This window comes from Microvirga sp. HS2, assembly GCF_055792805.1.
Genome location: NZ_JBVVAJ010000011.1, coordinates 112,457 through 160,233, shown reverse-complemented (window position 1 = coordinate 160,233; position 47,777 = coordinate 112,457). Strand labels below are relative to the sequence as shown.

Genomic DNA, 47,777 nt, shown 5'->3' with positions numbered 1-47,777 from the left:
GATCCGCAACCTGCTCGACGGGCAGCCGCCGGTGCGCGATGCGGGCGGTGATCCGGTGACCCCGGCGCGCGGCTCCGCCGTGCCCTCCACCCGACCAGGCCGACCCAGAGAAAACGACGGGGGACTTGTCCCACGTCCGCAGAACTGAACGCTTGAGCCCCAAGGCGCATGTGGTTGAGCCACATGCGCTTTCGTTCAACTGGTCCTGCGGTCAGATGCTGTTGCGCAGGTTATCGATCTTGCTAGCGGGAACAACCCCCTTGCAGATCGTACCGCCGCCCACCATTTCACCCTTGCCTTAGGGTCCGGGCCCCTCTGGCGAGCGGGTCGCCGCTCGCGATGTCGGACACCTTCTCTTGCCCTTGCGCCCACGAGCGCGACTGCAACTGGAGGATCCGACGATGGATTCTGCTCTCCTTTCGGTAACGCATCCCGACATCCTACCTGTCGAGGGCCATGCACGCCTTTGCGACCGGATTTCCCCTCCACCTGAACAGTTCGGCCACAACGTCGTTCCGGCTCCCTGCGGAGCGGGAGAGGAAGCGCTCGACCCGAGCGCGCCGTGATCAAAACCGCGGAATGAAAATTTTTCGAGATCCGCTCCGGATGAAGACGCGGACCAGCATCGTATACCTCACATGAACGACGCCAAGCACACGGATGTCATCGGACTGCTGGAGCCCTTGCGGCGCTACGCCCGTTCCCTTGTGCGGGACGAGACGCAGGCGGAGGACCTGGTGCAGGATACCCTTGTCCGCGCCTATGAGCGGCGGGGCTCCTTCCGCTCCGGTGGCAATCTGCGCGGCTGGCTGCTCTCGATCCTGCACAACACCTTCATCGACACCCGGCGCCGTCGCGTTGCCGAATTTCGCCGTTTGGAGCAGGCGGCCACCCTCGCCGATACGGCGGCTCCACCCGAACAGGAAAGCCGCGTGCGGCTTCAGCAGGTCCAGGCCGCATTCATGAGCCTGCCGGATGAGCAGCGTGCCGCCCTGCATCTCGTGGCCATCGAGGGCCTGTCCTACCAGGACGCTGCGAATGCCCTGAAAATCCCTGTCGGAACCCTCATGTCCCGCCTGGGTCGCGCCCGCGCGACGCTACGGGGATTCGAGGCGGGAACCGGTCTTTCGCAGGCGCCCGGCTCCAAGCGGCCGAGCCTGCGCATCGTAGGAGGATCCAATGTCTGACGCTATCACCGAAGCGGACCTTCTCGCCTATGTGGATGACCAGCTCGACCCTGCCAGGCGGATCGAGGTCGAGGAGCACCTTGCCCGCGATCCGGAAGCCGCCGCGCGGGTCATGGCCGACTTGAAGGCTCGTGACGCTCTCCGGCTGCTCCATGCGGCTCCCCTGCCCCGCCCTGCGGAATCGATGTTTGCATCGGCGATCCGGCTCGAGCGCGCTCTCGCGTGGCATACATTCGGGCTGAAGCTCCGCCGGGTGGCCGCCGTCGCGGCGCTCATCGGCTTCGGCTGGTTCGCCCACGGGCAAGTCGGTCTTGGAATCTCCGACAGTGAGGCCTCGCCTAAGCCACCCGCCTTCGTGGAAGACGCTCTGCACTCCCACGAAACGGGTCTTCTGCGCGCCCGGATGACCTCGCAGACCGGTGTCGGAGCCTACGATCCCGCCGAGATTCTGACCGAGACAGGGATCCAGCTTCCGTCGCTGCCCAAGGATTGGCACGTCCGCGACGCGCAGGTCTTCCCGTCCAGATATGGCCACAGCATCGAGATCGCCATCGATGCGGGCGATCTCGGCCGAGTGTCCCTCTTCGCCGCGCAGACCTCGGCCTTCAACGTGATCGCCCCCACGCTCGCCCGCTTCGACACGGCAAAGGCCGTGTACTGGCAGACCGGCCAGCTCGCCTATGCGCTGACCGGAACCGGCAGCGACAAAGCCCTTGAACGGGCGGCCCTCCGGCTGTCCCGCAAGCTTCACTAAACCTCGGAGATACTCATGAACACACCTTATGCTTGGCAGACCGCCACGGCCCGCACCAGCGGCGCCCTCTTCGACGAGGGCCTGCGCCAGCATATGCTGCGGGTCTACAACTACATGGGCATCGGTCTCGTGGTGACAGGGCTCGTGGCCTTCTTCGTCGCCTCGACCCCGGCCCTCTACGTGCCGATCTTCAAGACTCCGCTCAAATGGGTCGTGATGCTGGCGCCCCTGGCCTTCATCTTCTTCTTCTCGTTCCGCATGGACCGCATGTCGGCGGCCTCCGCACGCACGGCCTTCTTCGCCTTCTCGGCAGTCATGGGCCTGTCGCTGGCGTCGGTGTTTCTCGTCTTTACCGGCGCGAGCATCGCCCGCACCTTCTTCATCACGGCGACCATGTTCGGCGCCACGAGCCTCTACGGCTACACCACCAAGCGTGATCTCTCTAAGTTCGGCTCGTTCCTGGTCATGGGCCTGATCGGCGTCATCATCGCCTCCCTGGTCAACATCTTCCTCGCGTCGAGCGCGCTTCAGTTCGCGATCTCGATCATCGGCGTGCTCGTGTTCACAGGCCTGACCGCCTACGACACACAGACGATCAAGGAGCAATACGCCGAGGGCTTCGGCCATGAGGCGAACGGTAAGATGGCCGTATTCGGCGCCCTCTCCCTCTACCTGAACTTCGTCAACCTGTTCCAGCTGCTGCTGAGTCTCACCGGGCAGCGGGAAGAGTAAGCACCGTCCATTGCCAGAAAGGATCGATTTTCATGGATCATCAGGACCGTCAGGCCATTGAGCAGCTCTTCGGCAAGATTGCCCAGGTCGAGCACCAGTCCACGCCCCCGGACGCGCAGGCGGCGGAGTTCATCCGCTCCCGGATCGGCCAGCAGCCGAACGCGCCGTACTACATGGCCCAGACCATCGTGGTGCAGGAGCAGGCCCTAAGCGCCGCCCAAGGCCGGATCCAGCAACTCGAGCAGGAGCTCGCCAGTCGCCCGGCCGGCGGTGGTGGGTTCCTGTCGGGCCTGTTCGGCGGTGGACAGCCGCGCCCGCAGCCGCATCAGCCTTATCAGCCGCAGCCCGTGCAGGGCATGGCGCCTCACATGGCTCCTGGTCACATGGCCCCTGGCATGATGGGTGGCATGGCGCAACAGCGTGGAGGCGGCGGCTTCCTGGCCGGCGCAGCGCAGACTGCCATGGGCGTTGCCGGCGGCGTGCTGCTCGGCAACATGATCGCCAACGCCTTCTCAGGTGGCGGCGAGGCCAATGCGGCCGATGCGGGCCAGGCCGAGCCGCAGCAGGCGGCAGCCGAAGGCTTCGACGACGGCGGGGATTTCGGCTTCGACGAGGAGATCTGACCCGAAGCGGGCGTCGCGCCGAGAAGATTTTGGGCCTGCGCCCACTCCCCAGAAACTGCCATTCTGCCGGTGCGAGACGCCGGCAGAATTGTCTGAACACCGCTTCATTCCAGACCATAGACAGAACCATGCCCGACCCTTCGAGTCGTCTCCCCGCCGTCGTCGCACCGAACGACGGCGGGGTGTCCCGACAACGGTTCTCCGAGGTCCTGAGGGATCTCGCCGGCCGGCCCAGCCCGACCATCAGCATCGGCGACGTGCTCGATGCGTTCGGCGACCGGGCTTTCGGCGCCCTGATGCTTCTGTTCGCCGCTCCCAACGTGCTGCCGCTTCCGCCCGGCATGTCGGCGGTGCTGGGAGCCCCTCTCCTCTTCGTCACGAGCCAGCTGATGCTCGGGCGCCCGACCTTGTGGATGCCCCGTTTCATCTGTGAGCGTTCGATCTCCCGCGACTTCTTCGTCCTGCTGACGACAAAGCTCAGCCCTGCCCTGAACCGGTCGGAACGCTTCCTGCGACCGCGTCTCACCGTGTTGCTTCACTCGGCTCCGGAGCGCATCGTGGGGGCCGCCTGCCTTCTGCTCGCGATCATCCTCTTCCTGCCCATCCCATTCGGCAACATGCCTCCGGCTTTCGCCATCACGGCCTTCGCGCTCGGCAACCTGGAGCGGGACGGCCTGGCCACGCTCGTGGGCTGGCTCGCAGCGCTCGGCAGCCTCCTGATCCTGGCGGCGATCTCCTCGGCCATCATCGTCGGCATCAACGCGTTTCTCGCGCAGCTTTGGAGCATCCTGGGATGAGGAAACCCGCTGGCCTCATGACTGCATCGGTTCTCAAGCCGTCTGCGTTGTCGGTCCGCTGGACCGCCGCAATGGACAGAGCCGCCTAGAACTGCCCGCGACTCGCCCGCGGAACCAATCTCATCCTGCTCACAGGACCGAAAGGAACATTCAATGGACCTTGCCTGGATCTCCGATCCGGCCGCGCTGGTGGCGCTGGCAACCCTCGTCGTGATGGAGGTGGTGCTCGGCATCGACAACCTGATCTTCATCTCGATCCTCACCAACAAGCTGCCGGAGCACCAGCGCTCGAAGGCGCGCCGCATCGGCATTGGTCTGGCGTTGATCCTGCGCCTGGGCCTCCTCGGCACCATCGCGATCATCGTCACCCTGACCGAACCGATCTTCACGCTGTTCGGGCATGCCTTCTCCTGGCGCGACCTGATCCTGATCGGCGGCGGTCTCTTCCTCGTCTGGAAGGCGACGAAGGAGATCCATCACAACGTGGACCCCACGCCGTCCGATGACGTGTTCGACACGGCCAAGGCGACCATGACGTTCGGCGCAGCGATCACCCAGATCCTGCTGCTCGATTTGGTCTTCTCCCTCGACAGCATCATCACGGCGGTGGGCATGACGGACCACGTGGCCATCATGGTGATCGCGGTGATCGTCGCAGTGGCGGCGATGCTGCTCGCCGCCAATCCGCTCGCCCGATTCATCAACGACAATCCTACGGTGGTGATGCTGGCGCTGGGGTTCCTGCTGATGATCGGCACGACGCTCATCGCAGAAGGCTTCGGTGCCCATGTGCCAAAAGGCTACATCTATGCCGCGATGGCGTTCTCCGCTCTAATCGAGGGCCTGAACATGCTCTCGCGGCGGGCCGCCCGGCGCAAGGCGGCCGGATCTTCCGTTAAGCCGCAGCCTTAAAAGCGCGCGGAGGGATGCCACGCGCCATCCCTCCGTCTCACCGTCATCTCAAAGAAAAGGAGCCCCGAATGGCCGTTCTGAAGTCTCTCGCCGCAGCTTCCGTCCTTGCCGGAACGCTCGTCATGTCCAACGGCGCCGTCATGGCTCAGAGCAGCGCCTATCGCAGTACCGAGGTGACAGCGGGCCGGCAGCATCGCCTCGGGGTCTATGGCAATGTGCAGAAGGACTGCACTTCCGGATCGCTGCCGACGATTCGCGTGGTGACGCCACCGAAACATGGGGAGCTGAACGTGCGCAGCGGAAAGCTCAAAGCCGGACGAATCTCCCGCTGCCCCAAGCTCGAGGCAACGGCGCAGGGCATCTTTTACAAGGCCGGCCCGGGCTACAAGGGAGCCGACGAAGTGGGCTACGAGGTCAGGTCCGCCAGCGGCAAGGTGGAGAGGCACATCGTCCGGATCACGGTAAAGGATGCGACATCCAGCGACACCAAGACGACGCCGGTTTCCGAGACGGAGCTGTGAAGGCGAAGCAGATGCGCCGTATCGGGAGCCGCTGACCAGGCGCCAGCGGCTTTGCCGATTTCCCATTCGATGCGGGCTCTTTCAGAGCACCGCGATCGAGGAGTTCAGAAGGTCGGTGACAAGCATGTGGCCCGGTGCGTGCGTGATGCAGAACTCGGGACGGACATTGGCGATCACCGATTGAGGCGTGACGCCGCAGGCCCAGAAGACCGGGATCTCGCCTTCGCGGATCTCGACAGCATCGCCGTAATCGGGGTTGCCGATATCGGCAATCCCGATCAGCGAAGGATCACCCAGATGAACCGGAGCGCCGTGAACCGAGGGGAAGCGGGACGTCACCTGCACGGCGCGGATCGCATCGGCCGCCTTCAGCGGGCGCATGGAGACCACGAGGGGCCCTGAGAAGGGTCCCGTCGCCACGGTCGGCACGTTCGTCCGGTACATGGGCACGTTGCAGCCCTGTTCGATGTGGCGCACCGGCAGGCCGTCCGCCAGCATGGCCTCCTCGAAGGAGAACGAGCAGCCGATCAGGAAGGCGACGAGCTTGTCGTTCCAGAGGTCCCGAATTTCCGTAGGCTCGCCGACGAGCTCGCCGTTCCGCCACACCCGGTATCGCGGCACATCGGTCCGGATGTCGATATCCCGGCCCAGATCCGGCAGGAAGGGATCGCCCGTTTCGGACACGGCGATCAGCGGGCACGGCTTGGGGTTGCGCTGGCAGAAGCGGAGGAAGTCATGAGCGAGATCCTCGGGCAGAATGGCGAGGTTCGCCTGAACATGCCCCGGAGCCAGATTCGCAGTCGGCCCGGTCAGGATGCCGGCTCGGGCATCCAGGCGGGCTTTGTAGGCGGCATCGTTGGAGATCGTTCCAGACATCATCGATCCTTCTGCCAGAGTATCAGTTAGGCCCGCGACTGCGCGCGCAGGGCTTCGACGGCCATGCCGATGGCGAGGATCCTGCGGTCGGCGCCAGCGGGTCCTGCGATCATCAGACCGACCGGAGCTTCGCCGGGCGCATGACATGGGACCGACAGGGCGGCTCCATCGAGGAAGTTGATCATCGTCGGATTGCGCAGGATCAGCCCGTTCGTCGCATAATAGACATCGTCATTCGCGGCGAGCTCCGCAATGGCGGGAGCGACGACAGGGACCGTCGGGAGCAGCAGCGCGTCGTAGCCCTGGATGCGGGCCTCGACATTTGCTCGCCAGGCCTTGCGGGCTTCGAGCAGGTCGAGGTAGTCGGCGGCGGATATGTCCTTGCCCCTGCGGATCCGCGAAACCACACGCGGATCGTAGCGATCGGCCGCCCGCTCGATCAGGTCCCGGTGCCAGGCCCAGGACTCGGCCGCCGTAAAGCCGCCCTTGGCGTTGATCGCCGCGAGTTCGGTGAATTCAGGGACGGCGATCTCATCGATCCGCGCACCGGACGCCGAAAGGCTTGCGAGTGCCTGTTCGAACGCGCGCGCGACATCCTTGTCCATCCCCTCCAGCACCAGGGTCGTCGGCACGGCGAACCGGAGCTTGCCGAGATCGGCCGGACGCGGCAGCGGCTCTTCGTCTGCGGCCATGATGGCGTCGAGAACGGCGCAGCACGCGACGGAAGGCGCGATAGCTCCGATGGAATCGAGGCTGAACGAGAGCGGCAGAACGCCTGTCATGGGCACACGCTCAGCCGTCGGCTTGAACCCGACGAGGCCACAGAGCGCCGCGGGAATGCGAACTGATCCGCCGGTATCCGACCCGATTCCCGCAACGGCCATTCCATCGGTCACGGAGACCGCGGCGCCGGACGACGAGCCGCCGGGAATGCGCCCGGTCTTGCGATCCCAGGGGTTGCGCGGCACGTCATAGTGCGGGTTGAGGCCGAGGCCCGAATAGGCGAACTCGGTCATGTTCGTGCGGCCCACGATCACGGCGCCCGCAGCGCGCAGGCGCTTGACGACGACCGCATCCTCCGCGGCCGTCGGCTCACCGGCGCGCGCGACGGAGCCTGCCATGGTGACTTCGCCCGCGACGTCGAACAGGTCCTTGATCGAAACGGTGAGGCCGTCGATGGGCGAGCGGACCAGCCCGGCCTTGCGCAGGATGTCAGACGCCTGGGCTGCGGCGCGAGCCGCCTCCGGATAGAGCTTCGTGAAGACGCGCGCGCCCTCCCCGGCCGGATCGGTTGCGCGGGCCAGCGCCTCCTCCGTCAGGGCCAATGACGTGGTGCGGCCCTCTGCGAGCGCCTGCTGCTGTTCGTTCACTGTCGAAGTCATGTTTCATCAACCATCGTGCGGAGCTGCATCGGATCCCGGATCAAGCGACTTCCGGCAGAACCTCGATATCATAGCTATGGCTCAAGGTGCGACCACGGCGCGGGTCGAAAAGCTCCATGGTGAAGGACGGCGCCGGGCGGATGCCCCCCTTCGCTCCCATCGTACCGCAGATCATGGCGACTCCTTCGGGGAGCGCATTTCCGCCTGTAAAGCCCGAGATCAGCTCCAGCGGCGGTCGGAGCGACGCGAGCGTGCCTTCCTGGTAGAGCACGCGCTCGCCATTCTCCTGGATATACGACCGGATAATGAGTTCGTCCCAGTATTCGGCCACATCGGAGTAAAGCCACGCCTCGGCGGCAACCGGCTTCGCGCAGACCTGCTTGGACAGGGCGACGCTGTGCGTCTCGAGCTTACGGTCCGTATGATCGGAGGCGATGCTGACGTAAAGCTCGCCGCCTGCCTCGAAAACCAAGGTTTCCACCTCGCCGGACGTCTCGCCGCCCACGACCTGAATGTGCGACGCCTGGGTCAGCTGGTTCTCCGCGACACGATAGTAAAGCGGCACCGAGCTCGGACGCGGCACGCCGATGGCGAACAGCTCCTCGATGTGATGCTCGATGGCATGCTGGTCACGCCCGGCCCAGCCCGCGACGACGAGGGACGAAATCTCGACGTCGACCGCGCGGGAGCCCGACTGGCTTTCAGCTTTGAAGGAAAGTTTCATGGTCAATCCATAAGAGTTGAAAAACGGAGATTGAGAGCAAGCGCTCAGCTGAAGACGGTCGGGAGCCAGAGCGCCAGGCCCGGGAAGAACGACAGCAGAGCGAGCAGAATGAACATCGCCAGCACGAAGGGCAGCGCTCCCGTGATCACGGCGCCCATGGAGCCGCTCTTGCGCAGACTCTGCACGACGAAGAGATTGAGCCCCACAGGAGGCGTGATCAGAGCGGCCTCGACCAGAACGATGATGATGATGCCGAGCCAGATCGGGTCATAGCCGAGGGCGAACATGATCGGGGCCACGATCGGGATCGTCGTGATCATCATGGAGAGGGTCTCCATGAAGCAGCCGAGGATCAGGTAGAAGATGATGATGATCAGCAGCATCCAGCCTGGCGAAAGTCCCAGTCCCGTGATCGAACCGGTGATCGCGTCCGTGAGGCCCGTGGCCGACATGATGAAGTTCAGGAAGGCGGCGCCGATCACGATCAGCATGATCATCGCCGTCGACCGCATCGTCCCCTCGATGGACTCGCGCAGCATCGTCCAGGTTAACCGGCGAAACCACGCAGCGAGGATGAGAGCGCCGGACACGCCCAGAGCGGCCGCTTCCGTCGGCGTGGCGAGGCCGGCATAGATCGATCCCACGACGAGGAAGAAGATTCCAAGCGGCGGTGCAAGGTGTACTAGACTCTTGATCCGCTCGCCCCAGCTTGCGCGGATCTTGTGCCCACCCCAGGACGGCTTCGCGATGCAGCTGACAACGATCACCAGCATGAACAAGCCCGCCATCAGGAAGCCCGGGATGATACCCGCTAGATAGAGCTTGGGAACCGACGAATTGGTGAGAACCCCGTAGATCACGAGATTGATCGAAGGCGGAATCAGGATGCCGAGGGTGCCGCCCGCTGCGAGACTGCCGAGAAAGAGCGGCTCGTTGTAGCCATACCGTTTGATCTGCGGAATTGCGACCGTACCGACGGTCGCGGCGGTGGCGACGCTCGACCCCGATGTCGCCGAGAACAGGGTCGAGGCCCCGATATTCGCGTGCATCAGGCCGCCGGGCAGCCAAGACAGCCAAAGGCTCATGGCGCCGTACATGCGCTCGGCGAATCCGGCCCGCAGCAGAACCTCTCCCAGCAGGATGAAGAGAGGCACCGCCACCATGAGGAATTCGTTGTTCGTGCTCCACGCCAGCTCGCCGATTGCGCGGGTCAGGGGCAGCATGGAATAGAGCGGATCCAGGATCAGTCCGAGCACACCGAGGGCTGCGCCCACAGGAATGCTCAACCCGATCAGAACGAGCAGGAGGATGAGTGCAGTGGCAACCATAACGCTTTAACCCTTCACCATGCGCTCGCCTGCGGCGGCTTCTTCTTCGGCTTCTTCCTGGCTCGAGCGGACGCCCGCGATGGCCTTGAGATCGTCGATACGGCCCGTGACCAGTGCGACGGAGGCCCTGAGCAGCATCAGAGCCAGGACCATGCACATCCAGATCAAGCCGAGCAGCCAAAGCCCCTGCGGAATGTAAAGCGGCGTTGCCAGAGGCGTGTTGGCGGCGGAGTTCTGCATCCATGAGGTCGCGGCGACGTCATAGGCATAGAAGGTCATCACGGCCATGAAGACGCCGAGCGCCACGAGGGAGAGCCAATCCAGGACGGCCGATACACGAACGGGCAGATACTGATAGATCACGTCGACGCGAACGTTCGCGCGCTGGAGCGTTGCGAAGGCGAGCGCCCATGAGGTGCTGATCGCGAAGGCATAGCTCGACAATTCGTCGGCGCCACCGGTGCTGAAACCGAAAAATTTACGGACGATGACATCGAAGGAGATCAGCAGCACGCTGCCGATCGTCAATGCTCCGCCGAACCATACGGCCCAGCGAGACATATGCTCGGCTGCGCCGATCAGGCTGCCGAGGAAGGAAGGACGTGTGTTTGGTGCCATCAGAATACCCTTTTCGGCACGCTCATGCGCCGCATTGGATCGTAGGATCGCCGGCTAAACGAGAAAGGTGCGCCGGACCTGAAGTGGATCCGGCGCACCTCACTGCTTTACTTGGAGACTGTGACGTTCAGCTTCTTGCCGATCGTGTCGTTGAAGCTCTGCACGCAATCGGCCGAGCAGCGTGCGGCCCACTTCGGCAGAATGGAGTCCTGCAGCGCCTTCTTCAGAAGTGCACGGTCGGCATCGGTCGGCTGGACCAGTTTCATCTTGCCTTTGACGGGCAGAGTGCACGCGTCTGCGCCGGTATTGCAGTCGTAACCCTGCTGGGTCTGCTCCGCCGCGGCCTTCCAGATATCATCAACGAGGGTCTTGATGTTGGTCTGGATGAACTCCTGAACCTTCGGATCGAGCTTGTCCCAGGCCGCCTGGTTGACAGCGTGGATCTGCTGGTTCCAGTTGATCGGCAGTGCATAGAGATGTGTCGAGACTTCGTACCACTTTGCGGAATAGCCCGACAGCGAACCGGTGATGGCGCAATCGACGACCTTGTTCTGCAGCGCCGGCACCACTTCACCGAAAGCCATCGTCACGCTCGAACCGCCGAAGGCCTCCACGAACTCGGCCTGGGTGCGGCTGCTCGTGCGGACCTTCTTGCCCTTCAGGTCAGCGAGGCCGTTCACCTCCGCGTTGCAGAACAGAACCTGCGCCGGATAGGTGGAGATGCCCAGGAGCTTCACGCGCGAGCCTTCACCGTAGAACTTCGCGTAGACCGGCTCGAACGCCTCCGTGACCTCACGCGCGGTCTTCACGTCGGGCGCAAGGCCTGCGAGATCGATCGCCTCGTTGATCGGATTGTCGCTGGCGAAATAGGAAAGCGTCGCCGTGCCGAACTGGATGACGCCCTGCGACATCAGGCGGAGAATTTCGGGGCCCTTGAGACCCATTTCATTGAAGCCTTTGATCTCCGCCGTGACCTGACCGTTGGAGCGTTCGGGAATCGTCTTTGTCCAGAACGGCTTCTCGAAATCGTTGTAGGCTGTGAGATTGCTGAGACCTCCGACGATCCGGAGATGAGTCTTCGGCAGCTCCTGAGCCAGCGCCACGCCAGAGAGGCCAAGCAAGGCGGCGGTACCGACGGCATAAGCGATTCTTTTCATGATGTGTCATCCTCTGGTTCAGTATTGCTGCTGAGCGAAGACACATGCAGGTCGTCACGGAGCGTCTCTGCCGTTGAGGCTTCAAGAGACTTCAGGCGCTTACCGAGACAGTGGTGCTGCCATGGTGCGCTTCACGCTTCTATACCTAGCTGTCGTTCCTCAGCCCCGGCACATTGCATCTCAGGAACCTTCGGCTTGTCTATTCGTATGTTTTAATACGGGGTATAAACGCTACTTATACCCTCTTGGCGCCCGGCCTCCGGTTCGAACGGCGACCTCTTGCGCGAGCGTGGCGATCGACCTCATCGAGCGGCTTTCAAGGCCATCGATCCAGCTCGCGGTAAAACTCAGATCCGGAAGCGGATCACTTTCCACGTCTAGGATCTGAAGTTCGCCGGAAGCCAGCTCCCGGTCAAGGAACACCGGCGTGATCACAGCGGTTCCAATGCCGTCCAACGCCATGCGAACGATCATCGACACAGGGGCACTGCCGTACATCCTGGGCGTCTTCACCCCGGCGCGCATGAGCATATCGCGCACCATTTGATAAGGACTGCTGCTGGACGGATGAGTGATGATCGGCAATTCTGCGACACGTTCCAACGTAACTCGACCATCCCCTAGGCCCAGCGTCGGGCTGGCGACCCATGAGAGCGAATAGGTGCATAGCGGCAGGTTCTCGACGCGCTCCTCAAGGACCGGACCCATCAGGAATGCGATATCGATCTTTCGCGACATCAGGTGAGAGCGAAGCACATGCGTGCTGTCGACTTCGATCTCCAGAACAAGTGCCGGATAGGCGCCGTGCACCTCCTCGATAAACGTCGACAGCCAAGTCTGCACGATGGTTTCCGCGACGCCAATTCGGATCGTTCCGCTCATCACGTTCTGATCCTGAGCCGCTTTCAGCATGTCGCGGCGCGCCTGCATCATCCTTTCCGCGTGCGAAAGCATCTCCTGGCCCTTGGCCGTCAGCGTCACGCCGCGCGCATCGCGATCGAACAGGCGTACGCCGAGGGTAGCCTCCAGAGACGCGATCCGCTGCGAGACCGCAGGCTGTGTCGTCCCGAGCTTCTCGGAGGCCGCCCTGAGGCTGCCGAGGGCTGCCGCCCAAAAGAATGTTTCTATGTTTCGAAAATCGATCATCGGCTGTTCGTTTCGCGATCAATAGCATCTTATATCGCGCAAAGTTTCCTTGGAGTAATGGCGGAACAGAGACGCAGCCACCGTCGGTCGCAGGATCGCAAAGGCCAAATTGCTGACGGATGATCAGACGCTGGCCCGCGCCTGAAAACGCCACCGCCTGACTGCGATCAGAGATGCATTCCACCCGAAGCTCACTCCCAGAGCCAGCATCAGCGATACTGCGGTCCCGAGCCTCACCGCGCAGAGATGCAGCAGGGTGAGTGCGCCGATGAAACCAAGCATGCCCGGCACTCCATTGGCGACGACGGATGCTGCCGCGACGCCTCCCACGCGAGGGTGTAGGATCAGGGCCAGACTCATGAGCACGACGGGAGCCAGGGCTGCCGCCGCAGCGATCGAAGGTCCAAGCGTTCTTCCCGCGATGACCGTCACTCCCACCACGGTCATGACCAGCGCCGCCCGGAAAGGCATATCCCATGGGCGTTTCGCCTGAGAAACCGGCATGGCCGCCGCCGAGAATTTTCGCGCGATGGGTATGGCAAGAGCATAGACCCCCGCATTGAGGGCGAGTGCGCCGCCGAGAGACCACTGGACGCCGAGAACGAGCCAGATCGCAGTAGCCCAGACCGCAAGGGCCGTGCCGACGCTCGCGATCGCTCCCGATTTCTGTGCGGCGACGGCATACACGATCATGTAGATCACCGTCACCGCCGAGACGGACAGACCCGCCAGGGCGCTCGCCGCGATGAAATCCGAACCATGATCGAGCGCGAGGAACGCATAGGCCGGACCTGCCGAAATGGGCAATGTCGCAATCATGGCCCCCAGGAACGGGCCGCTTCGCTCCACGACGAGCGAGGCGACGACGACGATAGCCGCGCTGGTCAGCATCTTCATGACGAGCGGCATCCAGAACGAGGCGTCCAAAATCTGCGACCTTATTGCTCTGGAGCGGAAGCCTGCGCCGCTGAATCTCCGTGCCCCGGTGAGGCGATCAGGCTTTCTCCGTGCGGGATCAAAACTGACACGATCGCGCCAGCCGGAAGCACGTTTTCAGCGAACCGGGGCAGATCATGAACGCAATAGCAATCTCACCGAGCAGAAGTCAAAAGCCCATCTGCCCTGTTCCATGCGAGGAGGCCAGAAAGGTGTTTCCTCAGCTTCGTATCGCGCGGCTTCCGGCGGAAGCCGCGCAAAGAACCTGGGGACATTGCCTGAGGCGGCAACCCTCTATGTTGACCTCTCCACCACCACATGCACCATATGTTGTAGTCATGGGTCTCCGGACAACATTCCGGAGCTAAGAGGGAATCCGGTGAGCCGCGAGGCGAATCCGGGGCTGCCCCCGCAACTGTAAGCGACGAGCCACCTGCCATTTTACGTCACTGGTGAACCATCACCGGGAAGGCCGGCAGAAGGCGACGACCCGCGAGCCAGGAGACCTGCCCAAGGCTGTCGATCATGTCCTCGGGCGGGGTGCCCCGATGGATCGCTTTGTGCGCCGCATGCTCACGCGCGGGCGCCAAAACGCGTTCCTCGGCCCATGCCCCCAACATTTGGGGTTGCCGAATGTCCACCACACTCTCTCTTGCTCCCGCCGCCCCGGCGGGTTTCACCGTCGCTTCCGCGGAACCCGCAAACCGCCGCGAGACGGGACACCGGATCATCCGCCGCAACGGCAGCGTCACTCCCTTCGACGCCTCGAAGATCGGAGTGGCCCTGGCCAAGGCGTTCCTGAGCGTCGAGGGCTCGACGGCCGCCGGCTCGCGCCGAATCCACGAAATTGTCGCGGCCCTGACGTCGGAGGTGGTTTCGGCTCTGACCCGCCGGGCCGGTACCGGACGCACCTTCCATATCGAGGAGGTTCAAGATCAGGTCGAGCTCGCGCTGATGCGCGGTGGGCATCACAAGGTGGCGCGGGCCTATGTCCTCTATCGTGAGCAGCGCGCGGCCGAACGGAGCCAGATGGCGCCCGCCACCACCCCTGACGAGCCCGGCCTCCACATGATGCTGGCGGACGGCACGCGGACCCGCCTCGACATCGATCGGATCCGATCTCTCGTGGCGGAGGCCTGCGAGGGCCTCAAGGATGTATCGCCCGAGGCCGTCCTGGCGGAGACGCGCCGCAACCTCTATGACGGCATCACCGAAGCCGAGCTCGCCCTGGCGCCCGTCCTCGCGGCCCGCACGCTGATCGAGCGGGAACCGGACTATGCTTATGTCAGCGCCCGCCTCCTCTTGGACAGCCTGCGCCGAGAGGCGCTCGGCTCCGTCCATGGCGGACGACAGCAGGCAAGCCAGGCCGAGATGGCGGAACGCTATGCCGAGTACTTTCCCGCCTACGTCAAGAAGGGGATCGCGGCCGAATTGCTCGATCCGGAACTCGCACGCTTCGATCTGGGCCAGCTCGCTGCGGCGCTTAAGCCGGAGCGTGATCTCACCTTTCAATATCTCGGGCTCCAGACGCTCTACGACCGCTATTTCCTGCATGTCGCGGGAACCCGATTCGAGCTGCCGCAGGCGTTCTTCATGCGGGTCGCGATGGGCCTCGCTCTGCGCGAGATCGACCGGGAGGAGAAGGCGATCGCCTTCTACGATCTCCTGTCGTCGTTCGACTTCATGACCTCCACGCCAACTCTGTTCAATGCCGGAACAACACGGCAACAGCTCTCCTCCTGCTTCCTGACAACGGTGCCGGACGATCTCGACGGGATCTTCAAGGCCGTGAGGGACAATGCACTGCTAGCCAAGTATTCGGGCGGGCTCGGCAACGATTGGACGCCTGTCCGCGGGCTCAGCGCGCACATCAAGGGTACGAACGGCGAGAGCCAGGGCGTCGTGCCGTTCCTCAAGGTCGCGAATGACACCGCCATTGCTGTGAATCAGGGCGGCAAGCGCAAGGGAGCGGTCTGCGCCTATCTCGAGACGTGGCACATCGATATCGAGGAGTTCCTCGATCTGCGCAAGAACACGGGCGACGACCGCCGTCGCACACATGACATGAACACGGCCAACTGGATTCCGGACCTGTTCATGCAGCGCGTCGCCGAGGACGGGAACTGGACCCTCTTCTCCCCCGATGAGACGCCTGACCTCCACGATCTCTACGGACCGGCGTTCAAGCAGGCGTATGAGGCCTATGAGGCCAGGGCTGCGCAGGGCGGCATCAAGGTCTTCCGCCAGGTCCGAGCCGTCGATCTGTGGCGGCGCATGCTGACGATGCTGTTCGAGACCGGGCACCCGTGGATCACGTTCAAGGATCCCTGCAACATCCGCTCGCCGCAAGGCCATGTGGGAGTCGTTCACTCCTCCAATCTCTGCACGGAGATTACGCTCAACACCTCCCTCGACGAGGTTGCTGTCTGCAATCTCGGCTCCGTCAATCTCGCACGCCACGTCACCTCGCAGGGCATCGACCAAGAGCGCTTGGCCCGTACGGTCAGCACCGCCATGCGGATGCTCGACAACGTGATCGACATCAACTTCTACACGATCCCGGAAGCACGCCGCTCCAACCTGCGCCACCGCCCCGTCGGCCTCGGCCTCATGGGCTATCAGGATGCGCTCCATACCTTGCGCTTGCCGGTCGCGTCCGAAGGAGCCGTCGCCTTTGCCGACGAGAGCATGGAGGCGATCAGCTTCCACGCGATCGCGGCTTCCTGCAATCTGGCGGCCGAGCGCGGCCGATACCCCAGCTTCGAGGGTTCGCTTTGGTCGAAGGGCATCCTGCCGCTCGATTCCCTCGAACGGCTCGCCGAGGCTCGCGGTGCCCTCGATCTCGACCGCTCGTCCACCCTCGACTGGGCGCCTCTGCGGGAGCGGGTCATGCGGGTGGGCATGCGCAACTCCAATGTGCTGGCGATCGCGCCCACCGCGACCATCGCCAACATCTGCGGCGTGTCGCAATCCATCGAGCCGACGTTCCGCAATCTCTACGTCAAGGCCAACATGTCGGGCGACTTCACGGTGGTGAACCCAGCGCTCGTGCATGACCTCAAGGCCCGCGGGCTCTGGGAAGAGGTGATGATCGCGGACCTCAAATACTTCGACGGCAGCCTTGCCGCCATCGATCGTGTCCCCCACGATCTCAAAGCGCTCTACGCGACGGCCTTCGAGATCGAGCCGAAATGGCTGATCGAGGCGGGCGCGCGAAGGCAGAAGTGGATCGATCAGGCGCAGTCGCTGAACCTCTACATCGCCCAGCCGAACGGCCGGAAGCTCGATGCCATGTACCGGCTTGCCTGGGAGCGCGGCCTGAAGACGACGTACTACCTGCGCGCCACCGCAGCGACCCACGTGGAGAAATCGACGCTCAAAGGCATCGACGGCAAGCTGACCAGCGTTCCGGTAGCTCCGGTCCAGGCTGGCACCGATGTGATGTCCTGCTCGCTCGACGATCCCACCTGCGAAGCCTGCCAGTAATCGCGAGCTCTCCCCACCCTGTTTTACTCACGGCCGCGCTGTTTCGAAGCCCTCTGCACGGCCTCTCTCCCTTTGTTCGAGGTTTTCAATGCTCAACTGGAATGCCCCTGAGGGTGCTTCCTCGTCCGCCGCAATCCCATTGCCCCATGCTGCGGATACAACAGGATTAGGATCGATCGACCGCAGCGGTGCGCGCGTTAGCGTCGATGAGAAGGCGATGATCAACTGCCGCGCCGACGTGAACCAATTGCTGCCGCTCAAATACAAATGGGCCTGGGAGAAATACCTCGCCGCCTGCAACAACCATTGGATGCCCACGGAAGTCTCCATGCAGGCCGATATCGCGCTCTGGAAATCGCGCGACGGACTGACCGACGACGAGCGGCGAATGGTCAAGCGCAATCTCGGGTTCTTCGCCGCCTCCGAGAGTCTGGTGGCCAACAATATCGTGCTGGCGATCTATCGCCATCTCACCAACCCGGAATGCCGTCAGTACCTGTTGCGGCAGGCCTTCGAGGAGGCGGTCCACACCCATACCTTCCAGTACATCGTCGAGAGCCTCGGCCTCGACGAGGGCGAGCTCTTCAACATGTACCGGGAGGTTCCCTCGATCACCGACAAGGCGGCCTGGGCGCTCAGGCACACGCAGGGCATCGAGAACCCCTCCTTCGCCACGGGCACGCCGGAGGCGGATCAGGCCTTCCTGCGCGACCTCATTGCCTTCTATGTCGTCTTCGAGGGCATGTGGTTCTACACGGGCTTCGCCCAGATCCTGGCTCTGGGCCGTCGCAACAAGATGGTGGGCATCGCCGAGCAGTATCAATACATCCTGCGCGACGAGAGCATCCATCTCAATTTCGGCATCGATGTCATCAACCAGATCAAGATCGAGAACCCGCATCTATGGACGACGGAATTCCAGGAGGAAGTCCGGCAGATGCTGCTCGAGGCAGCCGAACTCGAAGCCCGCTATGGGCGGGATACGATGCCGCGCGGCCTGCTCGGCCTGAACGCGGTCTTGTGCGAGCAGTACATGCATTTCATCGCCAACCGGCGCTGCGCGCAGCTCGGGCTGCGGTCGGTCTTCGCCGAGGCCGAAAACCCGTTCCCGTGGATGTCGGAGGCAATGGACCTGAAGAAGGAGAAGAACTTCTTCGAGACCCGCGTCATCGATTATCAAAGCGGAGGCGCGCTCGCCTGGGATTGACAGGCACAGGTCCGCGGTCAAGCGGACGGCGTTCGTCAGCCTCCGTTCCGCCTGGGGGCGTGCGGATCATCCGGACCTGCCTCGGACCGATAGCCACCGCGATGAACGGCATCGAAGCCGCGATCCGTCAGCTCGACCGTCCCGGCATCGGGCGTGGTCACGTATCCGAGCTGGGTCAGCTCGGATAAGGCCACGGCGACAGCGGGGTCCGTGCCGAAACGGGCATCAAGCGTTGCCACTGTCATGCGGGCACCGGGTTTGCGATGTGTTTTACGAAAGAAGTCGAGGATCTCGCAGGCCGTTTCGCTGAGTTGCATTCTCCGCCTCCTCATCCGAGCCTCGCCGGAACCATGGACGCCCGATCGCTCGGAAGACGAGATGCAGGCGCCCTCGGGATGTATCCGCAAACGGCGCTTCTTCAAACGCCAACGCGCGTGATCGGCAGGGGGCCGAACAACTCCAGACGGCACGAGAGCGATGTGGGTAGCCACGTACCACCAAAGAGTTAATAGATCTGTCGGATTTCTAACAGACTTCGGGCGCTGAACGCATATATCGATCAGCACATTAGGCACGAAACCTTAGCCATATCGTCCAAATATTTATCAACCTCCAAATCATGAGGGATATCGACTTTGGTGAGCAGGGACAGCGATGGAACAGGATCGTTCGGAAGCGCCCGCCAAAGCCTCGGCCCCGCTGGGCCCTCGCCCCGCTCTGTGGAGCGTGAACCACAGGTACGCCAACGATAAGATAGAGTGGAACAATGTCGAACTCGCAGCATGGTCCGTCCGCGCTCGACCGCTTGGTTGTCGGCGCAGGCAGACGATTTGATCTCAGCGCTCTTTTGCAGGACACGGCCCGCACTTTGTCCAACCTCGATTTCGAATACCGTCACGAGGTACAGCGGCTGGAAAACAGCAGGACGGACCCGGCCTTGAAGAAACAGATCGCCGAAAGCCTGATGATCAGGCACCGGGAGCGGCGACTGCCCTACGTCATGCTCGTTGCCGAATTGCAGAAGCACCTGTCGGCCGCCGACAAACTCCAGGCGGCGGGCTGACCCGAAATTCGAATCCTTGAGTTCCCCGGCTCCCTTTGCCCCTGCGGACCGGGACCTTGAAGCGCCCTTCGGGCGCTTCTTTTTCTTATTGGGCAACAATCTGCGAAAGCGCCATGCCTTCAGAGCCGGGCGTCGCTGCGTGAGCCTCGCGAATGCAGTTCCGGCCTGCTGCTTTCGCACCGTACAGGGCTTGGTCCGCCGCTTCGAGGAGCCCATCTCTCGCGCTGTCCCGTGTCGGTCGAACCGCTGCCACCCCGATGCTGACCGTCACCACCCGATAAGGGCTCTTCCCATGAACAAGGTTGAGATCCTTGACGGCTCGACGGATGTTCTCACCGATGGTTCGAGCTCCCGCCAGATCGGTCTCTGGGAGAATGACGGCGAACTCCTCCCCGCCGTGGCGGGCGGCCATATCGCGGGGACGCCGGATGGTGGCGTCCACGGTGCTGGCGATCGCGCGGAGAACCTCGTCGCCCTGGCTATGCCCGTACTGATCATTGAAATCCTTGAAGAAGTCGGCATCGACATACAGCAGCGCAAGCGGCGTCTGCGAGCGAACCGCATGTCGCCACTCCCGCTCGAATGCCTCACGAAACGCGCGGCGATTGGGCAGGCCAGTCAGATCATCGGTTCGAGCGAGCCGCCTCAGCTTGGTCTCGGCTCGCTTGCGTCGTTTCAACTCGCCGCGGAACAGGGCCGTCAAGCCCACGACGGCCAAGCACAGCAGCCCCGTCATGAGGCTCAGGATGAGGGCCTTTCGCGTCCAAGCCGCAAAGACTTCATCGACAGAGAGAGCTACGGTCAGAACGAGAGGCAGCCCGCCGAGCTGCCCGAATGAGATGACACGGCGAATTCCGTCGATCGGCGAGAGGGACTCGAAGGTCGCGGGTCGCCCATGAAGGAGCTTCTGGACATGGGGAGAGGAGCCGAAATCCTGACCGATCTGACTCTCGTCGAAAGGCTTTCGCATCAGCAGGATTCCATCATTACGGAAGAGATTGATGGTTCCGTCCCAGCCGAGCCTCAGGTCCTGAAACAACTGGTGGATCTTGCTGAGCGAGATGACTCCCATCACCACGCCCGCGAACCGGCCGTCCGGATGAGAGAAGCGCCGCGAGATGGCAATGCTCATGCTGTCGTTGTGCAGCCTGCTCCTGAAGGGGCGGCTGATATACAATCCCGTGTCCTCGTGCTGCCGATGAACCAGGAAATAGTCACGGTCGCTGAAATTGGCGGAGCGGGGCGTGACGGCCTGCGCATCCGCGACCACGTCGCCGGCCTCGTCCAGAACGAGCAGGGACTCCAAGTAGCTTGCCGTAGAAGCCCGATCGAACAGCATATGATGCCGAAGCTCGGGGCCAAGGCCGTGCAGTTGTTCGTCGTTCAGGCCCTGAATCACGCCCTGTATCGTTAGATCAAGGAGACCGATATTGCCGCCGAGATCCCGTGCCAGTGCGGTCAGCAGATTCTGCGAAGACTGCTCTGCCTGACGCCACGTGTCGAGGCGGTCGCTCCAAAGGATATGGGCCGAAACCGCGAGGATGCCCAGAACAACAACGCCTGTGCCCAAGTGGAGGTAATATTTTGCAAGAAGGCGTTTCATTCAGTAGCACTGCGCGTCCCATCTCCGACCTTATCCCTGTCGGCCGTGCCAGCCGAGCCAGACGATAGGAGCAGGGCCGCTCCCGAGGAATGCAGGAGCCTCCCCGAACGAGCTTGGGCCTGTCGACGTCCTCAGGGTTGCCGACGCTCCCCTGAAACCGGCAGCAGATCGGCCAACACGCGGCGCTGGAGAGCGTCGACCGGATTGCCCGAGTGACGTCACGTGGAGCCAGGCATTCTCGGAGATGGCGGTTCAGACGCTCCGCCGTTGGGCCTTCGCTCCAGCCTTCAGCTTCATGTTCTCGGCCCGCAGCGCCTCAAGCTTCTCGACCTGCTCCCGGTTGGCTCGCGTCAGCTCTCTGATCTCGCCCTTCAGCTCGACAATCTCGGATTTCAGCCCCTCTCGCATGGTGGCAAGACCCTCCTCATGCCTTAGCTGGCCCTGGAGATCGCGAATCTGTCGCTTCTGGTCGGCGACCCTGTCCTGCAGATTTCTGATCATCTGCTCGGCCTTCGCGAGCATTCGCTGCGTGGCCTCTCCCCGGTGTTCGGGCACACGGGCCGCGGTAAGTTTACGGGTTGCTTCAGGATGAATCACGGTTCGGTTCGCCTTTCATGTTTGTTCCGATAGAGAACAAACACAGAACAGACGGGAGGTCAAGAAACGGCGCTTGCCCGGATCTTCCTTACGTATTGTACGGACCCGGCGAGCCGCTCAACATGGGCTAAGCCGCACCGAGGTAAGGGGCCTCGAAGGTGCAGTTGACAGGATGCGGGTTCCAGTCCTGGTCGGGAGCGGCTATCGCGTGGGCTCGCGTCGCAGACCTCTTCCGGGACCATCTCAGCTCGAACCGAGAGGCCGCGTCTCGAGTCTTGAACCCGAAGAGGCCTCCACCGCTGCGGAACAGGTGCAGGTCGTACGAATCGCCGAAGTCCTCAAGCCAATGCAAGACGTCGGGCTTGAGCGCAGTTTTTCCCTTGTTCCAGATATCCCAATCGTTGACCATGAAGACGAAAGGCCACAGCTTGGCGTAGCCGTCGATTTCGCAACAGGCCGACGAGGCCAGTTCCTCGTCGCGAACGGTCGCGACAATGACATTCTTCATCTCATCCATGTCCGTCATTGTCTATACCCCAGGCCGGCACCACGCTTCTTGCGGCGGTCGCGGCATCCGAAACCGCTGTGCTTTTAGCGTACCTCACAGGAGGTAAACAACGCGTCATCTCGCCGTTCCTCGGCATGCCGCGATCTTGCGACAGGGAGCCGTTGCTCACCTCACACCTTGAACCCTGGCTGGCGATCCATATTTTGAGGGGGCCCCCTGATCCGGGCCCCTCTGACGTAAGCCACGCCGGCACTTACGTGATGTCGGATCGTTCTCGATCTGGCTGCCGGCGACGGAGGTGGAGATGATCCACGAGGTCCTGGCTTTCATCGTTAATGTGCTGATTGTCGATCCGCTGCAGGCTGAAATGAATAAGCGCCTCGCAGAAGCCCGTGCTCCCCAGGCCGTCATCGCGGATGTCAGGGCATGCGCCGATGCGGCGATTCCGGCCCTCGCCCGCCGCGCGGCGGCTGAACCGGGCTGGGTTGCGGTCACGGCTCTGGATATCTGGCTCGGCAGGGCCGCCCCGGAGGAGGTGCTGACGAGCGTATCGCCGCAATGCGCCGCCACGGCTCAGGCGGCAAAAGGCTATCTTCGCGGTCGAAGCGCCTAGCCGGCCTCTCTTCTGAGATGAGCGCGTCGCTCCCGGAACCGAACCGGCTCTATTTCGGGCTCTCTGCCGTCCGCTCGGTCCGAAGCGTCAGGCGGGAATACGAGTTCTCATCCCATTCGCCGGCGATCTCCGGAGCGCCGGCGGCTTTCACGGAGCCCACGCGCCGCGCGACGATTCCGTGCATCCGTGCAAGTGCCTCCCGAATCTCGGGCCGCTCGGCGACATCCCGGGCCGAGAATTCGTGCCGACACAGGCGGCAGGTGAGATCGGCCCCGAATTGCAGCTTCCTCAGCCGGACTTTGAACAGCCGTCGACAATGCGGGCAGGCCAGATCGATCCGTGTACTCCCGTGATCCTCAAACAAGCGCGACCCTCCGGTTGAAGTCTCCCCGGATACCTTCAAGCATGGCAGTAAGGCGAGAGCGAGGCACCGCAGGCTGGCGCTACCGGAAGCAACGGGCTGCCCTGTGGCCCTTCGCGTCCAGGACGTGAGCACCGGACGGATCCCAAACGGTCAATCCACTTTCGATGTCCGGTGCTCTGGCCGCGATGGGGCGCCGCGCCCGTTCAGGCATGAGTGAGGGAATGCGCGCAGCAAGGCGTCGGGAAGACTTCCGTCGACAGGGATGAGGATCGCTTCGCTTGCGCATGAGGCACCATGCGCAAGCAAGTTACAAAAGTTCGAGCGGCCCGAGAGGACCATTCTCAGACGATGCAGGCCCTGGACTTTCTGAAAGCTAAGGCCGTGCCCTCGTGTCGCTCAGCCATCGCCAACGACAATGATCGGTGGCGTGCTGTCCCTTCGCTCTTCGGGCCGGGCGCCGTTAACGGGCGCACTCCACGGGAATGCGGATGTTGGTTTCCTTGACCAGAACGGTCCGGCACGGCACGCCGTTGATGATCTGAACCTCGTGCGGCGCCGCATAGGGGAAGAGCGAATCCGGGGTTCCAGAAAGCGGCCGGCCTGCCATCGCCCGCCCGCCTCCCTCCTCCAGACGGATACTCGCTGTGGTGCCGGGCTCGAAGACGCCGGTCGCGACAGGGCCGGCGCACTGGACAGGAACGCGCACGTTGGTGCCTTCGATCAGAACGGTCCGGCACGGCACGCCGTTGATGATCTGGACCTCGTGCGGCGCCGCATAGGGGAATGCCGAGCCGGGGGTTCCCTGGATGGGATTGGGCTGCGCCTGGGCAGCCGCGGGTCCTCCTAAGAGCGCAATTCCGGCACAGATGAAAAGAGTTGAAGTCCTCAAGTGAGCCTCCTCTCGATGAATGGTTGGAACGACGGGCCTGCCGGCTCGTCTTCGCACGAAGCCGCCGGAACAATCCGGTCAGGCCATTACGAAGGCAGCATTTTAGCCATGCGCAGACGACGCGCTTGATCAGTGAGGACAGTGGCTTGACAGATACGGACAGGGTCCTGCGCATCGTGCGGAACGAGACGAGGTCCGCTCCCAAGGACGCACCGCCTGGGAGACGGATCGTCCTCACCCTGTGGCGCTCATGCCGCGAGAAGCGCCCTTGCGCACGTAACGTCTTTTTCCGTGGGGCTGGGCGAAGCGCTTCAACAATTCCGCCGCGAGAAGATAGATCGCCACCAGGACGAACATGATCAGCAGCGTCGGCCATGGCAGGGCGCCGAACCCCAGGATGCCTCCGAACGGAGACAGGGCAATGATCATGGCGACGCCAAGCGCAGCCAGCGAACTCACCGTCAGGACCCGGTTCGGCTTGCTTTCCCAGGCCGGCAGAGCAGTCCTGATCAGAAAAATGACGAGGATCTGAGTCGCCGTCGATTCGACGAACCATGCCGTGCGGAATACCTCCGCAGAGGCGCCGAAACCGTGCATGAGCAGGAGGAAGGTCGCAATATCGAAGAGGGACGAAAGCGGCCCCATGACAAGCGAGAAGCGCAGCACTTCATGCATGTCCCAGCTGTGAGGGCGCCGGATCTCCCGCTCATCGACATTGTCGAACGGAATGCCCGTCTCGCTGAGATCGTAGAGCAGATTGTTGAGGAGCACCTGGATCGGGGTCAGCGGCAAGAACGGGAGGAACAGGGAGGCGAACGCCATCGACAGCATGTTGCCGAAGTTCGATGAGGTGCCCATGCGCACATACTTCATGATATTCGCGTAAGTGCGCCTTCCCTCGGCCACGCCGTCGGCCACGACCTCCAGGTCGTGCTCAAGCAGGATCATGTCCGCCGCAGCGCGAGCGACATCGGAGGCTCCGTCCACCGAAACACCGGTATCGGCCGCCTTGATGGCCGGCGCGTCGTTGATGCCATCGCCGATGAACCCGACCGTGTGGCCCCGGCCCTGGAGCGCGCGGACGATCCGTGTCTTCTGATCCGGCGACACGCGCGCGAACAGGTCAGTGCCGTCGATGCGCGCCGCGAGCGCCGCATCGCTGAGCTTGGCGATCTGCGCTCCCGTCAGGAGGCCGCGAGCCGGAATCCCGAGCGATCCGACGATGTGCGTCAGGACGGGCGCCGCATCGCCGGACACGATCTTGATCCGGACGCCCGCCGCCTCGAGCCGTGCGATGGCCTGAGCCGCCGAGGCTTTCGGCGGATCGACGAAGACGCAATAGCCCGCGAAGACGAGGCCTTCCTCGTCCTCGGCGGCAGGCCTGTCGCGGTCCGCCAGCATGGTCCGCCAAGCAACGCCGAGGCACCGGAAGCCCTGCCCGGATTTCTCCTCGAGAAGATGATCCAGCCTTTGCCGGACATCCCGGTCGAGCGGAACCGCTTCGCCGGCTCCAAGCTCCACCCGGTCGGACCGCGCCAGGATCTCTTCCGGCGCCCCCTTCACGATCAGGAAACGCTCGCCCTCGTGTTCGGCCAGGACCGAGACGCGACGGCGCTCGAAATCGAAAGGCACGTCGGCGATCCGCCGCCACAAGTCCGATGATCGGCTCGCCGCATGGGCGAGGATCGCGTCGTCGAGCGGGCTTCTGACACCAGACTCGAAGCGGCTGTTGACCGTCGCCAGCTCGATCACCCGTTCCGCGTCCGTGCCGTCCGGCCCCGGATGACCGACGAGGACGATGCTGGCTTCGGTCAGGGTCCCGGTCTTGTCGGTACACAACACGTCCATGGCCCCGAGATCGTGAATGGAGGCCAGACGTTTCACGACCACCTTCCGGGCCGCCATGCGCACGGCTCCCCGCGACAGGGTGACGGTTGTGATCATCGGCAGCAATTCGGGCGTGAGGCCGATCGCCAGCGCCACAGAGAACAGGAAGGATTCAAGGATAGGCCGATGGAGCATCAGATTGGCGAGGAGCACGAAGAGGACCAAGAATGCCGTCATTCGCAGGATCAGGATGCCGAGCCCGTGCAGCCCCCGTTCGAAAGCCGTCGGCGGCTCGTCCGACCAGAGCGCGGCTGCGATCCCGCCGAACTTGGTCCGGGCACCGGTCGCGAGCACCAGCATCGTTGCCTCGCCGCTCACCAGCGCCGTTCCGCCGAACAGGGCGTTGAACGCGTCCGCGGGCGTCGTGGCTTCGCTCGGTCCCGGCCGCTTCTCGACCGGGAACGGCTCGCCCGTGAGCAAGGCCTCGTTCGTATGGGCCGCACGGCTGTCCAGCACGATCCCGTCCGCCGGAACGAGGTCCCCGGCTCGCAGCATCACAATGTCGCCGGGAACGATCTCCTCGACCGGAAGGCGGACCAGACCGCCGTCGCGCCTGACCTCGGAATGGACGGCGACGGAACGCTTGAGGGTATCGGCTGCGACTTCGGCACGATGCTCCTGGACGACGTCGAGGGCGATCGAGATACCGAGGATGGTGAGAATGATGCCGAAGCTTGCCCAGTCCCCCGTGGCGCCGGAGATCAGGGCAGCGACGATCAGGATGGCGATCAGCGGCTCAATCAGGCGCTTGCCGATCTTGGCGATGATCCTGCGACGCACCGGCTCCACTGCGATGTTGCGCCCGAGCCGGGCCAAACGCCGCGCGGCTTCCGAAGCGAACAGGCCCTGCTGACCGGATTGCAGGCGCGCGAGCGCTTCCTCGCCGGAGAGCATCCAGAACCGATCGGCAAGATCGGCCGTCGCGGGGTCCGGAGAAGAGTTGAGCTGCAACATGGCCGTCATCTGCCTGCGTTCGACGCGAAGCCCCCTGCCATCAAGATGCGGGTGTTTCCTCAAGAGCACCGCGCATGCGCCGCGTGGCCCGGCGAGATTAGCTTTGATCGTCTCCAGGAGGGAGAACCACCATTCCCGAAATCGGCTCGACCCAGACCAGCTGATCGGAGACCGACGTCACGCCGGCCACATTCTCGGCAGCGACCCGGGCAGCCATCCGCTCCCGCTCGTCGAAGATCGGGCCCGCGAGCTCGACCACGCCGTCGCGCACGCTGACCCTGATGAACGGCCCGCCCCAGTTCTGCCGCGCGAGTTCCGCCACGACGGCCTTGCGGATCTGCTCGTCGTTCACCGCTTCCCGCGTACTCGCCGAAGGAAGGGCCTGCGCCAGGGCGCGCAGAATATCGGACCGCGTCACGATTCCGATCAGCTTGTCTCCCTCGACCACGGGAAGGCGCTTGATGCGACGGCGGCTCATCGTCTCGATGACCTCGTCGAGGGAAGCATCGCGACGGATGGTCACGACGTCTGCGGACATCACCTCCGCCACCTTGCGGCCATGAGCATGAACATACTCATCGGCGGTGCGGCCGGGACTAACGAAGAACTCTAGCCACCAGGGCCTCTTCCGCTCGGTTCCCAGCTCGCTTCGACGCAGCAGGTCGCCCTCGCTGACGACCCCGACCAGCCGGCTGTCCCGATCAACGACAGGAAGACCGCTGATCCGGTGCGCGAGCATCAGCTTTGCCGCCTCGCCGATGGAGGTCGAGGGTTCAACGTTGATGACCGGCGTGGTCATGATGTTTTCGACTCTCATGAGACATCTCCTGGGATTGTGACTGTCAGGCCTAATCGAGGATACTCCAAGCCGTCATCGAGAGAGCGGCTCTTGCCGCGGTCACGCGGTCAGGCGAGGATACATGCGAGCGGCGATGACGACGAGCAACGCCGTCACCGTCGTGAGCACGGCAAGGTCGAATCCCAATCCGTACTGGGTCGCTCCGTCGGCCAGCATGAGGGCGCGCAGGCCATCGACCTCGTAGGTCAGCGGATTGGCGGATGAAATGGCCTTGAGCCATCCCGGCATGAGTTCGATCGGATAAATCGCATTGCTGGCGAAGAAGATCGGCATGGTCAGCACCTGGCCGATGCCCATGAACCGCTCGCGGGTTCTCACGATGCAGGCGATGATCAGCGAGAAGGTTGAGAACAGGGCTGATCCGATCGCGATGAAGAGCGCCACCCCGACGATATGGGTCGGCGCGAACGACACGCTGATCCCGATCAGGATCGCGAGCGCATAGACGATGACGGCCTGCGATATCCCTCGTATGGTCGATGATGCCGCTTTGCCGAGAACGAGTGCGGTCCGGGGCGCTGGGCTGACCATGTAGCGGTGCAGCACGCCGAGGTCGCGTTCCCAGATCGCCGCAATGCCGTAGAAGATGGCCGCGAACAGAACGCTTTGAGCCAGAATGCCGGGTGCCAGAAAATCGAGGTATCGCGCCCCGGTCGTGATGCCCCGCACCTGCGCCATGACCTGGCCGAACAGAAGCAGCCAGATGGCGGGCTGGAGCGCCCGTGTCAGAAGCTCGCTCGGGTCATGCATGAGCTTGCGGAGCTCTGCGTCGGCCACGGCATGAACCTGGGTCAGGTAGCCGGCGACCCGGGTTGGCAGCGAGGCCTCATGAGTGGGCGCGAGCGCTGGCGCGGGTCTGCCTGATGTCACGGTAGGATCCTCCAGCGGTCATTTCAGTGCCGGTGACTTTCGCGAACACGTCATCCAAAGTCGCCTCCGGGCCGATCTGCGCTTTCAGGTCCTGAGGCGAGCCTACCTCTTCGAGCCTGCCCGCGTGAAGCACGCCGATGCGGTCACATAATCCATCGGCCTCTTCCATCAGATGCGTCGTGATCAGAATCGTGGTGCCGAGCTGTTCCCGTAATTCCCGGACGTGGTTCCACACGGCCCGGCGTGCGACAGGATCGAGCCCGACCGTCGGTTCGTCCATGAACAGAACATCGGGTTCATGAAGCATGCTCTGAGCAATTTCGAGCCGCCGGATCATGCCGCCCGAAAAGCCTGCGACGACGCGATGGGCGGCGTCTTTCAAGTCCATCAATTCGAGAGCCGAGGCGATGCGCGCCTGCCGCTGCTTTCGGTCGATGAGGTAGAGGCGAGCAGAGAGAAGGAGATTTTCATAGGCGGTCAGCGCTCCGTCCGCTGATAGAAGCTGGGGGACGTAGCCGATATGAGCGCGCACCTTTGCAGGCTGACGCGTCACATCGAAGCCTGCCACCAATGCCGACCCGGAACTCGGCGGCAGGAGTGTCGTCAGCATCTTGACGAGCGTGGATTTTCCGGCGCCGTTCGGCCCGATAAGACCGAAGATCTCCCCCGGCCGCACTCGGAACGATACGCCGTCGACAGCGATCAGTTCCCCAAAACGTCTCGTCAAATCGCGTGTTTCGATGATGCCGGGCTCATCCGACCCGCCTGGAGGCTCCGAGACTGCCATCTTCCCTCCCGCGACATACGAGAGTACCTTGATCCTGAGCGGTCCCGTACACATTGACGTAGGTCAAGCAAGCTCCCCCGCGGCGGATCGGCCGTTCGTACCGCCGAGCTTGGAGCGGGTCAGGACTGGTTTCGCGCAACGTCAGCTACCGACGAGCCAATGCCGTGGCTATTGACCCATCCAAATCCACGCCGCGCGAAAACCCCTGGCAGGGTACCCCGGAGTCGTCGACATCGGCTCAACAGAGAGAGACACCCGCCCGTCTGTTCGGCTTCATCATTCGCACTAGCGGCTGGCACCAACTCGGGCTCGCATGCTTGTCCGGCTTGGCCTTCGCCATGACGGTCGCGCCGCTCGAACTGCAGCGGCGCATCATCAACGACGCGCTCCGAAGCAGCAGCGTCAGCGATATCGCAACGCTCGCAGGAATCTATGTGGCGATCGCTTTCGCAGGAGGTTTGACGAAGCTCATCCTGAACGTATACCGAAGCTGGGTGAGCGAGACCGCCTTGCGGAGCCTAAGGGCCTCTCTGCTGTCCGATCTCGGATTGGGGCAGTACCTCGAGCCGTCGAGGAGCGGCATCAAGGTCGCCCTTGTGATCGACGAAGCCGAACCGATCGGCGGCTTCGTCGGCAGTTGCATCTCGGAGCCGGTGCTTCAGGGCGGGATCCTGATCAGCGTCTTTGCCTACCTGATTCACCTGCAGCCATTTCTGGCCCTGATCACGCTTATCGTCTTCTCGCCTCAACTCGTCTTCGTGCCGCTGATGCAGCAGGCGATCAACCGCAGGGTCAGCCACCGCATCGGAACGCTTCGTCAGATCAGCATCGGGATCGTAGGCGGCGATGCGCTCAACCTGTCCCCGGAGGACCGGCAGAGCGTCCTGGTCGAGAAAGTCTTCGTCTTGAACATGAGCATCTACAAGCTCAAGTTTTCGATGAACTTCTTCATGAATCTCGTTTATCACCTCGGCATCTGTGCGATCCTGGCCCTTGGCGGCTATTGGATCATCGAAGGCAAGACGGAAGTCGGAACCGTGGTCGCCTTCCTGTCGGGCTTTGCGCAGATCAACGACCCCTGGGGAGATTTGGTGAACTGGTTCAGGGACCTGCAGGTCACCCAGACCAAATACAGGCGAATTACAGGTGCGATCTTCGATCTGCAGAGCCGGCAATAGGCAACGACTCTGGGGGCGCCAGGATTGTTGCACCCTATGGGATCGATGGAGGCACCGGGTTCAGTACGCGGCCGTCTCGCGCCCGAGATCGCGCGTCGCGGGAAGGTCTTTGCGCCGTCTCTCCCAAAGATTGCTCGATTCGATCCCGGTAATCTCTTCCGCACCCTAGGGGCGCCGTGATGACTGCCCTGGGCTCGCTTGTCTCAAAGCCGAAGGCCTGGGGCTTCCTGGCCCGTATGGGCGACGTACTCCGTATAGCCGCCGCCATACTGATGGATGCCATCCGACGTGAGTTCAAGGACGCGGTTGGACAAGGCTGCGAGAAAGTGGCGGTCGTGCGAGACGAAGAGCATGGTACCCTCGTAGCGCGAGAGTGCCTCGATCAGCATTTCCTTGGTTGCCATGTCGAGATGGTTGGTGGGCTCGTCCAGCACCAACAGATTCGGCGGATCATAAAGCATCTTGGCCATCACGAGACGCGCCTTCTCGCCTCCTGAAAGCACGCGACACTTCTTCTCCGCATCGTCACCTGAGAATCCGAAACATCCTGCGAGGGTACGTAGCGAACCTTGCCCAGCCTGCGGGAACGAATCTTCAAGGAATTCGAACACCGTACGGTCGCCATCGAGCACCTCCATGGCGTGCTGGGCGAAGTAACCCATTTTCACGCTGGCACCAATCGTGACGGTGCCCTCATCGGGCTCGGCGGCGCCCGCGACCAGCTTCAGCAGCGTAGACTTTCCGGCACCGTTGATACCCATGACGCACCAGCGTTCCTTACGGCGCACCGCGAAATCCAGGCCTTCGTAGATGGTGCGGCTGCCGTAACGCTTGTGCACGTTCTTGAGGCTGATCACATCGTCTCCCGAGCGTGAGGCGGGGAGGAAATCGAACGCCACGGATTGGCGGCGCTTGGGTGGCTCCACGCGCTCGATCTTCTCAAGCTTCTTGACGCGGCTCTGCACCTGGGCCGCGTGAGAGGCACGGGCCTTGAAGCGCTCGATGAACTTGATTTCCTTGGCGAGCATCGCCTGCTGGCGTTCGAACTGGGCCTGCTGCTGCTTCTCGTTGAGTGCGCGCTGCTGCTCGTAGAACTCATAGTCGCCCGAATAGGTGGTGAGCGAACCGCCGTCGATCTCGATGATCTTGTTGACGATACGGTTCATGAAGGCGCGGTCGTGCGAGGTCATGAGCAGCGCGCCCTCATAGCCTCTGAGAAAATCCTCCAGCCAGATGAGGCTCTCGATATCGAGGTGGTTGCTCGGCTCGTCGAGAAGCATAGCATCAGGACGCATCAGGAGAATGCGAGCCAGCGCCACGCGCATCTTCCAGCCACCGGAGAGGGCCCCAACGTCGCCATCCATCGTCTCCTGGCTGAAACCGAGGCCCGCAAGCACCTCGCGGGCGCGGCCTTCGAGGGAATAGCCGTCCAGCTCCTCGTAGCGAGCCTGCACCTCGCCGTAACGCGCGATGATCTCGTCGAAGTTGCCCGCCTGGTCCGGGTCCGCCATCGCGGCTTCGAGTTCCTTCAGCTCAGCCGCCACTTCGCTGACAGGGCCTGCCCCGTTCATGACTTCGGCGACGGCGCTGCGGCCTGCCATTTCGCCCACATCCTGGCTGAAATAGCCGATTGTCACGCCCCGGTCGACGGAGACCTGCCCCTCATCCGGCTGCTCCTGCTTGGTGATCATCCTGAAAAGCGTCGTCTTGCCAGCACCGTTGGGACCGACCAGACCAACCTTCTCGCCCTTCTGGAGAGATGCCGAGGCCTCGATGAAGAGGATCCGGTGACTGTTTTGTTTGCTGACGTTCTCGACGCGAATCATGGACCTTGGCCTAAAGCAGTTGCGGCGGCCTTATGGCACGGGTCGGGCCCGGGGACGAGAGTCCCGCACCGGGCAAATTGTCAGGGGTCTCAATAAGGAAGCACTCCGCCCTTAACCATGCTTTCGGAAAGAGAGAGCGGGCACGGCGCCCTCACCATAGGATCTTCATCTTACCTTCATCTCGGGAGTGGCATCTCACCTCCACGACCCTAGAATGGCTTCCTGATGAGCCTATTTTGGGCCGTAAGGACTTCAAGACCAAGCCGCCCAGAACCGATTCGAGGAAGTGGCAAGCAGCAATGGCGATCACCCGCGTTCCGACAACCCCGTTTTCCGATCAGCGCCCCGGCACGTCGGGCCTGCGCAAAAAAGTGAAGGTCTTCCAGCAGCCACGTTATGTGGAGAACTTCATCCAGGCGATCTTCGATAATGTGGAAGGCTCGGAAGGTGCGACGCTGGTCATTGGCGGCGATGGTCGCTTCTTCAATGAAGCTGTGGTGCAGACCGCCATCAAGATGGCGGTCGCCAACGGCTTCGCCCGCATCCTCGTCGGGCAGAAGGGATTGCTTTCGACTCCAGCCGCGTCCTGCGTGATCCGCAAGCACAAAGCCATCGGCGGTCTGGTGCTCTCGGCCAGCCACAATCCCGGCGGACCCGACGGCGATTTCGGCATCAAGTTCAACATGTCCCATGGTGGACCGGCACCGGAATCCTTTACCGAAGCCGTGTTCAAGCGGGCGAGCACGATGACCGAGTACAAGATCGTCGAGCAGCCCGACATCGACCTCACCCGCATCGGCGAGACCAAGGTCGGCGACACCGTCGTCCAAGTCATCGACCCGGTGGCGGATTACGTGGAGCTGATGGAGCGGCTCATCGATTTCAATGCTGTCAGCGAGCTGTTTCGCTCCGGCTTCCGCATGCGCTTCGATGCGCTCAACGCCATCACGGGGCCTTACGCGAAGGCGATTCTGGAAGACCGCCTCGGCGCACCAGCCGGCACCGTGGTCAATGGGGAGCCCAAGCCTGATTTCGGCGGCCATCACCCGGATCCGAATCCGGTCCATGCCCATGACCTGATGGAGCTGATGATGGGTCCGGATGCGCCCGACTTCGGCGCGGCCTCCGATGGAGACGGCGACCGCAACATGATCGTGGCGCGCGGGCTCTTCGTCACGCCGAGTGACAGCCTTGCAATTCTCACAAATCACGCTCATCTGGCGCCGGGCTATGCGAAGGGCCTCGCCGGCGTGGCGCGTTCCATGCCGACAAGCCGCGCTGCCGACCGTGTGGCAAAGAAGCTCGGCATCAACTTTTTCGAGACCCCCACCGGCTGGAAATTCTTCGCGAACCTTCTCGATGCGGGGCTGATCACGATCTGCGGCGAGGAAAGCGCTGGCACGGGCTCGAATCACATCCGTGAGAAGGATGGTCTTTGGGCTGTGCTGCTGTGGCTCAACGTCCTGGCCGTCACGAAGAAACCAGCAGACGAGATCGTGCGCGAACATTGGGCCGCTTATGGGCGCGACTACTATACCCGGCACGATTACGAGGAGCTCGAAACCGCACCGGCGAACGAGTTGATGGATGCCCTGCGCGCCAAACTTGCGAGCCTTCCGGGCCAGCGATTCGGAGGCCTGACGGTGCAGGAATGCGACGACTTCGCTTATTCAGACCCGGTCGATCACTCCGTGACGCCGAAACAGGGCATCCGAATCCTGTTCAGGGAAGATGCCCGCGCCGTGTTCCGTCTGTCCGGCACCGGCACCTCGGGCGCGACCTTGCGTGTCTATCTCGAGCGTTTCGAACCGGATCCCGAACGGCACAACCTTCCGACGGCAGAGGTGCTGGCTCCCGTGATCGAGGCGGCGAACGCTATCGCGGAGATCGCGGCTCGGACGGGTCGAAACGAGCCGAGCGTCATCACCTGAGAGCGGCCTCCACGGTTTCGGGCGATCAATAGGTCGCCCAAAGTCCAGGGGTCGCCAGTTCCAGCACATGTCCATCCGGATCGTGGAAGTAGACACTCGTGCCGCCTCGCGACCAGGTGACTTTGCTGACGATCGGGATCTGCCGCTCCCGCAGTCTCTCCTCCCACGTGGTCAGCTCGTCGGGCGAGATGGCGAAGGCCATGTGGATCGGCCCCTGCCCATCGTGTCCGGGAATCGTCCCCCCCGGCGTCGTCATATCCTGTGCCGAGGCCCCGCGCAGAAACAGGAGCAAGACACTGCTTCCTCCCACGTCGAGGGCGCACATGCGCTGGTTTTCGAGCAGGAGCGGCAACCCGAGATCCTCACCATAGAAAGCCTTGGATCGCGCCAGGTCGTCTACGTACAGGGCGGTTTCGAGAACGGAATTCAGCTTCGGCATCGCGCCCTCCCGCATCGTTGTTTCATCGCGCTTGATAGGACCATTTTAGCTGGGACTTGCCATTCCCAACAGTCTCGCTCTCTCGAAGCCAAAAAATTGGGCAGCTATGCTGACCTTTTGATCTTGCGGAATGCTCGGGCACACCCTAACTATCGCAGTGCAGTACGGCGATTGGCGTCGCAGTGCTGCTGCCCTTCTTGGGCGTTTCCTCCCTAAACTTCGGGCCGCTGGTAACAGCGGCCTTTTTTCTTGTTCTGTAAGGGGTTGCGTCTGAGGGCAGCCTTCCCGGAACCTCGCGCATTCCCGATGGTTTCCCATTCGTGGAGCCCGGGAGAGTTTCGATGTCCACCCGTTCAGATAACCCCAATCAAACCGATATTCCGCCCACACACACGATCAAGCCGATGGATGCTCCGCCCAGGGACGTTGGTTCGACCTCGGCGCAGCTGAAGGGGGACATCGACAGCGGACGCACGGGTGACAAGAATGAGGTCTTCGACCCCGGATTGTCTCCCCTCGGCACGGATGATGAGGCTGCCGGTACGCCGCCGAGCCCGGCTCGGGTGGATCTCGCCCGACAGCACGAAGGGTCGACGCGCTGGCAGAACGGCAACGACAGAGATAGCTACGCCCATCGGCACTCGCGCAAGGCGCTTTACGCCTATGTTGGCTTTATCGCCCTGGTTCTCGTGCTTTTCGCAGGAGCTTTCTCCATCTTCTGAGGCGGCGCGACGCTGTCCCGGAGGATGAGTTCCGTCTCAAGGCGGATGCGCGTCGGCGATGGCCGCCCCTGCAGAAGATCGATAAGGACGGCGGCAGCCGTCTGGCCCAGCTCCCGCCGCGGTTGACGGATCGTGGTCAGGGCCGGCTCCGCGACAGCTGCGAACTCGATATCGTCGAATCCTGCGACCGAGATATCGTCCGGCACTTTCAGCCCTGCCGACAACAAGGTACGCATCAGTCCGATCGCCATCTCATCGCTGGTGCAGAACACGGCCGTCGGCTGCGTCGGACGGGCCACCAGCACCTGCCCTGCCGCCCGTCCCGATTCGATGGTGTAGTCTCCCGGCAGCACCAGCGCAGGATCGAAGGGCAAGCCAGCCACCTTGAGGCCATCCTGGTATCCGAGGAAACGCTCCCGCTCGAGAATATTGTTCCGAGGTCCGCTCACGTAAGCGATCCTTTGATGACCGAGGGATGCGAGATGCTGCGTCATGCGGCTGGCGGCACCGCGATTGTCGATCTCGATCTGCGGAATATCGGCGAGAGGAATCGCTTCGCAGAGCGCGACCAGCGGAATGCCGATCTTGGCGGGTGTTCCCTCTCCCTCGCGGTTTTGCCCGAACAGATGTCCGTTGAGGAGAATCGCACCGTCCACGCGGCCAGCCGCCGTGAAGGCCGCGAAGTGAGCCTCCTTCTCGGGCGATCCGTCGAGATCGCTGATGATCATGCCGTAGCCCGCCTCGAACAGCCGTTCCTCGATGCCGCGCAGGATCCTGGAGAAGAACGTGTTCGCCAGATCGGGCAGGACGACGAGCACCATGTAGGTCTTCTGGGAGCGGAGCGAGCGCGCGGCAGGATTAGGCACGTAACCTGTCTTTGCGATCGCATCCAGGACACGGGCGCGCGCCTCCGGCGACACTCGCTCCGGCGAGGCCAGTGCACGGCTGACCGTGGCCGTCGATACATCGGCGAGCCGCGCCACATCCTGAATACGGACGGCTCGGTTGCCGGAGGCTCCGTCCTCGTCCGGTCTGCCTGAACACCCACTCTCGTCCATGGTCCTCCCCTACCTTGGTTCTGTTTGACAGACCCTGCCGTTTCGGTAAAGTTTCAATGTAATCGATTACATGGCAACATCGCCAGAGAATGGCATGTTCCTAGATCGCTCATTCAAGTCCCGCCAGAGGACAGATCGATAAGCCGGAGGAAATGAGTGTCAGCAACCGTCACGTCCTACTGAAAACTCCGTCCCGAACCGCCTGAGCACCGCTGCCGCGATCACGTCAGCGAACGGCATCGCTTATCCGGAGCCATGTATGGATCCCGTTCTTCGTGCAGAGAACATTTCCAAATCCTTCGGCCCCAACGAGGTGCTGAGCGGCATTTCGCTCGATCTGCGTCCAGGGGAGGTCCACGCGGTCATCGGCGAGAACGGCGCCGGCAAATCCACCCTCATGCGCATCCTCTCCGGCCATATCGCCCCCTCGAAAGGCGATCTTCACCTCAATGGGCGGCCGATCTCCTTTTCAGGTCCCGTGGATGCGGAAAGCCACGGCATCGTTCTCGTACACCAGGAAATCCTGCTGGCGGAAGACCTCACGGTGACGCAGAACCTCTTCCTCGGCCGCGAGATCAAACGTTTCGGGTTCGTGGACGACAAAACCATGCGTGAGCGCACGCGCGGAATCCTGGCGGAGCTCGGCACGCGGCTCGACCCGGATTGCGAGGTGCGCCGCCTCTCCATCGCCGACCGGCAGCTGGTGCAGATCGCCCGCGCGCTCCTGGTGCCGCACAAGGTGGTGGCCTTCGATGAGCCGACGGCGGTTCTCACGCCCATCGAGGCCGAGAGCCTCTTCGTCATCATCCGGAAGCTACGCTCCCACGGCGTGGCGGTCCTCTACATCTCCCATCGGCTCAACGAGGTGAAAGCCATTGCGGATCGTGTGACCGTTCTGCGCGACGGCCGCCACATCGCCACCCGCGACATCGAAGGCCTGGAGCCGCTCGAGATGGCCCGCCTGATGGTCGGGCGCGACATGTCGAAGCTCTATCCAGATAAGCCCGCCACGGCCTCGGAACACGTCATCCTGTCGGTGCGCGACATGGCTGTCCCCGGCTACGTCGAGAACGCCTCCTTTACCTTGAAGCGTGGCGAGATTTTGGGGTTCGGTGGATTGATCGGTGCCGGACGCACCGAGCTTTTCGAGGGTCTCGTCGGACTGCGGCCGAGCCAGGGTTCGATCATCCTCCGTGGCGAGAGCATGCGCTTCCGTAACGCGCGCGAGGCCATGGCGGCAGGGATCGTCTATCTCTCTGAGGACCGGAAGGGCAAAGGGCTGCTGCTGCAGCAGAACCTGAGGATCAATCTTTCCCTCGCCGCCCTCGATAAATTCGGTCGCGGCCCGTTCATCGATGTGGGAGCGGAGGAGCGGGCGCTCGACGGGGCGATCAAGGATTTCGACATTCGCACCCGAAGCCGCGACCTCTTAGCGGGGCAACTCTCCGGCGGCAATCAGCAGAAGCTGCTGCTGGCCAAAATGATGCTGATGGAGCCGCGCATCATTGTCATCGACGAGCCGACCCGGGGCGTCGACATCGGCACCAAGGAACAGATCTACCGTTTCATCGCGCAGCTCGCGGAGAACGGCCTTTCCATCGTCGTCATCTCTTCGGAGATGCAGGAGCTGATCGGCCTCTGCCACAGGGTCATGGTGATGCGCAACGGCCGTATCGCGGGCGAAATCGAACAGGCCGATCTGTCAGAGGATTCCATCGTCTATCTCGCCACCGGCGTTCATGAAGAAAGGGCGGCGGAAATCGCCGCAGGCCATGCATGACCGAAACCGTGCTCCGCACCAGCGCCGAAAAGCGCAAGATCAACATCGACATGCGGGCGCTCTCGCCCTTCATCGCGCTCGTCGTTCTTGCCATTGCAGGCGCCCTCATCAATCCCGACTTCCTGACGGCCTCGAACATCCTGAACGTTGTCACCCGCTCGGCGTTCATCGCCATCATCGCAGTCGGTGCCACCTTCGTGATCTCCGCCGGCGGCCTCGATCTCTCGGTCGGCTCCATGGCGGCCCTCACCGCAGGCGTCATGATCCTAACCTTGAACTCGCTCGGGGGGGTGGACATAGGCACGCTGGCGATCGGCATGCTCGCAGCCATTGCGCTCAGCGCCGCGTGCGGATTGGCAAACGGCCTCATCGTCACGTTCGGGCGCATCGAGCCCTTCATCGTCACGCTCGGCACGATGGGCATCTTCCGCTCGCTCGTGGTCTGGCTGGCAGCGGGCGGCACCATTACCCTACGCAATTTCGAGCTGCGCGAACTCTACCGGCCCGTCTATTTCGGCAGCGTCTTCGGCATCCCCGTTCCGATCATCGCGTTTCTGGCGGTCGCCGCAATCGGCGCGCTGATCCTCTACAGGACATCGTTCGGCCGCCACGTGGTGGCCCTCGGCTCCAATGAGGATGTGGCACGCTATTCCGGTGTGCCGATCTGGCGCGTGCGTACGCTCACCTACATCATCCAGGGCATCTGCGTCGGCATCGCAGTCCTGGTCTATGTGCCGCGCCTCGGTTCCGCCACCCCAACCACCGGTCTGCTCTGGGAACTGCAGGCGATCACCGCCGTCGTCATCGGCGGCACGGCGCTGAAAGGAGGCGTAGGACGCGTCTGGGGAACCGTTATCGGTGCGGTGATCCTCGAACTCGTCGCCAACATCATGGTCCTGTCGAACTTCGTCTCCGAGTTTCTCGTGGGCGCAGTTCAAGGTGCCATCATCATTATCGCCATGCTCGTGCAGCGGTCGGTCCACCGCGGGCGATGAGGCCGGGGAGAGCTCCACCGGACAAAAGGACAGAGGGCTTTGAACCAGAACCCTTCAGGGAGGAACAGATGAAGGCAACATTTCTGAAAGTCGCTGTGGCTGCAGGCCTGATGGCCGGCGTTGCGACCGGTGCCATGGCACAGCAGAAGAATGTGACGATCGCCGTCTCAATTCCGGCCGCCACCCATGGCTGGACCGGTGGCGTGGTCTACCATGCTCAGGAAACCGCCAAGCAGCTCGAGAAGGGCTACCCGGGACTGAAGGTGATCGTAAAGACGTCGCCTGACGGCGCATCCCAGGCGAACGCCCTCGACGATCTCACGGCCCAGAAGGTGGATGCACTGGTCGTCCTTCCCTTCAACTCGGACGAGCTGACGGACCCGGTCCGCGAGGTCAAGAAGCGCGGCACCTTCGTCACGGTCGTGGACCGCGGCCTGAAGGACCCGTCGATCCAGGACGTTTACGTGGCCGGCAATAATCCGGAGTTCGGACGGGTCGCCGGCAAGTACTTCGTCGACAACCTGAAGGAAGGCAATGTCGTGGTGTTCCGCGGCATTCCAACCGTGATTGACGAGGAGCGCGTATCCAACTTCGAGAAGGCTCTCCAAGGCTCGGGCGTAAAAGTCATCGACAAGCAATATGCCAACTGGAACCGTGACGACGCATTCAAGGTGATGCAGGACTTCCTCTCCAAACATCCCAAGATCGACGCAGTCTGGGCCTCCGACGACGACATGGCGCTGGGCATCATGGAAGCGATCCGTCAGGCCAAGCGTGAAGACATCAAGTTCGTACTCGGTGGCGCGGGCATGAAGGACATGGTCAAGAAGGTGATGGATGGCGACAAGATGATCCCGGCGGACGTCTCCTATCCGCCTTCGATGATCTCGACCGCCATGGGTGTCACCGCAGCGCATTTCTACACCAATGCTCCCATGCGCGGCACCTACGTGCTCAACGCCCAGCTGATCACGAAGGACAACGCCAAGGAGCATTACTTCCCCAACTCACCGTTCTAACGACCCTGAGTTCTCGCCCCTCATCAGCGAGGGGCGAGGCAATGGCAAGCCGCCTGCTGGTGGCGTGCGGCTTCCCTTTGCCAGCCAGTATTTTTCAGCCGCATCTCGGGAGTTCACCCATGAAGACAATGAAGGGCCCAGGCCTCTTCCTCGCTCAGTTCGCAGGCGACGAGACGCCGTTCAATTCGCTCGATGCCATCTGTCGTTGGGCATCTTCCCTCGGCTACAAAGGCGTTCAGATTCCCACCTGGGATGCACGTCTCTTCGATCTGAGGAAGGCTGCGGAGTCCGAGGCCTATTGCGGCGAGGTCCAGGGCCTCGTTCGCTCGCACGGATTGGAGATCACCGAACTTTCGACGCACCTGCAGGGCCAGCTCGTAGCCGTGCACCCTGCCTTCGACGAAGCCTTCGAGGGTTTCGCGGCTCCGGAGGTACGCGGCAATCCGAAGGCACGGCAGGCCTGGGCCGTCGACCAGATGCTCATGGCCGCCAAAGCATCGAAGCGATTGGGACTGAAGGCGAGCGTCACCTTCTCCGGTGCGCTCGCCTGGCCGTTCGTATATCCCTGGCCGCAGCGCCCGGCTGGTCTCATCGAAACAGCTTTCGAGGAACTGGGGCGCCGCTGGCGTCCTATTCTCGATGCCTACGAGGAAGCCGATTGCGACGTCTGCTACGAGATCCATCCCGGCGAGGATATTCACGACGGCGCGACCTTCGAGCGTTTCGTGGATGCCGTGGGCGGCCATAGGCGCGCCTGCATCAACTACGACCCGAGCCACTTCCTGCTGCAGCAGCTCGATTACGTCGCGTTCATCGATCTTTATCATGAGCGCATCAAGGCGTTCCATGTAAAGGACGCGGAATTCAACCCAACGGGACGCGTCGGTGTCTATGGCGGCTATGAGAGCTGGATCGATCGTGCGGGCCGCTTCCGCTCCCTCGGCGACGGGCAAGTGGATTTCGGTGCGATCTTCTCCAAGCTGGCCCAATACGATTACGATTCCTGGGCGGTGCTGGAGTGGGAATGCGCCCTGAAGCACCCGGAGGATGGCGCCCGGGAAGGTGCGGAGTTCATCGAGGCTCACATTATCCGCGTGACGGAGAAGGCATTCGACGACTTCGCCGCGGGCGGGACGGACGACGCCGCCAATCGCCGTCTCCTCGGCATCGACGCGACTTGAGGGAGGAAGCCATGACCATTGCAGGATCGCGCACCCAGAAGCTCAACCGCCGGCTCCGGCTCGGCATGGTCGGCGGCGGCCGCGGCGCCTTCATCGGCGCCGTCCACCGCATCGCGGCCCGCCTCGACGACCGCTGGCAGCTGGTCGCAGGCGCGCTCTCGTCCGATCCGGAGCGGGCGCGTCTCTCCGGCGAAGACCTGCTCCTGCCACCCGAGCGTGTTTATGACAGCTTTCAGGCTATGGCCCGTCGTGAGGCGGAGCGGAAGGATTGCATCGACGCAGTTGCGATCGTCACGCCGAACCACGCCCATGCAGCTGCGGCAGAAGCGTTTCTAAGGGCGGGCATTCATGTGATCTGCGACAAGCCTCTCACCACGACGCGGCAGGAAGCCGAGCGGCTTGCCGAACTGGCGCGCGAAGCGGACCTGATTTTCGCCGTTACCCATAACTATACTGGGTATCCGATGGTGCGGCAGGCCCGCGCCATGGTGGCGAAGGGCGAGCTTGGCGTCATTCGTGTGGTGCAGGTGGAATACGCGCAGGATTGGCTTGCGACGCGCGTGGAAGACACCGGAAGCAAGCAGGCAGAATGGCGCACCGATCCTACCCGCTCGGGACCTGCGGGCGCGGTCGGCGACATCGGCACCCATGCATTCAATCTGGCGGAGTTCATCACGGGCGATGAGGTCGCCTCGCTGTCGGCCGAATTGCACACCTTCGTGGAAGGCCGCAAGCTGGATGACAATGCGCATATGATGCTGCGCTTCACGTCCGGCGCCAAGGGGATGCTCTGGTGCAGCCAGGTGGCGGCCGGGCTGGAGAACGGTCTGCGTATCCGTGTCTATGGCGAGAAGGCCGGCCTCGAATGGCAACAGGAAAACCCGAACGCCCTGCTGTTCTCTCCCTTGGGCGAGCCGCCCCGGATCATCCGCCGCAACGGATATGGGGCCGACGAGGCCTCGCGCGCAGCCTCTCGCATCCCAGGCGGTCATCCGGAGGGCTATCTTGAGGGCTTTGCTCAGCTCTACACCGACGTGGCCGAGCAGATTGCCGCTCGGATCGAAGGCCGCGACCCCGCCCCCTTCTCTCTCCAGGTTCCGACTGTCGGGCACGGGGTACGCGGCGTACGCTTCATCGAAGCGGCGGTCCGGTCCTCCCGCGAGACGGCGGCCTGGATAGACGTATGACGTGATGCCGAAGACGTGGATCGGCTGTCGGTACACGACGGCAAGGCGTTCCGTAGCCCCTGCGCCTTCGAGGCGCAGGCTTTTGTTCCGCGCCTTGAAATTGGGCCTGCAATCATGACGTATAGGGCGGACCAAGCCTTCTCCGGAAACCTACCCCGTCATGGCAGCGAATCATCACCAAGCCCTCGAGGAGTTGAACGACACCCAGAAGCGCGTTCACCGTATTCTCAGCGCGGCAGAGAATCCCCTTTCGGCCTATGAGGTGCTCGATAAGCTGCGGGCCAAGGGCGCTGTCACGCCTCCGACCGTCTACCGTTCCCTCGACAAGCTCATCGAGAAGGGGCTGGCCCATCGGCTTGAGAGCCTTAACGCCTATATAGCCTGCAAACATCCCCATGATCGCGAGTTGGCGGCCTTTGCCATTTGTGAGAACTGCGGCCTTGTCACGGAATTCAGCGATTCGGGCCTCAACGAGCGCCTGACCCAGTGGAGTGATGATCATTCCTTCTGCTCCAAGAAGGTGATCGTTGAGATTCGTGGCCTCTGCTCGACCTGCTCAAAGTGATCGATAGGCTGAAACCTAAGCATCACTCATCTGATATATTGTTTCTATATAGCTCGTTTTTGGGGAACTCTCTGCTAATTCGCCAAATTCCGCTGGGGAAAATGCAGAATTGCAATACTTGATTGCAACGATAACACATTGTTCGGCCGGCACTTCACCTATATGAATAGGTAGGTTTTGAAATAACAGGAGTGTGGCCCATGAGCACCAGAGCCCTCAGAAAAGAAGAAGAAGAGAACCTCCTCCGCCGTGCGGACGATCTATGCCGTCAGAACAATCTTCGTCTGACGCCCATTCGCGAGCGCGTCTACCGCGAGCTGGTCCAGAGCGGTGGCCCGGTGGGTGCTTATGATCTCGTCGACCGTCTCAGCAGCGACAAAAAACGCCTGGCGCCCGTGACGATCTATCGGGCTCTCGACTTCCTGCGGGATGCCGGCCTCGTTCACCGCCTGGCCACGCAGAACTCCTACGTGGTCTCCCATGGCCAGCCGGACGTGAACGCCATGAAGATCATGTTCGTGGATTCCAAGACCGGCGAAACCATCGAGGTTCATTCCACGGAAGTGGCAGAGGCCGTCCGCAAGGCTGCCGAGCAGGCCGGCTTCAAGTCGGTCTCGCCCTTCATGGAAGTCGAAGGCGAGCTCGCCCGTTAAGGCTGCTTCCAATCGGATTTAAGGAGGGGATGGAGCCCCCAGTCGCCCCTACCCTTTCAGAAAAATTAAAAAGGCCGGACAGCGATGTCCGGCCTTTCTCGTTTCATTCCGCCGCCAGCGCCGCCTGATGACGGGCATGCTCTTCGCCCGTCCGGCCGCTCCTGGCGGTCTCCTTGGAGATGTAGGTGTAGAACATCGGCACCACGAAGAGCGTAAAGATCGTGCCGATCGACATGCCTGACGCGATCACGAGGCCCATGGAAAAGCGAGCCGCCGCACCCGCACCGCTGGCATAAAGCAGCGGAGCGACGCCGAGCACCATGGCCGCCGTGGTCATGAGGATCGGGCGCAGACGGACGCGGGCCGCCTCCTGGATCGCTTCTCGCTTGTTGACTCCGCGCTTCTCCTTCAGCTCGTTGGCGAACTCCACCATCAGAATGCCGTGCTTGGTGATGAGCCCCACGAGGGTGATCAGGCCGACCTGCGTGTAGATGTTGAGCGTCGCCAGCCCCACGTTCAGGAAGATCATGGCGCCGAACATGGAGAGCGGCACCGACATCATGATGATGAACGGATCGCGGAAGCTCTCGAACTGCGCGGCCAACACCAGATAGATCACGATGACGGCGAGACCGAAGGCGAGCAGAATGGAGCTTCCTTCCTGGACTTCGAGGCGCGACTGGCCGGCGTAATCCTCGTAGAAGCCTTGAGGCATCACCTCCCGCGCGATGGAGCGCAGAGTGGCCAGCCCCTCCGACGTGGTCACGCCGGGCAAGGGCAACGCCGAGATGGTGGCCGCATTGAGCTGGTTGAACTGCTCGATCGTCGCAGGTGCGGCATCCGTCTCGATCCGCACCAGAGCCGAGAGCGGGACCATGGAGCCATCCGCCGCCCGTACATAATACTGGCCCAGAAGCTCCGGATTCAGGCGGTCGGACTGACGGACCTGGCTCACGACGTCATAGCTGCGGTTGTCCCGATCAAACTTCGAGATCGGGGCTCCACCGACGAGCGCGCCCAACGTGGTGCCGATCTGACTGACCGGCACACCGAGAGCCGCCGCGCGATCGCGATCCACCGTAATGCGCGCCCGAGGCGTCTCGTACGAAATCGAGTTCTGCACGACGATGAACTTGCCCGATTTCTGAGCACGCTGACGCACCTGTTCCCCGACTTCGTAGGCCTGCGCCGGATCGCCGATGGTCCGCAGCACGTACTGGATCGGGAGACCGCCGCCGGCGCCTGGCAGCGACGGAGGCGCGAAGACGAAGGCTTGCAGGCCGCCATTCTCGTTCAGCAGGTTCTGAATTTCCTGCTTGGTCTGCGCGCCCTTCTTCTCGCGCTCGTTCCACGGTTTCAGCTTGAAACCGACGAAGCCTCCGCCGCCCCCGTCGATGCCGACGATGAGGAAGCTGGCGTCGATCTCAGGGATGTTCTCGGCCGCTCCCGTGAACTGCTTCGAGAACTCCTGCGTATAATCTGCGGTCGCATATTTCGGCGCGTTGACGAGACCGAGATAGGCGCCCTGGTCCTCTTCCGGCGCGAGCTCGGATGAGGTCTTCGAGAAGAGATAGCCCGTCGTCCCGAGCAGAGCGAACACGATGATGAGCGTGACGGGGCGATAGTCGAGCGAGCCCTTCAGGCGACGCCCATACCAGTTCTCGAGGCGCGTGAAGGTGCTGTCGACGAACCTCGCGAACCGGCTCTGTCCGGCATGGGACTTCAGGAGCTTCGACGACATCATGGGTGAGAGCGTGATCGCGATGACGCCCGAGATGATCACCGCACCGGCGAGGGTGAAGGCGAACTCGCGGAAGAGCGAGCCGGTCAGGCCCTGCGTGAAGCCGATGGGCGCATACACGGCCGCTAGCGTGATCGTCATCGACACGATGGGCAGGAAGATCTCCTTCATGCCCACGATGGCGGCATCGACCGGCTTCAGCCCCTCCTCGATGTGGCGGTGGATATTCTCCAGAACCACGATGGCGTCATCGACCACGAGGCCGATGGCGAGCACCATCGCCAACAGGGTCAGAAGGTTGATCGAGTAGCCCAGCGCATAGAGGAAGAAGCAAACGCCGATAAGCGAGAGCGGAATCGTCACGATGGGGATCAGCACCGAGCGGAACGAGCCCAGGAACAGCAGGATCACCACCACCACGATGAGCGCTGCCTCACCGATGGTCTTGAACACCTCCTCGATCGAGGCCGAGATGAAGTCCGAGGCATCGTAGACGATCTGCACGGTCATGCCCTTGGGCAGGGTCGGACGGATCTGCTCGATGGCTTTCGTCACTTCCTCGGCGACCGTCAGCGGGTTGGCTGACGGCGTCGGTGTCACGCCGATGAAGGTGCCTTCCTTGCCGTTGAAGCTCACCTTGACGTCCGTGCTCTTGGGCCCGAGTTCCACATCGGCCACGTCGCGCAGGCGCACGACTTGGTCGCCGTTCGAGCGGATCGGCAGCGCACCGAAGGTTTCCGGCGTCTGCAGAGTGGTCTGCATCTGCAGCGAATAGGCGACGTACTCGTTCTGCGTCTTGCCGGGAGCCGCGAGGAAGTTGTTGGCGCTGATTGCCGACACCACGTCGCCGGCGGTCACGCCACGGGCGGCGAGGCGCACGGGGTCCATCCACACACGCATGGCGAAATCGCGTCCGCCGAGGATTTCGGCATTGCCGACACCGTCGAGAGTGGCAAAGCGCGGCTGCACCACGCGCGTCAGGAATTCCGACACCTGTTCCGGGTTCATCTCCGTCGAGGCGAAGGTGATGTACATGAGGGCGAAGGTCTGGCCCGTGCCCTTCACGATCACCGGATCCTCAGCCTCCTGCGGAAGCTGCGCGCGCACCTGCTGCACCTTCGCGGTGACTTCCGTGAGAGCCGCGTTGGGATCGGTGTTCAGGCGCATGCGCACGGACACCGTGCTCACGCCGAGGCGGCTCTGCGTCGTGACGTAATCGACGCCTTCCGCACTGGACACGGACTTAGCGATGGGCGTGCTGATGAAGCCCTGGATCAGGTCCGCGCTCGCGCCCGTATAGGCCGTCGTAATGGTGATCGTGGTTTCCTCGACCTCAGGATACTGACGCACCTGAAGGTTCATCAGACCCTGCGCACCGAGCAACAGGATCAGGAGGCTCACCACCATCGACAGGACGGGGCGGCGAATGAATAGCTCTGTGAAACTCATGGCGTTTTGCCTATTGCCCGTTCGCGAGCTTGGTCGCGTCGAGCCTCGTCACGTCAATGCTGTTATTGATCTTGACCGTCGCGCCGGCCTGCAGCTTGTTCTGCCCCGAGGCGACGACCTGCTGGCCCGGTGTGATGCCGGAGAGGACTTCGAGAACACCGCCGCGACGGCGGCCGGTTTTCACGAAGACCTGACGTGCGACCTGGACCTGGTTGCCTGCACGCTCTTCCTGCTCGATCGTATAGACGTAGTCACCGTAGAGGCTGGTGATAACCGCCGTCTGTGGCACGGTGATGACGTTCGGCTCCTCGGGCAGGACCACCTCCACATGAAGGAACTGGCCGGGCAGAACCGCCCTTGCCTTGTTGTCCTCGATGAGAGCCTGCACGGAAACGAGGCGTGTCTTCGGATCGACCCGCGGATCCTTGCCTGTGACATGGCCCTTGAACGGGAGATCGGCCTCATTCACGCCGATGCGCACTTCCTGGCCAAGCTTGATGTTGTTGGCCATCTGCTCGGGAACGGTGAAGTCAACCTTCATCGAATCGAGATCCTGGAAGCTCGCAATCACCGAACCGGGCTGAAGATACTGCCCGACATCGACCCGCGGAATGCCGATCACACCCGAGAAGGGCGCCTTCAGAGCCTTCTGCTCGAGAGTCGCCTGGAGGCG

The 47,777-nt window shown here is 62.7% G+C and carries 45 protein-coding genes and 1 riboswitch (1 of these 46 cut by a window edge); of the genes, 22 read left to right on the top strand and 23 right to left on the bottom strand.

The window, feature by feature from the left end:
• The first annotated feature begins 401 nt into the window (after nucleotides 1–401).
• The 8 genes from ACS5Q0_RS12550 to ACS5Q0_RS12515 all read left to right on the top strand — a co-directional run bounded on the left by ACS5Q0_RS12550 (nucleotide 402) and on the right by ACS5Q0_RS12515 (nucleotide 5,526).
• Nucleotides 402–566, top strand: a complete 165-nt coding sequence (locus ACS5Q0_RS12550; protein WP_473126971.1) for a hypothetical protein — start codon at nucleotides 402–404, stop codon at nucleotides 564–566.
• A gap of 72 nt (nucleotides 567–638) precedes the next feature.
• On the top strand, nucleotides 639–1,187 hold the full coding sequence (locus ACS5Q0_RS12545; RefSeq protein ID WP_473126970.1) for a sigma-70 family RNA polymerase sigma factor: 549 nt from the start codon (nucleotides 639–641) through the stop codon (nucleotides 1,185–1,187).
• The gene (locus tag ACS5Q0_RS12540) at nucleotides 1,180–1,941 is read left to right on the top strand and encodes an anti-sigma factor (protein ID WP_473126969.1); all 762 of its coding nucleotides are present in this window, start codon (nucleotides 1,180–1,182) and stop codon (nucleotides 1,939–1,941) included. The genes ACS5Q0_RS12545 and ACS5Q0_RS12540 overlap by 8 nt, the downstream gene beginning before the upstream one ends.
• Before the next feature lie 15 nt (nucleotides 1,942–1,956).
• The gene (locus ACS5Q0_RS12535) at nucleotides 1,957–2,673 is read left to right on the top strand and encodes a Bax inhibitor-1/YccA family protein (protein ID WP_473126968.1); all 717 of its coding nucleotides are present in this window, start codon (nucleotides 1,957–1,959) and stop codon (nucleotides 2,671–2,673) included.
• Between the two features lie 32 nt (nucleotides 2,674–2,705).
• A complete protein-coding gene (locus tag ACS5Q0_RS12530; protein ID WP_473126967.1) occupies nucleotides 2,706–3,296 on the top strand; it encodes a DUF2076 domain-containing protein in 591 nt (196 codons plus the stop codon).
• Between the two features lie 128 nt (nucleotides 3,297–3,424).
• Nucleotides 3,425–4,093 carry an exopolysaccharide biosynthesis protein gene (locus tag ACS5Q0_RS12525; protein WP_473126966.1) on the top strand — a complete coding sequence of 223 codons (669 nt, stop codon included), beginning with the start codon at nucleotides 3,425–3,427 and terminating at the stop codon, nucleotides 4,091–4,093.
• Between the two features lie 153 nt (nucleotides 4,094–4,246).
• Entirely contained in the window at nucleotides 4,247–5,005 is a 759-nt protein-coding gene (locus tag ACS5Q0_RS12520) for a TerC family protein (protein ID WP_473126965.1), read from the top strand.
• 68 nt (nucleotides 5,006–5,073) lie between these two features.
• A complete protein-coding gene (locus tag ACS5Q0_RS12515) occupies nucleotides 5,074–5,526 on the top strand; it encodes a 4-aminobutyrate aminotransferase (protein ID WP_473126964.1) in 453 nt (150 codons plus the stop codon).
• Between the two features lie 81 nt (nucleotides 5,527–5,607).
• On the opposite strand, the gene ACS5Q0_RS12510 is transcribed toward ACS5Q0_RS12515, so the two are convergent.
• The 8 genes from ACS5Q0_RS12510 to ACS5Q0_RS12475 form a co-directional block, all read right to left on the bottom strand.
• Nucleotides 5,608–6,405 (bottom strand): putative hydro-lyase, encoded by a 798-nt coding sequence (locus tag ACS5Q0_RS12510; protein ID WP_473126963.1) that lies wholly within the window; start codon nucleotides 6,403–6,405, stop codon nucleotides 5,608–5,610.
• Nucleotides 6,406–6,428: 23 nt separating this feature from the next.
• Nucleotides 6,429–7,784 (bottom strand): amidase, encoded by a 1,356-nt coding sequence (locus ACS5Q0_RS12505; RefSeq protein ID WP_473126962.1) that lies wholly within the window; start codon nucleotides 7,782–7,784, stop codon nucleotides 6,429–6,431.
• 40 nt (nucleotides 7,785–7,824) lie between these two features.
• Nucleotides 7,825–8,508 carry a DUF2848 domain-containing protein gene (locus tag ACS5Q0_RS12500; protein ID WP_473126961.1) on the bottom strand — a complete coding sequence of 228 codons (684 nt, stop codon included), beginning with the start codon at nucleotides 8,506–8,508 and terminating at the stop codon, nucleotides 7,825–7,827.
• A gap of 44 nt (nucleotides 8,509–8,552) precedes the next feature.
• Complete coding sequence (locus tag ACS5Q0_RS12495; protein ID WP_473126960.1) at nucleotides 8,553–9,836, bottom strand: TRAP transporter large permease; 1,284 nt, start codon at nucleotides 9,834–9,836, stop codon at nucleotides 8,553–8,555.
• Between the two features lie 6 nt (nucleotides 9,837–9,842).
• Complete coding sequence (locus tag ACS5Q0_RS12490; RefSeq protein WP_473126959.1) at nucleotides 9,843–10,454, bottom strand: TRAP transporter small permease subunit; 612 nt, start codon at nucleotides 10,452–10,454, stop codon at nucleotides 9,843–9,845.
• A 107-nt stretch (nucleotides 10,455–10,561) separates the two neighbouring features.
• Nucleotides 10,562–11,611 (bottom strand): TRAP transporter substrate-binding protein, encoded by a 1,050-nt coding sequence (locus tag ACS5Q0_RS12485; protein ID WP_473126958.1) that lies wholly within the window; start codon nucleotides 11,609–11,611, stop codon nucleotides 10,562–10,564.
• A gap of 231 nt (nucleotides 11,612–11,842) precedes the next feature.
• Complete coding sequence (locus ACS5Q0_RS12480; protein WP_473126957.1) at nucleotides 11,843–12,757, bottom strand: LysR family transcriptional regulator; 915 nt, start codon at nucleotides 12,755–12,757, stop codon at nucleotides 11,843–11,845.
• Nucleotides 12,758–12,880: 123 nt separating this feature from the next.
• The gene (locus ACS5Q0_RS12475; protein ID WP_473126956.1) at nucleotides 12,881–13,654 is read right to left on the bottom strand and encodes a hypothetical protein; all 774 of its coding nucleotides are present in this window, start codon (nucleotides 13,652–13,654) and stop codon (nucleotides 12,881–12,883) included.
• 362 nt (nucleotides 13,655–14,016) lie between these two features.
• A riboswitch (cobalamin riboswitch) is annotated at nucleotides 14,017–14,221 on the top strand.
• 105 nt (nucleotides 14,222–14,326) lie between these two features.
• Here ACS5Q0_RS12475 and ACS5Q0_RS12470 point away from each other — a divergent pair.
• Both ACS5Q0_RS12470 and ACS5Q0_RS12465 read left to right on the top strand, forming a co-directional pair.
• Complete coding sequence (locus ACS5Q0_RS12470) at nucleotides 14,327–17,179, top strand: ribonucleoside-diphosphate reductase subunit alpha (RefSeq protein ID WP_473126955.1); 2,853 nt, start codon at nucleotides 14,327–14,329, stop codon at nucleotides 17,177–17,179.
• An 88-nt stretch (nucleotides 17,180–17,267) separates the two neighbouring features.
• The gene (locus ACS5Q0_RS12465; protein WP_473126954.1) at nucleotides 17,268–18,386 is read left to right on the top strand and encodes a ribonucleotide-diphosphate reductase subunit beta; all 1,119 of its coding nucleotides are present in this window, start codon (nucleotides 17,268–17,270) and stop codon (nucleotides 18,384–18,386) included.
• Between the two features lie 35 nt (nucleotides 18,387–18,421).
• Here ACS5Q0_RS12465 and ACS5Q0_RS12460 read toward each other — a convergent pair whose 3' ends face one another.
• Nucleotides 18,422–18,703 carry a hypothetical protein gene (locus ACS5Q0_RS12460; protein WP_473126953.1) on the bottom strand — a complete coding sequence of 94 codons (282 nt, stop codon included), beginning with the start codon at nucleotides 18,701–18,703 and terminating at the stop codon, nucleotides 18,422–18,424.
• 449 nt (nucleotides 18,704–19,152) lie between these two features.
• Here ACS5Q0_RS12460 and ACS5Q0_RS12455 point away from each other — a divergent pair, with 449 nt between their 5' ends.
• On the top strand, nucleotides 19,153–19,449 hold the full coding sequence (locus ACS5Q0_RS12455) for a hypothetical protein (RefSeq protein WP_473126952.1): 297 nt from the start codon (nucleotides 19,153–19,155) through the stop codon (nucleotides 19,447–19,449).
• A gap of 85 nt (nucleotides 19,450–19,534) precedes the next feature.
• Here the strand turns inward: ACS5Q0_RS12455 and ACS5Q0_RS12450 are convergent, their stop codons facing one another.
• The 3 genes from ACS5Q0_RS12450 to ACS5Q0_RS12440 form a co-directional block, all read right to left on the bottom strand.
• Entirely contained in the window at nucleotides 19,535–21,052 is a 1,518-nt protein-coding gene (locus ACS5Q0_RS12450) for a sensor domain-containing diguanylate cyclase (RefSeq protein WP_473126951.1), read from the bottom strand.
• Nucleotides 21,053–21,304: 252 nt separating this feature from the next.
• The gene (locus ACS5Q0_RS12445) at nucleotides 21,305–21,649 is read right to left on the bottom strand and encodes a hypothetical protein (RefSeq protein ID WP_473126950.1); all 345 of its coding nucleotides are present in this window, start codon (nucleotides 21,647–21,649) and stop codon (nucleotides 21,305–21,307) included.
• A 127-nt stretch (nucleotides 21,650–21,776) separates the two neighbouring features.
• Entirely contained in the window at nucleotides 21,777–22,175 is a 399-nt protein-coding gene (locus tag ACS5Q0_RS12440; RefSeq protein ID WP_473126949.1) for a hypothetical protein, read from the bottom strand.
• 286 nt (nucleotides 22,176–22,461) lie between these two features.
• Here ACS5Q0_RS12440 and ACS5Q0_RS12435 point away from each other — a divergent pair, with 286 nt between their 5' ends.
• The gene (locus ACS5Q0_RS12435; protein ID WP_473126948.1) at nucleotides 22,462–22,770 is read left to right on the top strand and encodes a hypothetical protein; all 309 of its coding nucleotides are present in this window, start codon (nucleotides 22,462–22,464) and stop codon (nucleotides 22,768–22,770) included.
• A 49-nt stretch (nucleotides 22,771–22,819) separates the two neighbouring features.
• Here the strand turns inward: ACS5Q0_RS12435 and ACS5Q0_RS12430 are convergent, their stop codons facing one another.
• The 6 genes from ACS5Q0_RS12430 to ACS5Q0_RS12405 all read right to left on the bottom strand — a co-directional run bounded on the left by ACS5Q0_RS12430 (nucleotide 22,820) and on the right by ACS5Q0_RS12405 (nucleotide 29,380).
• Entirely contained in the window at nucleotides 22,820–23,134 is a 315-nt protein-coding gene (locus ACS5Q0_RS12430; RefSeq protein ID WP_473126947.1) for a hypothetical protein, read from the bottom strand.
• A 460-nt stretch (nucleotides 23,135–23,594) separates the two neighbouring features.
• Complete coding sequence (locus ACS5Q0_RS12425; protein ID WP_473126946.1) at nucleotides 23,595–24,023, bottom strand: hypothetical protein; 429 nt, start codon at nucleotides 24,021–24,023, stop codon at nucleotides 23,595–23,597.
• A 234-nt stretch (nucleotides 24,024–24,257) separates the two neighbouring features.
• Nucleotides 24,258–26,864, bottom strand: a complete 2,607-nt coding sequence (mgtA, locus tag ACS5Q0_RS12420) for a magnesium-translocating P-type ATPase (protein ID WP_473126945.1) — start codon at nucleotides 26,862–26,864, stop codon at nucleotides 24,258–24,260.
• 97 nt (nucleotides 26,865–26,961) lie between these two features.
• Nucleotides 26,962–27,681 (bottom strand): CBS domain-containing protein, encoded by a 720-nt coding sequence (locus ACS5Q0_RS12415; RefSeq protein WP_473126944.1) that lies wholly within the window; start codon nucleotides 27,679–27,681, stop codon nucleotides 26,962–26,964.
• An 81-nt stretch (nucleotides 27,682–27,762) separates the two neighbouring features.
• The gene (locus ACS5Q0_RS12410; RefSeq protein ID WP_473126943.1) at nucleotides 27,763–28,593 is read right to left on the bottom strand and encodes an ABC transporter permease; all 831 of its coding nucleotides are present in this window, start codon (nucleotides 28,591–28,593) and stop codon (nucleotides 27,763–27,765) included.
• Complete coding sequence (locus tag ACS5Q0_RS12405; protein ID WP_473126942.1) at nucleotides 28,550–29,380, bottom strand: ABC transporter ATP-binding protein; 831 nt, start codon at nucleotides 29,378–29,380, stop codon at nucleotides 28,550–28,552. The genes ACS5Q0_RS12410 and ACS5Q0_RS12405 overlap by 44 nt, the downstream gene beginning before the upstream one ends.
• Before the next feature lie 164 nt (nucleotides 29,381–29,544).
• On the opposite strand from ACS5Q0_RS12405, the gene ACS5Q0_RS12400 reads away from it, so the two are divergent.
• Nucleotides 29,545–30,558: an ABC transporter transmembrane domain-containing protein gene (locus ACS5Q0_RS12400; RefSeq protein WP_473126941.1), complete on the top strand. Its 1,014-nt coding sequence runs from the start codon at nucleotides 29,545–29,547 to the stop codon at nucleotides 30,556–30,558.
• A gap of 203 nt (nucleotides 30,559–30,761) precedes the next feature.
• On the opposite strand, the gene ACS5Q0_RS12395 is transcribed toward ACS5Q0_RS12400, so the two are convergent.
• A complete protein-coding gene (locus tag ACS5Q0_RS12395; RefSeq protein ID WP_473126940.1) occupies nucleotides 30,762–32,384 on the bottom strand; it encodes an ABC-F family ATP-binding cassette domain-containing protein in 1,623 nt (540 codons plus the stop codon).
• A gap of 299 nt (nucleotides 32,385–32,683) precedes the next feature.
• Here ACS5Q0_RS12395 and ACS5Q0_RS12390 point away from each other — a divergent pair, with 299 nt between their 5' ends.
• Nucleotides 32,684–34,315, top strand: a complete 1,632-nt coding sequence (locus ACS5Q0_RS12390; protein ID WP_473126939.1) for an alpha-D-glucose phosphate-specific phosphoglucomutase — start codon at nucleotides 32,684–32,686, stop codon at nucleotides 34,313–34,315.
• A gap of 25 nt (nucleotides 34,316–34,340) precedes the next feature.
• Here the strand turns inward: ACS5Q0_RS12390 and ACS5Q0_RS12385 are convergent, their stop codons facing one another.
• Nucleotides 34,341–34,754 carry a VOC family protein gene (locus ACS5Q0_RS12385; protein ID WP_473126938.1) on the bottom strand — a complete coding sequence of 138 codons (414 nt, stop codon included), beginning with the start codon at nucleotides 34,752–34,754 and terminating at the stop codon, nucleotides 34,341–34,343.
• 341 nt (nucleotides 34,755–35,095) lie between these two features.
• Here ACS5Q0_RS12385 and ACS5Q0_RS12380 point away from each other — a divergent pair, with 341 nt between their 5' ends.
• The gene (locus ACS5Q0_RS12380) at nucleotides 35,096–35,476 is read left to right on the top strand and encodes a hypothetical protein (protein WP_473126937.1); all 381 of its coding nucleotides are present in this window, start codon (nucleotides 35,096–35,098) and stop codon (nucleotides 35,474–35,476) included.
• On the opposite strand, the gene ACS5Q0_RS12375 is transcribed toward ACS5Q0_RS12380, so the two are convergent.
• The gene (locus ACS5Q0_RS12375) at nucleotides 35,416–36,534 is read right to left on the bottom strand and encodes a LacI family DNA-binding transcriptional regulator (RefSeq protein ID WP_473126936.1); all 1,119 of its coding nucleotides are present in this window, start codon (nucleotides 36,532–36,534) and stop codon (nucleotides 35,416–35,418) included. The two genes, ACS5Q0_RS12380 and ACS5Q0_RS12375, sit on opposite strands and share 61 nt — an antisense overlap.
• A 259-nt stretch (nucleotides 36,535–36,793) precedes the next feature.
• Here ACS5Q0_RS12375 and ACS5Q0_RS12370 point away from each other — a divergent pair, with 259 nt between their 5' ends.
• The 7 genes from ACS5Q0_RS12370 to ACS5Q0_RS12340 all read left to right on the top strand — a co-directional run bounded on the left by ACS5Q0_RS12370 (nucleotide 36,794) and on the right by ACS5Q0_RS12340 (nucleotide 43,914).
• Nucleotides 36,794–38,314 carry a sugar ABC transporter ATP-binding protein gene (locus ACS5Q0_RS12370; protein ID WP_473126935.1) on the top strand — a complete coding sequence of 507 codons (1,521 nt, stop codon included), beginning with the start codon at nucleotides 36,794–36,796 and terminating at the stop codon, nucleotides 38,312–38,314.
• Complete coding sequence (locus ACS5Q0_RS12365; protein ID WP_473126934.1) at nucleotides 38,311–39,309, top strand: ABC transporter permease; 999 nt, start codon at nucleotides 38,311–38,313, stop codon at nucleotides 39,307–39,309. Before ACS5Q0_RS12370 ends, ACS5Q0_RS12365 begins: the two co-directional genes overlap by 4 nt.
• 68 nt (nucleotides 39,310–39,377) lie before the next feature.
• On the top strand, nucleotides 39,378–40,328 hold the full coding sequence (locus ACS5Q0_RS12360) for a substrate-binding domain-containing protein (protein WP_473126933.1): 951 nt from the start codon (nucleotides 39,378–39,380) through the stop codon (nucleotides 40,326–40,328).
• Between the two features lie 119 nt (nucleotides 40,329–40,447).
• On the top strand, nucleotides 40,448–41,509 hold the full coding sequence (locus ACS5Q0_RS12355; RefSeq protein WP_473126932.1) for a sugar phosphate isomerase/epimerase family protein: 1,062 nt from the start codon (nucleotides 40,448–40,450) through the stop codon (nucleotides 41,507–41,509).
• An 11-nt stretch (nucleotides 41,510–41,520) separates the two neighbouring features.
• Entirely contained in the window at nucleotides 41,521–42,696 is a 1,176-nt protein-coding gene (locus tag ACS5Q0_RS12350) for a Gfo/Idh/MocA family protein (RefSeq protein WP_473126931.1), read from the top strand.
• Nucleotides 42,697–42,856: 160 nt separating this feature from the next.
• Nucleotides 42,857–43,261 carry a Fur family transcriptional regulator gene (locus tag ACS5Q0_RS12345; RefSeq protein WP_473126930.1) on the top strand — a complete coding sequence of 135 codons (405 nt, stop codon included), beginning with the start codon at nucleotides 42,857–42,859 and terminating at the stop codon, nucleotides 43,259–43,261.
• A 200-nt stretch (nucleotides 43,262–43,461) separates the two neighbouring features.
• Complete coding sequence (locus ACS5Q0_RS12340) at nucleotides 43,462–43,914, top strand: Fur family transcriptional regulator (RefSeq protein WP_473126929.1); 453 nt, start codon at nucleotides 43,462–43,464, stop codon at nucleotides 43,912–43,914.
• A gap of 103 nt (nucleotides 43,915–44,017) precedes the next feature.
• Here ACS5Q0_RS12340 and ACS5Q0_RS12335 read toward each other — a convergent pair whose 3' ends face one another.
• Both ACS5Q0_RS12335 and ACS5Q0_RS12330 read right to left on the bottom strand, forming a co-directional pair.
• Nucleotides 44,018–47,104, bottom strand: coding sequence for an efflux RND transporter permease subunit (locus tag ACS5Q0_RS12335; RefSeq protein ID WP_473126928.1), 3,087 nt, complete (start codon nucleotides 47,102–47,104; stop codon nucleotides 44,018–44,020).
• Between the two features lie 10 nt (nucleotides 47,105–47,114).
• A protein-coding gene (locus ACS5Q0_RS12330) for an efflux RND transporter periplasmic adaptor subunit (RefSeq protein ID WP_473126927.1) crosses the window boundary here: on the bottom strand, nucleotides 47,115–47,777 show its 3' portion. The gene runs 471 nt beyond the window's last position; the window shows 663 of its 1,134 coding nt (coding positions 472–1,134); its start codon lies beyond the right edge, outside the window; the stop codon is at nucleotides 47,115–47,117.

Bases quoted from the DNA above. Each gene is read 5' to 3' on its own strand.
- ACS5Q0_RS12520 (WP_473126965.1), top strand. From the start codon at position 4,247: ATGGACCTTGCCTGGATCTCCGATCCGGCCGCGCTGGTGGCGCTGGCA.
- ACS5Q0_RS12375 (WP_473126936.1), bottom strand. From the start codon at position 36,534: ATGGACGAGAGTGGGTGTTCAGGCAGACCGGACGAGGACGGAGCCTCC.
- ACS5Q0_RS12540 (WP_473126969.1), top strand. From the start codon at position 1,180: ATGTCTGACGCTATCACCGAAGCGGACCTTCTCGCCTATGTGGATGAC.
- ACS5Q0_RS12500 (WP_473126961.1), bottom strand. From the start codon at position 8,508: ATGAAACTTTCCTTCAAAGCTGAAAGCCAGTCGGGCTCCCGCGCGGTC.
- ACS5Q0_RS12415 (WP_473126944.1), bottom strand. From the start codon at position 27,681: ATGAGAGTCGAAAACATCATGACCACGCCGGTCATCAACGTTGAACCC.
- ACS5Q0_RS12505 (WP_473126962.1), bottom strand. From the start codon at position 7,784: ATGACTTCGACAGTGAACGAACAGCAGCAGGCGCTCGCAGAGGGCCGC.
- ACS5Q0_RS12535 (WP_473126968.1), top strand. From the start codon at position 1,957: ATGAACACACCTTATGCTTGGCAGACCGCCACGGCCCGCACCAGCGGC.
- ACS5Q0_RS12525 (WP_473126966.1), top strand. From the start codon at position 3,425: ATGCCCGACCCTTCGAGTCGTCTCCCCGCCGTCGTCGCACCGAACGAC.
- ACS5Q0_RS12515 (WP_473126964.1), top strand. From the start codon at position 5,074: ATGGCCGTTCTGAAGTCTCTCGCCGCAGCTTCCGTCCTTGCCGGAACG.
- ACS5Q0_RS12450 (WP_473126951.1), bottom strand. From the start codon at position 21,052: ATGAAACGCCTTCTTGCAAAATATTACCTCCACTTGGGCACAGGCGTT.
- ACS5Q0_RS12335 (WP_473126928.1), bottom strand. From the start codon at position 47,104: ATGAGTTTCACAGAGCTATTCATTCGCCGCCCCGTCCTGTCGATGGTG.
- ACS5Q0_RS12455 (WP_473126952.1), top strand. From the start codon at position 19,153: ATGTCGAACTCGCAGCATGGTCCGTCCGCGCTCGACCGCTTGGTTGTC.
- ACS5Q0_RS12460 (WP_473126953.1), bottom strand. From the start codon at position 18,703: ATGCAACTCAGCGAAACGGCCTGCGAGATCCTCGACTTCTTTCGTAAA.
- ACS5Q0_RS12355 (WP_473126932.1), top strand. From the start codon at position 40,448: ATGAAGACAATGAAGGGCCCAGGCCTCTTCCTCGCTCAGTTCGCAGGC.
- ACS5Q0_RS12405 (WP_473126942.1), bottom strand. From the start codon at position 29,380: ATGGCAGTCTCGGAGCCTCCAGGCGGGTCGGATGAGCCCGGCATCATC.
- ACS5Q0_RS12480 (WP_473126957.1), bottom strand. From the start codon at position 12,757: ATGATCGATTTTCGAAACATAGAAACATTCTTTTGGGCGGCAGCCCTC.
- ACS5Q0_RS12360 (WP_473126933.1), top strand. From the start codon at position 39,378: ATGAAGGCAACATTTCTGAAAGTCGCTGTGGCTGCAGGCCTGATGGCC.
- ACS5Q0_RS12465 (WP_473126954.1), top strand. From the start codon at position 17,268: ATGCTCAACTGGAATGCCCCTGAGGGTGCTTCCTCGTCCGCCGCAATC.
- ACS5Q0_RS12390 (WP_473126939.1), top strand. From the start codon at position 32,684: ATGGCGATCACCCGCGTTCCGACAACCCCGTTTTCCGATCAGCGCCCC.
- ACS5Q0_RS12530 (WP_473126967.1), top strand. From the start codon at position 2,706: ATGGATCATCAGGACCGTCAGGCCATTGAGCAGCTCTTCGGCAAGATT.
- ACS5Q0_RS12470 (WP_473126955.1), top strand. From the start codon at position 14,327: ATGTCCACCACACTCTCTCTTGCTCCCGCCGCCCCGGCGGGTTTCACC.
- ACS5Q0_RS12340 (WP_473126929.1), top strand. From the start codon at position 43,462: ATGAGCACCAGAGCCCTCAGAAAAGAAGAAGAAGAGAACCTCCTCCGC.
- ACS5Q0_RS12475 (WP_473126956.1), bottom strand. From the start codon at position 13,654: ATGAAGATGCTGACCAGCGCGGCTATCGTCGTCGTCGCCTCGCTCGTC.
- ACS5Q0_RS12440 (WP_473126949.1), bottom strand. From the start codon at position 22,175: ATGACGGACATGGATGAGATGAAGAATGTCATTGTCGCGACCGTTCGC.
- ACS5Q0_RS12485 (WP_473126958.1), bottom strand. From the start codon at position 11,611: ATGAAAAGAATCGCTTATGCCGTCGGTACCGCCGCCTTGCTTGGCCTC.
- ACS5Q0_RS12510 (WP_473126963.1), bottom strand. From the start codon at position 6,405: ATGATGTCTGGAACGATCTCCAACGATGCCGCCTACAAAGCCCGCCTG.
- ACS5Q0_RS12545 (WP_473126970.1), top strand. From the start codon at position 639: ATGAACGACGCCAAGCACACGGATGTCATCGGACTGCTGGAGCCCTTG.
- ACS5Q0_RS12495 (WP_473126960.1), bottom strand. From the start codon at position 9,836: ATGGTTGCCACTGCACTCATCCTCCTGCTCGTTCTGATCGGGTTGAGC.
- ACS5Q0_RS12550 (WP_473126971.1), top strand. From the start codon at position 402: ATGGATTCTGCTCTCCTTTCGGTAACGCATCCCGACATCCTACCTGTC.
- ACS5Q0_RS12350 (WP_473126931.1), top strand. From the start codon at position 41,521: ATGACCATTGCAGGATCGCGCACCCAGAAGCTCAACCGCCGGCTCCGG.
- ACS5Q0_RS12345 (WP_473126930.1), top strand. From the start codon at position 42,857: ATGGCAGCGAATCATCACCAAGCCCTCGAGGAGTTGAACGACACCCAG.
- mgtA (WP_473126945.1), bottom strand. From the start codon at position 26,864: ATGTTGCAGCTCAACTCTTCTCCGGACCCCGCGACGGCCGATCTTGCC.
- ACS5Q0_RS12365 (WP_473126934.1), top strand. From the start codon at position 38,311: ATGACCGAAACCGTGCTCCGCACCAGCGCCGAAAAGCGCAAGATCAAC.
- ACS5Q0_RS12385 (WP_473126938.1), bottom strand. From the start codon at position 34,754: ATGCCGAAGCTGAATTCCGTTCTCGAAACCGCCCTGTACGTAGACGAC.
- ACS5Q0_RS12395 (WP_473126940.1), bottom strand. From the start codon at position 32,384: ATGATTCGCGTCGAGAACGTCAGCAAACAAAACAGTCACCGGATCCTC.
- ACS5Q0_RS12380 (WP_473126937.1), top strand. From the start codon at position 35,096: ATGTCCACCCGTTCAGATAACCCCAATCAAACCGATATTCCGCCCACA.
- ACS5Q0_RS12370 (WP_473126935.1), top strand. From the start codon at position 36,794: ATGGATCCCGTTCTTCGTGCAGAGAACATTTCCAAATCCTTCGGCCCC.
- ACS5Q0_RS12435 (WP_473126948.1), top strand. From the start codon at position 22,462: ATGATCCACGAGGTCCTGGCTTTCATCGTTAATGTGCTGATTGTCGAT.
- ACS5Q0_RS12490 (WP_473126959.1), bottom strand. From the start codon at position 10,454: ATGGCACCAAACACACGTCCTTCCTTCCTCGGCAGCCTGATCGGCGCA.